Origin of the sequence: Variovorax atrisoli 110B (assembly GCF_000382045.1) — a bacterium.
Taxonomy (GTDB): Bacteria; Pseudomonadota; Gammaproteobacteria; order Burkholderiales; family Burkholderiaceae_C; genus Variovorax; species Variovorax atrisoli.
On the sequence record NZ_KB907466.1, the window covers coordinates 1 to 57,671 of the forward strand.

The 57,671-nt window shown below is 63.1% G+C and carries 48 protein-coding genes and 2 pseudogenes (1 of these 50 running past the window's edge); 25 read left to right on the top strand and 25 right to left on the bottom strand.

Annotated features, from left to right (window positions below):
* The 7 genes from G369_RS36595 to G369_RS0130840 all read left to right on the top strand — a co-directional run.
* Positions 1-2,314 (top strand): type VI secretion system Vgr family protein (locus G369_RS36595; protein ID WP_019657930.1); only part of this gene is annotated, 2,314 nt, incomplete at its 5' end.
* 31 nt (positions 2,315-2,345) lie between these two features.
* Entirely contained in the window at positions 2,346-4,685 is a 2,340-nt protein-coding gene (locus G369_RS0130815) for a type VI secretion system Vgr family protein (RefSeq protein ID WP_019657931.1), read from the top strand.
* A 30-nt stretch (positions 4,686-4,715) separates the two neighbouring features.
* Positions 4,716-5,156 carry a hypothetical protein gene (locus tag G369_RS0130820; protein WP_020723378.1) on the top strand — a complete coding sequence of 147 codons (441 nt, stop codon included), beginning with the start codon at positions 4,716-4,718 and terminating at the stop codon, positions 5,154-5,156.
* The gene (locus tag G369_RS0130825; protein ID WP_019657933.1) at positions 5,153-7,828 is read left to right on the top strand and encodes a DUF2169 family type VI secretion system accessory protein; all 2,676 of its coding nucleotides are present in this window, start codon (positions 5,153-5,155) and stop codon (positions 7,826-7,828) included. Before G369_RS0130820 ends, G369_RS0130825 begins: the two co-directional genes overlap by 4 nt.
* Positions 7,825-8,880, top strand: coding sequence for a pentapeptide repeat-containing protein (locus tag G369_RS0130830; RefSeq protein ID WP_026346776.1), 1,056 nt, complete (start codon positions 7,825-7,827; stop codon positions 8,878-8,880). Before G369_RS0130825 ends, G369_RS0130830 begins: the two co-directional genes overlap by 4 nt.
* A gap of 20 nt (positions 8,881-8,900) precedes the next feature.
* Positions 8,901-9,593 carry a DUF3540 domain-containing protein gene (locus tag G369_RS0130835; RefSeq protein WP_080647941.1) on the top strand — a complete coding sequence of 231 codons (693 nt, stop codon included), beginning with the start codon at positions 8,901-8,903 and terminating at the stop codon, positions 9,591-9,593.
* A gap of 41 nt (positions 9,594-9,634) precedes the next feature.
* A complete protein-coding gene (locus G369_RS0130840; protein ID WP_019657936.1) occupies positions 9,635-10,018 on the top strand; it encodes a DUF4150 domain-containing protein in 384 nt (127 codons plus the stop codon).
* Positions 10,019-10,041: 23 nt separating this feature from the next.
* Here the strand turns inward: G369_RS0130840 and G369_RS0130845 are convergent, their stop codons facing one another.
* The 3 genes from G369_RS0130845 to G369_RS0130855 are packed head-to-tail and all read right to left on the bottom strand — an operon-like array spanning position 10,042 to position 13,271.
* Positions 10,042-10,866 (bottom strand): PP2C family protein-serine/threonine phosphatase, encoded by an 825-nt coding sequence (locus G369_RS0130845; RefSeq protein ID WP_019657937.1) that lies wholly within the window; start codon positions 10,864-10,866, stop codon positions 10,042-10,044.
* Complete coding sequence (gene tagH / locus G369_RS0130850) at positions 10,859-12,913, bottom strand: type VI secretion system-associated FHA domain protein TagH (RefSeq protein WP_019657938.1); 2,055 nt, start codon at positions 12,911-12,913, stop codon at positions 10,859-10,861. Before tagH ends, G369_RS0130845 begins: the two co-directional genes overlap by 8 nt.
* A gap of 58 nt (positions 12,914-12,971) precedes the next feature.
* Positions 12,972-13,271 carry a TssQ family T6SS-associated lipoprotein gene (locus G369_RS0130855; protein ID WP_244164405.1) on the bottom strand — a complete coding sequence of 100 codons (300 nt, stop codon included), beginning with the start codon at positions 13,269-13,271 and terminating at the stop codon, positions 12,972-12,974.
* Positions 13,272-13,518: 247 nt separating this feature from the next.
* Here G369_RS0130855 and tssJ point away from each other — a divergent pair, with 247 nt between their 5' ends.
* From tssJ to G369_RS0130890, 7 genes are all read left to right on the top strand, one after another.
* Entirely contained in the window at positions 13,519-14,037 is a 519-nt protein-coding gene (tssJ, locus tag G369_RS0130860; protein ID WP_019657940.1) for a type VI secretion system lipoprotein TssJ, read from the top strand.
* Between the two features lie 256 nt (positions 14,038-14,293).
* The gene (gene tssK / locus G369_RS0130865; protein ID WP_240650024.1) at positions 14,294-15,589 is read left to right on the top strand and encodes a type VI secretion system baseplate subunit TssK; all 1,296 of its coding nucleotides are present in this window, start codon (positions 14,294-14,296) and stop codon (positions 15,587-15,589) included.
* An 8-nt stretch (positions 15,590-15,597) separates the two neighbouring features.
* Positions 15,598-17,004: a DotU family type VI secretion system protein gene (locus tag G369_RS0130870; protein WP_019657942.1), complete on the top strand. Its 1,407-nt coding sequence runs from the start codon at positions 15,598-15,600 to the stop codon at positions 17,002-17,004.
* Complete coding sequence (tssM, locus tag G369_RS0130875; RefSeq protein WP_019657943.1) at positions 17,004-20,666, top strand: type VI secretion system membrane subunit TssM; 3,663 nt, start codon at positions 17,004-17,006, stop codon at positions 20,664-20,666. Before G369_RS0130870 ends, tssM begins: the two co-directional genes overlap by 1 nt.
* Position 20,667: 1 nt before the next feature.
* Entirely contained in the window at positions 20,668-21,381 is a 714-nt protein-coding gene (gene tagF, locus G369_RS0130880) for a type VI secretion system-associated protein TagF (RefSeq protein ID WP_019657944.1), read from the top strand.
* An 82-nt stretch (positions 21,382-21,463) separates the two neighbouring features.
* Positions 21,464-23,542 (top strand): serine/threonine protein kinase, encoded by a 2,079-nt coding sequence (locus G369_RS0130885; RefSeq protein ID WP_026346779.1) that lies wholly within the window; start codon positions 21,464-21,466, stop codon positions 23,540-23,542.
* 203 nt (positions 23,543-23,745) lie between these two features.
* Positions 23,746-26,325, top strand: coding sequence for a hypothetical protein (locus tag G369_RS0130890; protein ID WP_020723379.1), 2,580 nt, complete (start codon positions 23,746-23,748; stop codon positions 26,323-26,325).
* Positions 26,326-26,367: 42 nt separating this feature from the next.
* Here G369_RS0130890 and G369_RS0130895 read toward each other — a convergent pair.
* Together G369_RS0130895 and G369_RS38800 are read right to left on the bottom strand one after the other, a co-directional pair.
* Positions 26,368-26,775: pseudogene (locus G369_RS0130895) on the bottom strand (magnesium chelatase subunit ChlI family protein); the annotation flags it as partial.
* A 249-nt stretch (positions 26,776-27,024) separates the two neighbouring features.
* Complete coding sequence (locus tag G369_RS38800; protein ID WP_157773823.1) at positions 27,025-27,645, bottom strand: hypothetical protein; 621 nt, start codon at positions 27,643-27,645, stop codon at positions 27,025-27,027.
* A 281-nt stretch (positions 27,646-27,926) separates the two neighbouring features.
* On the opposite strand from G369_RS38800, the gene G369_RS38805 reads away from it, so the two are divergent.
* Entirely contained in the window at positions 27,927-28,562 is a 636-nt protein-coding gene (locus G369_RS38805; protein WP_157773824.1) for a hypothetical protein, read from the top strand.
* A gap of 8 nt (positions 28,563-28,570) precedes the next feature.
* On the opposite strand, the gene G369_RS0130900 is transcribed toward G369_RS38805, so the two are convergent.
* The 4 genes from G369_RS0130900 to G369_RS0130910 form a co-directional block, all read right to left on the bottom strand.
* A complete protein-coding gene (locus G369_RS0130900; protein WP_157773825.1) occupies positions 28,571-29,488 on the bottom strand; it encodes a hypothetical protein in 918 nt (305 codons plus the stop codon).
* Between the two features lie 81 nt (positions 29,489-29,569).
* Positions 29,570-30,058 (bottom strand): ubiquitination-like system serine protease family protein, encoded by a 489-nt coding sequence (locus G369_RS38810; protein ID WP_080647942.1) that lies wholly within the window; start codon positions 30,056-30,058, stop codon positions 29,570-29,572.
* Positions 30,055-31,236 (bottom strand): ThiF family adenylyltransferase, encoded by a 1,182-nt coding sequence (locus tag G369_RS0130905; protein ID WP_026346780.1) that lies wholly within the window; start codon positions 31,234-31,236, stop codon positions 30,055-30,057. Before G369_RS0130905 ends, G369_RS38810 begins: the two co-directional genes overlap by 4 nt.
* Positions 31,211-31,960, bottom strand: a complete 750-nt coding sequence (locus G369_RS0130910) for a multiubiquitin domain-containing protein (RefSeq protein ID WP_026346781.1) — start codon at positions 31,958-31,960, stop codon at positions 31,211-31,213. Before G369_RS0130910 ends, G369_RS0130905 begins: the two co-directional genes overlap by 26 nt.
* Before the next feature lie 68 nt (positions 31,961-32,028).
* Here G369_RS0130910 and G369_RS37855 point away from each other — a divergent pair, with 68 nt between their 5' ends.
* Both G369_RS37855 and G369_RS0130915 read left to right on the top strand, forming a co-directional pair.
* Positions 32,029-32,493 (top strand): helix-turn-helix domain-containing protein, encoded by a 465-nt coding sequence (locus G369_RS37855; RefSeq protein WP_080647943.1) that lies wholly within the window; start codon positions 32,029-32,031, stop codon positions 32,491-32,493.
* On the top strand, positions 32,490-33,422 hold the full coding sequence (locus tag G369_RS0130915) for an ImmA/IrrE family metallo-endopeptidase (RefSeq protein ID WP_019657950.1): 933 nt from the start codon (positions 32,490-32,492) through the stop codon (positions 33,420-33,422). Before G369_RS37855 ends, G369_RS0130915 begins: the two co-directional genes overlap by 4 nt.
* A gap of 48 nt (positions 33,423-33,470) precedes the next feature.
* On the opposite strand, the gene G369_RS37860 is transcribed toward G369_RS0130915, so the two are convergent.
* From G369_RS37860 to G369_RS38825, 8 genes are all read right to left on the bottom strand, one after another.
* Entirely contained in the window at positions 33,471-35,078 is a 1,608-nt protein-coding gene (locus G369_RS37860) for a TniQ family protein (RefSeq protein WP_080647944.1), read from the bottom strand.
* 7 nt (positions 35,079-35,085) lie between these two features.
* A complete protein-coding gene (locus G369_RS39855) occupies positions 35,086-36,159 on the bottom strand; it encodes a TniQ family protein (RefSeq protein WP_080647945.1) in 1,074 nt (357 codons plus the stop codon).
* Positions 36,128-37,048: a TniB family NTP-binding protein gene (locus tag G369_RS0130930; protein WP_020723384.1), complete on the bottom strand. Its 921-nt coding sequence runs from the start codon at positions 37,046-37,048 to the stop codon at positions 36,128-36,130. Before G369_RS0130930 ends, G369_RS39855 begins: the two co-directional genes overlap by 32 nt.
* Positions 37,045-37,500 carry a hypothetical protein gene (locus tag G369_RS38815; protein WP_157773827.1) on the bottom strand — a complete coding sequence of 152 codons (456 nt, stop codon included), beginning with the start codon at positions 37,498-37,500 and terminating at the stop codon, positions 37,045-37,047. The genes G369_RS0130930 and G369_RS38815 overlap by 4 nt, the downstream gene beginning before the upstream one ends.
* A 242-nt stretch (positions 37,501-37,742) precedes the next feature.
* Entirely contained in the window at positions 37,743-39,101 is a 1,359-nt protein-coding gene (locus tag G369_RS0130935; RefSeq protein WP_019657954.1) for a TnsB C-terminal domain-containing protein, read from the bottom strand.
* A complete protein-coding gene (locus G369_RS0130940) occupies positions 39,073-39,783 on the bottom strand; it encodes a hypothetical protein (protein WP_157773828.1) in 711 nt (236 codons plus the stop codon). The genes G369_RS0130935 and G369_RS0130940 overlap by 29 nt, the downstream gene beginning before the upstream one ends.
* A gap of 212 nt (positions 39,784-39,995) precedes the next feature.
* The gene (locus tag G369_RS38820) at positions 39,996-40,268 is read right to left on the bottom strand and encodes a hypothetical protein (protein WP_019657956.1); all 273 of its coding nucleotides are present in this window, start codon (positions 40,266-40,268) and stop codon (positions 39,996-39,998) included.
* A 196-nt stretch (positions 40,269-40,464) separates the two neighbouring features.
* On the bottom strand, positions 40,465-40,965 hold the full coding sequence (locus G369_RS38825; protein ID WP_157773829.1) for a hypothetical protein: 501 nt from the start codon (positions 40,963-40,965) through the stop codon (positions 40,465-40,467).
* A 63-nt stretch (positions 40,966-41,028) separates the two neighbouring features.
* Here G369_RS38825 and G369_RS37870 point away from each other — a divergent pair, with 63 nt between their 5' ends.
* Positions 41,029-41,274 carry a helix-turn-helix domain-containing protein gene (locus tag G369_RS37870; RefSeq protein WP_019657957.1) on the top strand — a complete coding sequence of 82 codons (246 nt, stop codon included), beginning with the start codon at positions 41,029-41,031 and terminating at the stop codon, positions 41,272-41,274.
* A 3-nt stretch (positions 41,275-41,277) separates the two neighbouring features.
* Here the strand turns inward: G369_RS37870 and G369_RS37275 are convergent, their stop codons facing one another.
* The 5 genes from G369_RS37275 to G369_RS38830 all read right to left on the bottom strand — a co-directional run bounded on the left by G369_RS37275 (position 41,278) and on the right by G369_RS38830 (position 45,157).
* Positions 41,278-42,273, bottom strand: a complete 996-nt coding sequence (locus G369_RS37275; protein ID WP_019657958.1) for an SMEK domain-containing protein — start codon at positions 42,271-42,273, stop codon at positions 41,278-41,280.
* A 66-nt stretch (positions 42,274-42,339) separates the two neighbouring features.
* A complete protein-coding gene (locus G369_RS39860; RefSeq protein ID WP_157773830.1) occupies positions 42,340-42,534 on the bottom strand; it encodes a DUF2188 domain-containing protein in 195 nt (64 codons plus the stop codon).
* A gap of 33 nt (positions 42,535-42,567) precedes the next feature.
* Positions 42,568-43,692 (bottom strand): helix-turn-helix domain-containing protein, encoded by a 1,125-nt coding sequence (locus tag G369_RS0130955; protein WP_019657959.1) that lies wholly within the window; start codon positions 43,690-43,692, stop codon positions 42,568-42,570.
* Positions 43,689-44,342, bottom strand: a complete 654-nt coding sequence (locus G369_RS0130960) for a hypothetical protein (RefSeq protein ID WP_019657960.1) — start codon at positions 44,340-44,342, stop codon at positions 43,689-43,691. Before G369_RS0130960 ends, G369_RS0130955 begins: the two co-directional genes overlap by 4 nt.
* A gap of 236 nt (positions 44,343-44,578) precedes the next feature.
* Positions 44,579-45,157 carry a hypothetical protein gene (locus tag G369_RS38830; RefSeq protein WP_157773831.1) on the bottom strand — a complete coding sequence of 193 codons (579 nt, stop codon included), beginning with the start codon at positions 45,155-45,157 and terminating at the stop codon, positions 44,579-44,581.
* Positions 45,158-45,462: 305 nt separating this feature from the next.
* Here G369_RS38830 and G369_RS37880 point away from each other — a divergent pair, with 305 nt between their 5' ends.
* On the top strand, positions 45,463-47,172 hold the full coding sequence (locus G369_RS37880; RefSeq protein ID WP_080647946.1) for a site-specific integrase: 1,710 nt from the start codon (positions 45,463-45,465) through the stop codon (positions 47,170-47,172).
* A gap of 632 nt (positions 47,173-47,804) precedes the next feature.
* Here the strand turns inward: G369_RS37880 and G369_RS38835 are convergent.
* From G369_RS38835 to G369_RS36610, 3 genes and pseudogenes are all read right to left on the bottom strand, one after another.
* Entirely contained in the window at positions 47,805-48,344 is a 540-nt protein-coding gene (locus G369_RS38835; protein WP_157773832.1) for a hypothetical protein, read from the bottom strand.
* Positions 48,337-49,992 carry an anti-phage dCTP deaminase gene (locus tag G369_RS37885; RefSeq protein ID WP_080647947.1) on the bottom strand — a complete coding sequence of 552 codons (1,656 nt, stop codon included), beginning with the start codon at positions 49,990-49,992 and terminating at the stop codon, positions 48,337-48,339. Before G369_RS37885 ends, G369_RS38835 begins: the two co-directional genes overlap by 8 nt.
* Positions 49,993-50,401: 409 nt before the next feature.
* Positions 50,402-51,571, bottom strand: a pseudogene (locus G369_RS36610) (YifB family Mg chelatase-like AAA ATPase); the annotation flags it as partial.
* Between the two features lie 214 nt (positions 51,572-51,785).
* Here G369_RS36610 and G369_RS0130985 point away from each other — a divergent pair.
* From G369_RS0130985 to G369_RS0131010, 6 genes are all read left to right on the top strand, one after another.
* Positions 51,786-52,664, top strand: a complete 879-nt coding sequence (locus G369_RS0130985; protein ID WP_019657965.1) for a TorF family putative porin — start codon at positions 51,786-51,788, stop codon at positions 52,662-52,664.
* A gap of 67 nt (positions 52,665-52,731) precedes the next feature.
* The gene (glnK, locus tag G369_RS0130990) at positions 52,732-53,070 is read left to right on the top strand and encodes a P-II family nitrogen regulator (protein ID WP_007833403.1); all 339 of its coding nucleotides are present in this window, start codon (positions 52,732-52,734) and stop codon (positions 53,068-53,070) included.
* A gap of 29 nt (positions 53,071-53,099) precedes the next feature.
* Entirely contained in the window at positions 53,100-54,536 is a 1,437-nt protein-coding gene (locus G369_RS0130995; protein ID WP_026346784.1) for an ammonium transporter, read from the top strand.
* 211 nt (positions 54,537-54,747) lie between these two features.
* Positions 54,748-55,680: an SMP-30/gluconolactonase/LRE family protein gene (locus G369_RS0131000; protein ID WP_019657966.1), complete on the top strand. Its 933-nt coding sequence runs from the start codon at positions 54,748-54,750 to the stop codon at positions 55,678-55,680.
* Between the two features lie 38 nt (positions 55,681-55,718).
* Positions 55,719-56,603, top strand: coding sequence for a LysR substrate-binding domain-containing protein (locus G369_RS0131005; RefSeq protein ID WP_019657967.1), 885 nt, complete (start codon positions 55,719-55,721; stop codon positions 56,601-56,603).
* A 132-nt stretch (positions 56,604-56,735) separates the two neighbouring features.
* Positions 56,736-57,671, top strand: partial view of an FAD-linked oxidase C-terminal domain-containing protein gene (locus G369_RS0131010; RefSeq protein ID WP_019657968.1) — the 5' portion only. 567 nt of this gene lie beyond the right edge of the window; 936 of the gene's 1,503 nt are visible here — the first part of the coding sequence; the start codon lies at positions 56,736-56,738; its stop codon lies off the right edge, out of view.

The window sequence follows — 57,671 nt, forward strand, 5'->3', positions numbered from 1 at the left end:
AGCCCACACGCCGCTGGGCGAGAGCCAGCTGGTGTTCCGCTCGATGCGGGGCACGGAGGGTTTGTCGCAGCTGTTCGAATTCGAGGTGGACCTGCTGAGTCCGAGCGCGTCGCTGGATCTGAAGTCGATGCTGGGCAAGCCGCTGACGCTGGAGATCCAGACTGCGGGCAGCGGGCCGAGGTACCTCAACGGGCAGGTGATGCGCTTCTCGATGATCGGGCGGGAGGGCGATACGGAACGCCACACGGTGTACCGGGCCAGCGTGCGGCCGTGGCTGTGGTACCTCACGCGCTCGAGCGACAACAAGATCTTCCAGGACAAGAGCGTGGTGGAGATCCTGGAGGAGGTGTTCGGCGACTACGGCTTCGCGTTCGAGAAGCAGCTCTCTGGCAGCTATCGCAGCTGGGAATACTGCGTGCAGTACAACGAGAGTGACTACGCCTTCGTGAGCCGGCTGATGGAGCTGGAGGGCATCTACTACTGGTTCAGGCACGAGAAGGACCAGCACACGCTGGTGCTGTCCGACGACATCGGTGCGCACGAGGCGACGCCCGGGTACGAGACCATCGACTACTTCGCGTCCGACCGTGACATCACCGAGGACATGGAAGTCATCCGGGAGTGGCAGCCCAGCGAGGAAGTGCGCTCGGGCAGCTACACGGTGGACGACTTCAACTTCACCACGCCCAAGGGCGACCTGATCAACGTGCGCAGCCAGCCCCGGGGGCACGACAACGCCGACTACGAGGTGTACGAGTGGCTGGGCGACTACCCGGCCGCGGGAGACGGCGAGCACTACGCGAAGGTGAGGCTGGAGGAGGCGCAGTCGCTGGCGCAGCGCAGCAGCGGGCACTCGACCGTGCGGGGGATGGCGCCGGGCTACAAGTTCACGATGCGCAACTCGCCGAGGTCGGACGACAACCAGGAGTACCTGGCGGTGTCGGTGTCGTACGCGCTGCGCGAGGGGGGGTATGCCACGGGCTCGGAGCGCGGCACCTACGACTTCGACTTCGTGGTGCAGCCCACGGCGCTGGCGTTCAGGGCGCCCAGGCAGACGCCGGTGCCGCGCACCAGCGGTCCGCAGACGGCGACGGTCGTCGGTCCGCAGGGCGAGGAGATCTGGACCGACCAGTACGGGCGGGTGAAGGTGCAGTTCCACTGGGACCGGTATGGGCAGCGCAACGAGAACAGCTCGCGCTTCGTGCGGGTGTCGCACATCTGGGCGGGTGAGAGGTTCGGGGGCGTGTTCACGCCGCGCATCGGTCAGGAGGTGATCGTCGACTTCATCGGCGGGCGGCCGGACCGGCCGGTGATCGTTGGGCGTGTGTACAACGCGGACCAGATGCCGCCGTTCGCGCTGCCCGGGGAGGCGACCAAGAGCGGGATCGTCACGCGGTCGTCGAAGGGTGGCTCGGAGGCGACGGCCAATGCCTTGGTGTTCGAGGACAAGATGGGCGCGGAGCAGATCCTGGTGCACGCGCAGCGCAACCTGGACGTGGAGGTGGAGGGTGACGAGACGCACACGACCGAGAAGACGCGCACGACGCTGATCAAGGGTCACGAGTCGGCGACGTACGAGTCTGGCGAGGAGCGGCACATCACGCAGGGTGCGGTGGAGACGATCGACGGGGGCGAGGAGCGCACGGTGACGGGCGGTGCGACGGAGACGGTGACCGACGGGGAGACGCGCACGATCACGGGTGGGGCGACGGAGACGATCAGCGGGGGGGAGACGCGGGTGGTCAATGGCGGCATCGTCGAGACCGACAACGGAGACGTGCTGCTGGTGGTCAACGGAAGCACGATGCGTCTCGTGACGGGGGCGGACGTCCGCATCACGGCGGCGGGCCGGCTGGAGATCATCAACGCCCTCGACGGCAAGCTCGTGCTCGGCCCGCATGCGACCGCGGTGACCGGAACGAAGACGGTCTCGGCGCCGACCATGGTCTACAACAGCACCAACTACACGGTCAACACCACCAACTACACGCTCAACGCAGACGTCGCCGTCCTCAACACGCCGGGCTATACCGGCAATGCTGCCGATCAGGGATGGATCGACCAGCAGAAGGACATCGTGTCGAACCGGCATGTCAAGCTGTTCATCGGTTCCGCGGACTTTTTCGGGGCCAAGCTGCAGGTCGCGGGAGTGAACACCATGCTCAGCGGCGTCTTTGCAAACTGGTCGTACCTCTTTTGGCTCGATGCGCTCATCAACATCAAGGTCAATGTGAAGAGTCGCTTTGCCACGAGCACCGTCCAGAAAAGAGGGCCGTTCGTGGTCACCGTCAATCTGAAGCGCAACAAGAAATGAGCGCTGCCGGAACAGAAAGGAAAGACGCGTCATGGAAAGAGTAGTCCGTGCCCACACGCCGCTCGCCGAAGACCAGCTGTTGTTTCGCGCGATGCACGGCAGCGAAACGCTGTCGGAACTGTTCGAGTTCGAGGTCGAGATGCTCAGCCCCGATCCTTCCATCGATGCAAGGGCTCTGCTAGGCAAGTCGATGGCGCTGGAAATGAGGACTGCGGCCGATGCGCGCTTCCTTCATGGCGAGGTCACGCGCTTTGCACGGACGGGCCGCGAAGGCGGCACGGTGCGCCACACGGTCTACAGGGCCACCGTGCGGCCGTGGCTGTGGTACCTCACGCGCTCGAGCCACAGCCGTACCTTCCAGGGCTGCACCGCGGTCGAGATGATCGAGGAAGTGCTCGGCGCCTACGGCTATGCCTACGAGAAAAAGCTCAGCGGCAGCTACAGGGCCTGGGACTTCTGCGCCCAGTACGAGGAATCGGACTTCGCTTTCGTGAGCCGGCTGATGGAGCTCGAAGGCATCTACTACTGGTTCAGGCACGACAGGAACCAGCACACGCTGGTGCTCGCAGACGATGCCTCGGCCCATGATGAACTTCCCGGCTACGCGTGCATCGACTATTTCGCCAGCGATCGCGCCATCACGGACGACATCGAGGTGATCGACGACTGGCAGGTGACGGCAGAGGTGCGTTCGGGCAGCTATACGGTCGACGACTTCAACTTCACCACGCCCAAGGCCGATCTTTCGGGCACCCGGGTGCAGCCTTTGGCCACCGACAACGCCGACTACGACATGTACGAATGGATCGGCGACTACGGTGCAGCCGGAGACGGCGAGCACTATGCGCGTGTGCGGCTCGAGGAGGCACAGTCGCTCGCCGATCGCAGCGCCGGCCATGCCACCGTGCGGGGCCTGGCGCCGGGATATCGCTTCAACATGCGCGGCTCCCCGCGCGACGACGACAACCGGGACTACCTCCTGGTGTCGGTGAGCTACGACTGGCGCGAAGGTGGCTACGCAACCACGGCAGATGCGCCGGGCGGCTCATCCTTCGGCCACGGGTTCGTCGTGCAACCTGCCGACAGGCCGTTTCGCGCACCGCGGCGTACGCCGATGCCGCGCACCAGCGGTCCGCAGACGGCCACGGTCGTCGGCCCCGAGGGCGAGGAGATCTGGACCGACGAGTATGGCCGCGTGAAGGTGCAGTTCCACTGGGACCGCGTCGGACAGAACAATCAGGACAGTTCGTTCTGGGTGCGTGTCTCGCAGGCATGGGCGGGAGACTCCTTCGGCACGGTGCACGTGCCGCGCATCGGCCAGGAGGTGATCGTCGACTTCATCTCCGGGCGCATCGACCGTCCGATCGTGATCGGTCGCGTCTACAACGCCGACCAGATGCCGCCATTCGATCTGCCAGCGGAAGATGCCAGGAGCGGTATCGTGTCGCGCTCGACGAAGGGTGGCTCCGTGGCGAACGCCAACGCGATCGTGTTCGAGGATCGCATGGGGGCCGAGCAGATGCTGCTGCATGCCGAGCGCAATCTCGACACCGAAGTGGAAGGCGACGAAACGCACACCACCGAGAAGACGCGTACCACGCTCATCAAGGGCCATGAGTCGTCTACCTTCGAGTCGGGCGAGGAGCGCCACATCACCGCCGGCGCGGTCGAGACCATCGATGGCGGCGAGACGCGAACCGTGCACGACGGAGCGATCGAAACGGTGTCGGGTGGAGAGATCCGAACCATCACCGGCGGAGCGACAGAGATCATCAGCGGCGGCGAGAAACGCGTGGTCAACGATGGCATCTTCGAGACCGTGAACGGGGACGTGGTCGTCACGGTCAACGGCTCGGTGCTGCGGCTCGTGGCGGGATCGGACATCCGCATCACCTGCAGCGGGCGGGTCGAGATCATCAATGCCTTCGACGGCAAGCTGGTGCTCGGCCCCGACAACACCGTGGTCACGGGCACCAAGACAGTCACTGCGCCCGACATCACTTACACGAGCACCGATCACAAGGTCAACACCACCAATTTCACGATCAACACGAAAGTGACGACCTACAACACGCCCAGGCAGGAGGTGAATGCCGACAACCAGACCTGGTATCAGCGCAACGTGAAGGAAGGGACCGGGTTTCAGGTCACGGCGACGCTGGGGTCCTACGACCTGTACGGTTTCAAGGTCCTGACCTGCGGTCTCAACTCGATCAATTCAGGTGTTTTCGTGAACCTGTCGCTTGTCAACTTCATCGACTGGGTCTGGCGCAAGGAGAACATCGTCATCAAGCTGAAGAAGACCAAGGCGGTGGAGGTCGACGTGGCCTTGCAGGAAACACAGACCGGCGACCTGAATGTCACGGAATGACGCGGGCACCTCGCGAAGGAAGAACATCGAATGTCGTGGTCTGACATAGTACTGGGATCGGTGGGCGCGATCGCGATCGCCGCGACGGTGGTCCTGTCCGTCTTCCTGGTGTGGAGCACCGTGACCACCAACTCCGAATACAAGCAGGAGGAGCGGCACTGGCTGCAGCTGCGGGGTCATGCGCGGCATGCCGAGGCCGAGGTGCTCGGACTCGCCCGTCCGCCGGGCCAACTCACCAAGCGCAGCCGACATGGCGCCGGCATGACGGCCACAGAGCTGCGTCTGGCCTGGCGCGATGAGCGGGGCGAACTGCGCCAGGCCACCGTGAGGACCTTCATCGACGAAGACCTGCTATCGACTTTCGTCAGGGGTAGCAAGGTGCATGTGCTGTATTCCGACGCCGAGCCTCCGATGGTGGCGATCGATCGCGATCGCACACAGGTTGAAATCCCGAGCACGACCGCCGCATGAAGATCGTCAAGCCGCTGCGCATGAGCATGCTCACCCGCTCTTTCATCAAGGATCGACGCCACTGGCTGGGGATGACGGCGATCGTCATGACCGACGGCTTCGGCCTCGATGCGAAGCTGGTGCCCGAGCCTGATTGCTGGAAGACCTTCGCCACCGAACTCGGCGAGGAGTTTTCCATCGATCTCGGCATGCCCAAGGCGAATCCCGAGTTCCTGGTGGCGGGCAACGCCTACACGTGCCATCACGCCGATCGCACGCAGAGTGCGGTAGCGGTGCGGGTCGGCCGGCGCACCAAGGCGCTGCATGTGTTCGGCGATCGCTTCTGGGTCGACGGCCGTTCCAGCGCGCCGCAACCGTTCGACATGATGCGGCTCGACTGGCAGCACGCGTTCGGCGGCCCCGGATTCGCCGAGAACCCGGTCGGCATCGGCCATTCCGACGAAATCGTCAACGGCCTGCAAACGCGACGGCTGCCCAACATCGAACTGCCGCATGCGATGCTGCGCCGTCGAGACCAGCAGGTAGAGCCTGCTGGATTCGGCATGGTCGGTATCGAGCGGCCCTCGCGCGCACAGCGACTCGGAAAGCAATACGACGAGCACTGGAAGCAGAACATCTTTCCGGGCTATGCGCTGGACATGGAGTGGAGCTACTTCAACGCCGCGCCGCCCGACCAGTGGCTCGTGCCCGGTGACGGCGAACTGGCCGGCGCCGAGTTCGAGATCACGAACATGCATCCCGACCATCGGGTGCAGCGCGGTCGCATCCCCGGCTGGCGGGCCCGCGGCTTCGTGGTTCGTGGCAAGCATCACCTGCACAGCCTCGACGGTGCGGTGCTCGAAGACCTGCCGCTGCATCTGAGCACTGCATGGTTCTTCCCGCACCTTGAGCGCCTGGGGCTGATCTATCACGGCGTGACCGAGATCGCGGAGGACGACGCGGACGACATCAGCCACGCCATGATGGCGATGGAGGAGGGCAGTGCGCCGCCGCTGCCGGTTTCGGACTACCGCGAGGTGCTGGTGATCCGCTGCGAGGCGGAAGATCGTGCGCTCTATCTGCTGCATGACGAGCAACTGATGCCCGAGCACATCCTGGCCCCGTGGCCCGACCTGGACATGTCCGCTCTGCCGCCGTCGCCCATGCGCCGCAACATGGAGGTGCGCGCCGAACGCATGCGTTCGGAAGTGCGCGAGAAAGCCAGGGCGGACGGCGTCGACATGAGCCGCTTCGAAGCAGAGGAAGGCGAGATCCCGCCGCACAAGCCGCCCACGTCGATGCGCGAGTTGCCTGAGTACATCGCGAAGACGCGGGCGATGGTCGAAGAACAGCGCACGAAGATCGAGCAGGTGCGCGCCGAGATGGCGGCCGCAGCCGAAGCCAATGCGGTCGAGTCGCGCAAGGCTGGCTTCGACACCTCCAGGCTCATGGAGCAGAGCACGTCGACGAAACAGAAAGGCCCGCCGAAGGTCGACGCCTGGGCGCGCATCGAGAGGCAGCGGCAATCTTCCGCTGCGGCAGGGGCGACGCCCATGCCGCAGCAGGCGGCTGACGAATTGAAGCGGCTGTCGCACATGGCCGGCGATCAGCTCATCGCCAACTACCGGCGCACCGCGCAGCATCAGGATGCAGCCGATCCGATGACGCCGGAGGCTGCAGCGCAGGCGCGTGCGCAGGCCGAGCGCATCCTGGCCGATCGGCGCGATTTCTCCGACCTGGATCTCACGGGTGCCGATTTTTCGGGCATGGATCTGCGCGGCACGCGATGGCGGCGTACCTTGCTGGAGACCGCCGATTTCAGCGGTTGCAGGCTCGACGACGCGGACTTCGGCGAGGCGTTGCTCGTGCGCGCCCATTTCTCGCACACCTCGCTGCGGGGTGCCGATCTGGCCAAGGCCAACATGGTGCTCGCCGTGTGCGAAGACACCGATTTCTCCGGGGCACGGTTCGATCAGACCCAGCTCGACGAGCTTCGGGCGCAGGGCTGTGATTTCTCGGACGCGAAGCTGGTCGACCTGACCCTCGACAAGGCCCGCCTGAGCGACTGCAGGTTCGACCGGGCGCACCTTTCCTCGGTGGATTTCCTGGACGAGAGCGAACTGCACCGTGTCCGCTTCGATCATGCGCGCCTGCGAAAAGTCTCCTGGTACAACTGCGCCGTCTCGGAAATGATTTTTGCAGGCGCCGCACTCGACACCTGCGACTGGACCGACAGCGAATGCCACGGCGGCATCGACTTCTCCGACGCGCGCGTAGAGAGCACTTGCTTTGTCGGCAGCAGCAAGCTCGGGGGAGCCAACTTCCAGCGCGCCGTGCTGATCGACTGCAACCTGCGCGACGCGGTGCTCGATGCCGCCGACTTCACCGATGCCCGGATGGACGGCACCGATTTCTCGAACGCCTCGATGCGCAAGGCCACGCTGGTGGGCGCCGATGCGCGGGACTCGAGCTTCGTGCGCACCGACCTCACGGGCGCAACGCTCGTCCGTGCAAACCTGATCGGCGCGAACCTGCAGAAGGCCTTGCTGGGTTCGGCGAACCTCCATCGCGCGAACCTGTTCCAGGCCGACCTGGGCCAGTGCCTGATCGACAGGTTCACCCGGTTCGACGAGGCCTATACCGAGCAGGTCAAGACCGTGCCCAAGCGCGCACCCGAGCAGGACACGCCATGACGCCCACACGCATTCGATCCATGGTCCAGCGGGGCGACGAAATCCGCGAGAAGAACCTGAAGGGCCTGAACTTCCGCGGCTTCGACCTGTCGGGCGGCGTCTTTCTGTCGTGCGATTTCACCGGTGCCGATCTGTCGGGTGCGAAGCTCGAAGGCAGCATGTTCAACCAGTGCCGCTTCGCCGACGCGAACCTGGCCTCGGCCTCGCTCGTCGAATGCGTCTTCAGCCGGTGCGAGTTGCCTGGCGCGCGCATGCCCGGCGCGTCGCTCGACGGCGTCATGTTCGAGAGCTGCAACATGGCCGGCGTGGACTTCTCCGGCGCCGACCTGGGCCATGCCTCGTTCGCCGACGATATCCTGGACGACGCCTCGTTCGCCGACGTTCGCCTGGAGAAGCTCAGCGTACACGGCGGCTCGCTCCTGCGTGTCGACTTCTCGCGCGTGCGGGTGCAGGCCACCTTCTATCGGACCGATCTGCGCTCGGCGGTGTTCGCCGGCTGCAGCTACGACAAGACCATCTTTATCGAATCGAAGCTCACCGGGCAGGCATTTCGCGGCCAGTCTTTCGAGAACTGCCAGTTCACGGACGCCGACCTGCGCGATTGCGACTTCGAAGGTGCCACGCTCCTGCGCTGCAACTTCAAGGGCGCACAGCTGGAAGGCGGCAGCATGCGGCGCGTGCACGCGCCGCAAAGCCTGTTCCCGCAGGTGCACATGAAGGGCGTGGCGTGCACGGGCGGCGTATTCACCCAGAGCATCTGGATCGACGCGGAGCTGGAGGGCGCCGATTTCGCGGGTGCCGATCTCGAGCAGTGCGTCTTCCATCGTGCGCGCTGCAGCAAGGCCAGGTTCAGCGAATCGGTGCTGACCTATGCCGATTTCTCGTACGCCGACCTGCACGACGCCGATTTCGGTGGCGCCACGTTCATGCGCACGAAGATGCACCGCGCGCTGACCGAAGGCACGCGTTTCTCTGATAAAGGCGGCCTGCTGCCGAACGATCCCGATCTTTTCGCGGCCGAGGAGTTCTCGGCGCGCGGAGCCAGACCCTGACGAGTACATCGAGGTTGCCCATGAACGTTGCTTCCCTGCGATCCCCCTTGTCCCAGCCAACCCCGGCGGAACACCGTACGGGCCCGGAAAGCGGCGCAGTCAATGCGCTCGGCACCGTCGTCTCGGCGCTGCCCGGCGGTCTCTACAGCGTCGAGAGCGACGGGCGCGTGCTGCATTGCCAGCGCGCTGCCAGCTGCCTGCTGCGGCCGGAGATCGGTGATCTGGTGCTCGTGAGCGGGCCCGATTCGAGCCGTCTCTATCTCACGGCCGTTGCCGAACAGGCCGACGCACGGACATCGCGCCTGGACGTGAGCGGCGACATGACCCTGGCCTCCGAGCGCGGCGCGGTCAGCATCGAAAGCGCGACGCAGCTTTCGCTGCGAGGTCGCGAGGGCGTGCGCATGGATGCGCCGCAACTGGAGATCGACGCCAATACGGCCGATTGCCGCGTGGGTCGGCTGGCATACAGCGGCGAAGAAGCCGAGGTCAGGGTGCTCGGCATTCGCGTGATCGGCCGCGTCTACGAGGCGATCGTCGAGCGGCTTGTGCATCTGAGCAAGACGGCATTCCGCATGACCGAGGGCATCGATCAGGTGCGCGCCTCCCACATCGACTACCAGGCTACCGAGATGGCCCGGCTGCACGGCAAGAACACCGTGGTCACGGCACAGGACCTGATCAAGGCGGACGCAAGCCAGATCCACATGGGCTGAACGAGCCGCACATCCCCGAAAACCATCAAAGGAGACACCGCATGTTCGCCAACTGCCAATTGATGGGAATCGACCTGGCATTCCCCGACGTCTGCAAGTCGCCGGCCATACCGATCCCGTACCCCAACTTCGCACTGGGCCCCACCGCGATCCCGAAGGCCTGGAACATCCTCTACCTGTGCACCCCCGCACACAACCTGGCCACGCGCACGCCGCTCACCTTCGGCGACAACGCGGGCATCGGCCTGGGTGTGGCGGTGCAGAGCGTGATGGGGGAGTCACGGCACACGCTGGGCGCTTTCACCATGCTGATCAAAGGCTCCGCGCAGACGCGCCTGACGAGCATGACGCGCCAGAACCGTGGCAATGCGATGGGCATGCGGATCGTGCCGAGCCAGCCCAAGATCCTGGTGCTGATGGCCTGAAAGCGATCCGAAGATCGGAGGCTTCAGTCGGCCCTGGCGACTGCCGCCGTCCCCGCCAGCGTCACCTGCTGCGGAAACCCCACCCACACCGCCAGCGCCGAGTAGTTGTCCTGCGAATCATCGGCCTTGGCTTCCGCTGCGCGGCGGATCAGCGCCAGCCATTCCTCGGCGCTGTCGGCCAGTTGCAGTGACCGTTCCATCACCTGCTGCGAAATCAGCTGCCAGAGCCCGTCGGTGCAAAGCAGGAACGCATCGCCATCGGCCAGCCGCTGCGGCGCGGTGATCGTCGCCTCGGCCGTCGCGCGCGCACCGAGCGCGCGGTACAGCAGGTTGGTCTTCACCAGGCGCTCGCCGCCGTGGTGCTGGCTCGCGGCTGCATCGCCCGAGCGCTCCGACAGGCTGTGGTCCTCGGTGCGCTGCATCAGCGCACCGCGGCGGAACCAGTAGAGGCGGCTGTCGCCGACGTGGGCCCAGCAGGCCTGGTTGGTGATGCGGTCGACGAAGAGCGACACGAAGGTCGCGCTCATGCGGCTCTGCTCGGTGAGCTCGCGCTGTTTGGCGAGGATGGCGTCGTTCGCCGCCTTCACGCAGCGCTGGATGTTGTCTGCGGCCAGCGAAGGCCCGGCAACAAAGGTGTTGAGGGCCGTGTCGACAGCGATGCGCGAGGCGAGTTCGCCGCCTGCGTTGCCGCCGACGCCGTCGCTCACCACGAAGCAGCCGTTGCGTTCGTCGAGGTGGTAGCCGATGGCGTCCTGGTTGCCGCTGCGTTCGCCCACGCAGGAGAACTGCGATGTCGAGATCGGCACTGCGAAGGAGGCGGACGACGAGGAGCGTGTGGCTTCAAGCACGGCGCATCTCCTTCAGCCTTTCCATTTCCTTGTCGTAGGCCTGCTGGAAGGCGCGGCCGAACACGGCCTGGAAGTCGTCCTCGACGGCCGCCGTGGTCTCGGTGTGCAGCTGCTGAAGCTGGCGCCACAGGCGGGCCTCGCGCCCGCCGGGCAGCAGCTTCTCGCCGAGGCCGCCGTCGTGCGGGGTCTCGCGGCTGAGGGCGGCGGGGTCGAAGCGCTTCAGCAGCGTGAGCAGCGCGGCGCGCATGCCCGCAACCATGCCGAGCTGGTGCGACTGCAGGTCGCCGAGCGCGTCGTGCACGGCAGCCTCGGGCGGCAGGAAGCCGGGCATGCGCGCTCCGAACATCTGCATCAGCACGGCGCGGCCGTTCGGCAGGATCTTGAACGGGTTGTTCTCCTCGTCCACGATCATCGTGATCTCGGCGCGCACCTCGCGCTTGAGCATGGCGCGCGAGGACAGCAGCTCGATCGTGCCGTCGGTGAAGGCACGCATGATGCGGCCCAGCCGCTGCATGGCCTCGATGTCCATCGGCTGCTGGCCGGCGACTTCGGGCACGCCGGCGCCTTCGAGGAAGGCCTTGAAGAGGGCTTCCGCCGATGACGATGAGACCGCTGCGGTCTCTGTCGGTGCGGGCGATGGTGTCGGCGTCTGCGTCGGTGCAGCGGCTTGCGTCGGTGCCGCTACGACCGCAGGCTGTTCCACGACGGGAGATGGCTCGGGCCTGATCTCCTGCACGGCTGGCGGAGGCGGCGGTGCGGGAGGAGGTGGTGGGGGAACCGGTGTGGGCGGCGGCGCCTCCGCCCTCGGCGGTTCGACGACGGGTGCTTGTGCCGGCACCGGTGCAGGCATCGCCACCGGATTCGGCGGGCGGAATTGCGCCGCCACTTCGCGCGTGTGGTTCGAGTGGCTGTAACTCTGCACCGCCGGCCGGTTGTTCTGCAGCAGGTCGACCGCCGGGTGCGTGTCGCCCGGCAGCAGCGGATCGGTGTGGGGCAGTGCGGTGGGACGGGGGTCGGAGAGCGGCGAGTGCGCGCTCTCGTCGGAAGCGAAGAAGGACAGCGGATCGACGCCGCGCTTGAGCGCCACGTCCGACATGTCCCTGGCCGAATCGGGATTCAGCTCTGCGAGCGGATCGACGGGATTGCGGCGTGCCTGCGACGGCAGCTCGAAGGGCTCGTGCGCCATCGGGTCGGGCATGGGCGCGGGCGTGCTGTCGACGCGGCGCGGCGCATTGGCGAGGATGGCGTCCCAGTCCGCTGCGGAAGGCATCTGCGACGAACCTGTGCTCGTGGCCGGTGCCGGACTCGAGCCCTGCTTCGGCGGTGCCGATGGCGCGAGCGCGGCCCAGGGGTCGGGCTGCTGCGGCGCCGGTGCAGGCGGCTGCTGGTAAGGCTGCTGCAAGGGCGCAACGAAGGCGGTGCCGGGCGATGGCGGTGCGAAAGCAGCTGGTGGCGGTGGCACCGGCACTGGCGCCGCTTGGCGCGGGGGCGAGGGCATGGCCACCTTGGGCTGCATGTCGCCGATGGGCAGGGCGCCTTCGCCGAACAGGTCGGAGAAGACATCGGAGGCGCCGGAAGAAGGCAGCAGCGCGTCGATGGGGCCTGCCGCTGCCTGCAGCGGCGGCGCGGCCATCGTCGGCGGCGGCATGTAGGGCGCCGGCGCGGGCTGTGCGGGATAAGGCTGCACCGGGGACGCAGGCGGCGGCACCGGAGAAATCGGGCGCGCGGCATGTTGCGCGCTCGATGCCTCCAGCACGTAGCTGCCGATCGTCACCCTGTCGCCGTCCGCCACGCGCGATTCCTGGTCATGCGCGAGCGCGCGTCCGTTCACGCTGATGGGCAGCACCGCGCTCATGTTGCGCAGCACGGCGACGCCGTCGTCGTCGTAGCGCACGGTCGCCTGCAGGCGGGAGATCTGCCGCTGCTCGTCGGGCAGCACGAGGTTGTTGTCGGGGCTGCGTCCGATCGTTCCTCCGGGCGCGGCGAGCAATGCCGAGGGGCCCGTGGCCACCGGCCTGCCTGCGTGTTCGATCACTGTCCAACGCATGGCTTCTCCGTGTTGGTCTTCTCGCGCCGCTGTGCCTGCGCGGCCGCGATGTTCTTCATCAACGCTTCATTCGCTTGGCGGCCTCGAAGGCGGGGCCCCACACCGGGTGCTTGCGCTCCGCCACGTTGAGCTCGAAGGTCGGGAACGCATCGAGGATCTTGCGGAACTGCAGTCGGCACTCGGGGATCTGGTTGGCCACGCAGTAGCTGAAGGCCTCGAGCTTCATCGCATCGAGGCGCGTGGCCGGTTCCGCGCCTTCGAACACCGACACGCCGCCGCTCTTGAGCGTGCTGAGCGCCTTGGCATAGTCGCCTTCGTCATAGGCCTGCTGCGCCTTCTCGAGCGTGGTGCGGGCCACTTGCTGGCTCAGGCGTTCGGGTTGGGGCGCGGGCTCGGGCGGCGGCGTGGTCGTGCAGCCGGCGACCGCAAGAAGAGCTAACGCCAGAGCAGGCAGACATGACTTCAATCTTCTCTCCTACTTTGCAGAAGGCAATGAACAGGCAATGCTTGGAAGGTGTGCCGCTTGATTGCGGCATGCACGCGATGCGCCATCGTAAGGGCGTATGACTTCGATAATATAAGCCGCGAACCCCTGGGAGATTTCAATGCATCGAAGAAGCTTGCTACAAGGCGCACTTGCAACCACACCGTTGTGGGCGGGCCTCATCAGCGGATGCGCATCGACGGCCAAGTCCATGCCCACGCCCTACGCGGTCACGATCAGGATCGACGAAGGCGTCAATCCCGACGGCCGGGGGCAGGCCGCTCCGATCCTCGTCAAGGTCTTCGAGCTGAAATCTTCCGGCAACTTCGAGACGGCAGATTACTTTGCATTACAGGACCGTGACAGAGAGACGCTGAGCACCGAACTCGTCAATGCGGACCAGGCCATCATGCGCAGCGGCGAAGAGCGCGTGTTCAAGCGCGAGGCCGGTCTCGACTCGCGCGCCATCGGCATCATCGCGGGCTATCGCAAGCTCGAAGCCGCTCGCTGGCGCATCGTGCTGCCGCTGAAGGAACCGAAGCAGACGAACCTGTACAAGGTGTGGCAGTTCTCGCCGAGCGAACAGGCCGTGCAGGTCGCCGTGCGCAAGACGGGCATCGAGCTGCTACCAAGTCGTTAACTTTGCACTGAAGGTACTCAATGACTAGTACCAAAGTGCGAAGAATTCATAAGATAAATGCGGTGCAAAACGTAAGAAGCGACGTGTAGCATCGAGATCAAAACAAGTGGACCGGGAGGCCGCTCTCCCGCGCATCTCCCGCTCCGGCGTGAGCACTCCCCAGGAGGTCTTTTTGGTGACAGTTCGCAATCCGGGCGCTGCAAGAAATGGCGCCCATCCGCAGGCATTGGCGAATCGCGTCGTGTGGTCCGAGGGCATGTACCTGCGCCCCCAGCACTTCCAGCAACTGGAACGCTATGTCGAGCAGTACGTGACGCGGCGCACCGCGGGCCTGCAAGGCGCCTACTGGGGTTGGCTGCACCTGGACATCGACCGCGACGCCTTCGCGCTGGGCCGCGTGTCGCTGCTCGGCGGCGCGGGCGTGATGCCCGACGGCACGCCGTTCTCGTTCGGCGCCGAAGACGCGCCGCCTCCGTACGAAGTGCCCAGCGAACTCACCGACGAACTCATCGTTCTGGCGCTGCCCCTGCGCAGGCCGGGCAGCGAGGAGGTCATCTTCTCGGAAGACGAGGGCTCCGCCGCGCGCTTCGGCGTGATCGAGCGCGAGGTCAACGACGGCAATGCCGTCGCGCTGGGTCCGGCGGTGCTGCAGCTCGCCGCGCCTCGCCTGCGCCTCGCGCGCGCTTCCTCGCTGACCGCCGAGTGGCAATCCATCGGCGCCGTGCGCGTGATCGAGCGGCGCACCGACCACAAGCTGGTGGTCGACGCCAACTACATACCGCCGGTACTCGACGCCTCCGCGCACCCCATGCTGCGCAGCATGATCGCGGAGCTGCACGGCCTGCTCACGCAGCGCTCCGAGGCTCTGGCCTCGCGCCTCTCGCAGCCGGGCCGCGGCGGCGTGAGCGAGGTCTCCGACTTCCTGCTGCTCGAACTGGTCAACCGCTATCTCGCGCTCACCTGGCATGCGCAGCAGGCCGTTCAGGTGCACCCCGAGGAGCTCTTCGTCGATTGGCTCAAGCTGGCCTGCCACCTGGCCACGCACACCTCGCCCACGCGCCGTCCGGTGCTGTGGCCGATCTACGACCACGACAACCTCAACGAGTGCATCCGACCGCTGCTCGAAGAGCTCCGGCGTTCGCTGTCGGCCGTGCTCGAGCAGAGCGCCATCGCCATCGAACTCGAAGAGCGCAGCCACGGCGTGCGCGTGGGCCGCATGCCCGACCCGGTGCTGGTGCGCAACGCCGGCTTCGTGCTCGCGGTGCATGCCGACCTTCCGGCCGATGCGATCCAGCAGCGCTTCCCGACGCAGGTGAAGATCGGCTCCGTCGAGCGCATCCGCGACCTCGTGCAGCTGCAGCTGCCGGGCGTGGTGGTGCGTCCGCTGCCGGTTGCGCCGCGGCAGATTCCGTACAACGCGGGCTACCACTATTTCGAACTCGACAAGAGCGGCGACATGTGGCGCCAGCTCGAGAAGTCGGGCGGTGTGGCGATGCACCTGGCCGGTGACTTTCCCGGGTTGGCCATGGAGTTCTGGGCCATCCGTCCGTGAGGGACTCTATGAACGGTGTCAACGACATGGCCGTCGGTCCGGGAGGCTTCGTGCCGCCGAATCCCGGCGGCGGCAACGCCAATGGCGACATGGGCGGCATGCCGCCCGCCTCGCGCGGTGCCGGCATGGGCGGCCTGGGCGCGCAGCCCGATTCCTTCACCGCCTGGCATGACGCGCGGCGCCCGCATGCGGGCGACACGGCGCTCGCGGGCAACAACCCGCTCGTGGCCGCGGCCAACCCGCTGCTCGACCTGATCCCGCAGATCCGCGCCACCGGCCACCATCCCGCGCCCTCTCAGCTGCGCGAGCATCTCGTCGACGAGGTCCGCCGCTTCGAGACGCGCGCACAGCAGGCGGGCATCGCGCCTGAGGTCATCATCGGCGCGCGCTACTGCCTGTGCACCGCGGTCGACGAGGCCGCCGCGCTCACGCCATGGGGCGGCAGCATCTGGTCGTCGCAGAGCCTGCTGGTGATGTTCCACAACGAGACCTGGGGCGGCGAGAAGTTCTTCCAGCTCCTGTCGCGCCTGGTGCAGAACCCGCAGCAGCACCTGCACCTGATCGAGCTCATCTATTTCTGCCTGGCGATGGGTTTCGAGGGGCGCTTCCGCGTCATCGACAACGGCCGATCGCAGCTGGAGACGCTCAAGCAGCGCCTGCTGCAGATCATCCGGCAGACGCGCGGCGAGATCCCGGTTCCGCTGTCGCCGCACTGGCAGGACGGAAGCGCCCCCGTACGCCGTTCGCGCAACTGGCTGCCCGTGTGGGCGGTGGGTGCGGTGGCGGCGGTGCTGCTGATGGGCGTGTTCGCGTTCCTCACCTTCAACCTCGCGGGCCACTCCGACGGCGCCTTCGCGGCCGTCAACGCGGTACGCCTGCCGCAGGCCGAGCGCGCGGTCGTCATGCCGGCGCCGGTGCCGCGCCTGCAGCGCTTCCTCGAACCCGAGATCCGCGAAGGCCTGCTGACCGTGCGCGACGAGGCGGATCGCAGTGTCGTGGTGCTGCGCGGCGACGGCCTCTTCGCCTCGGGCTCCGACCGCGTGCTCGACCGCTATGCGCCCGTGCTCACGCGCGTGGCCGATGCGCTCAATTCCGTGGAAGGCAACGTGCTGGTCAGCGGCTTCAGCGACGACCAGCCGATCCGCAGCGTGCGCTTCCCCTCCAACTGGCAACTTTCCCAGGCCCGCGCCGACGCGGTGAAGAAGATGATCGCAGCGCGACTTGCGCGGCCCGAACGCCTGCGCGCCGAAGGCCGCGGCGACGCAGACCCGATCGTGCCCAACGATTCCCCCGCCAACCGCGCGCGCAACCGCCGCGTCGAGGTGACGCTGCTGGTGGCGCCGGTGGCTCCCGCGCCTCTCGTTGCGCCCGCACCCGCACCCGTGCCCGCACCGCGCTCCGGAGGCAACCGCTGATGCTGCGCGCCGTCTTCCGTTTTCTCATCAGCCGCGACCTGTGGGTCTTCCTGGGCCTGGTCGCGCTCGCCTTCCTGATCTGGGTCATCGGCCCGGCCATCGCGGTGGGCCGCTACCGTCCGCTCGAGGACGAGATCGTGCGCATCGTGGTCATCGTGCTGATGTTCACGATCTGGATCGTGCGCGTCATCTACCGGAAATGGCGCGAGCGCCGGCTCAACGCGCAGCTGCTCAACCAGCTGCGCACGCCCTCCAAGAGCGAGAAGGAAGCCAAGCCCGAGGACGCGCCCGAGATCAAGGAGCTGCAGAGCGGCTTCACCGACGCCACGAACATCCTGAAGAACATGCGCTTCGGCGCGGATGCCGACGGCAAGCCCGCCAGCCGCTTCTCGCTGTTCGACCGGCAGTATCTCTACCAGCTGCCCTGGTACATCTTCATCGGCGCGCCGGGCTCGGGCAAGACCACCGCGCTGGTCAACTCCGACCTCGACTTCCCGCTGGCCGACCAGCTCGGCAAGGCCGCGGTGCGCGGCATCGGCGGCACGCGCAACTGCGACTGGTGGTTCACCAACGAGGCGGTGCTGATCGACACCGCCGGGCGCTACACCACGCACGAAAGCAACCGCGAGACCGACGAGAGCGAGTGGAAGGGCTTCATCGAACTCCTGAAGAAGTTCCGCCCGCGCCAGCCGATCAACGGCGCGATCCTCACCATCAGCATCGCCGACCTGCCGCTGGCCGACGACGCCCAGCGCGCGCGCCACGCGATGGCGCTGCGCAAGCGGCTGCTGGAGCTGCGCAACGACCTGGGCATCGACTTCCCGGTGTACGTGCTGGTCACCAAGACCGACCTGCTGGCCGGCTTCAACGAATACTTCGGCTCGCTGGGCCGCACCGAGCGTCAGCAGGTGTGGGGCTTCACCTTCCCGATCCAGGGCAGCCCGGCGAAGGCCGGGAAGGGGAACAAGGGCGCGGCGCCCGTGGGTGCCGACCTGCGCGAGCGCTTCCACCAGGAATACAAGCTGCTGCACCAGCGCCTGGACGAGCGCCTGCCCGAGCTGCTGGCGGCCGAGTCCGACCCGATGCGCCGTGCGCAGGCCTACCTGCTGCCGCAGCAGTTCGCGAGCTTCGAGGACATCCTCGGCACCTTCCTGGCCGACGTGTTCAATCCGTCGAAGTTCGAGGCCGCGTCGATGCTGCGCGGCGTGTACTTCACCAGCGGCACTCAAGAGGGTACGGCCTTCGACCGCGTGATGGGCGCCATCAAGCGCTACCTGCAGGTCAATGCGCCGCCTGCACCGCCGCCGGGCCCCGGCAAGAGCTACTTCCTGAAGGACCTGCTGCAGCAGGTGATCTTCCGCGACGCGGGCGTGGCCGGCACCAACCTGCGCTGGTACCGGCGCAAGCGGGCCATCGACATCGCGGGCTACAGCGTGATCGGCGTGCTGCTGGTGCTGCTGCTGGGCGCCTGCGTGAACAGCTGGCGCAACAACAAGGACTACGTGGCCGAGGTAGACACCAACGCCAAGGCCTTCAACAAGGCCGCAGCGCGCGGCGAGCTGCCCACGGTGGTCGACACCAGCGGCGACATCGCGAGCTCGCTGCTCATCCTCGACAGGCTGCGCGATCTGCCGAAGTCCAGCCACTTCGACATCGGCGATCCGCCCACCTCCTACCGCTTCGGCCTCTACCAGGGCGAGAAGCTGCAGGCCGCGACCGACGGCGTCTACCAGCGCGCCCTCGAGACCGTGCTGCTGCCGCAGGCCGCGCAGCGCGTGGAGCAGTCGCTGCGCGAGGCCGCGAAGAACGACGCCGAATACAGCTACGAGGCGCTCAAGGCCTACCTCATGCTGTACGACGCCGAGCGCTACGACGCCGACTTCCTGCAGGCCTGGCTGCTCACCGACGTCGACCGCAAGATCGGCGCATCGCTCACGCGCGAGCAGCGCGCCAACCTCGAGTCGCACCTGAAGGCGCTGTTCTCGGGCCGCGTGGTGACCTCGCCCTTCGCCAAGGACGACAGGCTCATCACGCAGACGCGCGAGCGCCTGGCCGGCGTGCCGCTGGCGCAGCGCTCTTACGCGCGGCTGCGCCGCATCCTGCTGCAGACCAGTCCGCCCAATGCGTTCAGCATCGCCGAGGCGGGCGGCGCCGAGTCGGCGCTGGTCATCAGGCGCGCGAGCGGCAAGCCGCTGACCGACGGCATTCCCACGCTCTTCACCTACCGCGGCTACTGGGACATCTTCGACAAGCGCATGGCCGAGACCACGCTGTCGCTCGAGCAGGAAGACCGCTGGGTGCTGCAGATCCGCGCGCCGGGCATCGCCGACATCACCTCGCGCGAGCTGCTGCTGCGCGAGGTGCGCCGGCTCTACCTCACCGACTACATCAAGGTGTGGGACGACTACCTGGTCGACATCCGCCTGGCCGACAGCCGCTCGCTGCTGCAGAGCATCCAGATGACGCGCGTGCTGTCGACCGCCGAGTCGCCGATGTCGCGCATCATCCGTGGCGCCGCGCGCGAGACCGACCTGCTGCGCAACCATGACGAGGCCGCGCGCAGCCTGCTCGACCAGGCGCAGAACCGCGTGCAGAGCACGCGCGAGCGCATCGAGCAGCTCATCGGCCAGCCCGACGGCAGCCAGCGCCGCAACACGCGCGTGGACCGCCCCGAGTCGCTGGTGGACAACCACTTCGAGCCGCTGCGACGCATGGTCACCGCGCCCAAGCAGGGCGGACAGGCGCCGATCGACGCGACGGCAGCGCTCATCAACGAGCTCTACAACTTCCTCACCGCCACCGACACCGCGCTGCGCAGCGGCAACATCCCGCCGACCAGCGACGCCGTCACCAAGGTGCAGGCCGAAGCGGGGCGCCTGCCGGTGCCCTTCCAGGGCATGCTGAACGACCTTTCCGCCACCGCCTCGTCGAAGGCTGCGGCGGTGACGCGGCAGAACATCGGGCAGAGCGCGGCGGCCAGCATCGGCACCTTCTGCAACCAGGCGATCGCGGGGCGCTATCCGTTCACGCGCGGATCGAACCGCGACGTGGCCTCGGGCGACTTCGCGCAGCTGTTCGCGCCGGGCGGGATGATGGACGACTTCTTCCAGAAGAACCTCATCACGCAGGTCGACACCTCGGTCAATCCGTGGGCCTTCAAGCGCGGCGTGGACGGCAGCGCCACCGGGCGCTCGGCGTACCTCGATTCGTTCCAGAAGGCGCAGGCCATCCGCGACGTGTTCTTCTCGGGCATGGCGGGCGGGCGCACGCCCTCGTTCACCATCGACATCCGGCCCGAGGACATGGACGCGGCGCTCACGCAGTTCACGCTCGACGTCGACGGCCAGACGGTGCGCTACGCACACGGCCCGCAGGCGCCCAGCACCATCAAGTGGCCTGGCCCGCGCAACAGCAACCAGGTGCGCCTGCAGGTGACCACCGCCAACGGCACGCCGGCAGGCGGCATCGTGACCGAAGGCCCCTGGGCGCTGCACCGGCTCTTCGACAAGGCCTCGATCTCCGCGGGCAGTTCGCCCGAGTCCTTCAATGCCAGCTTCGACCTGCAGGGCAAGAAGGTGGTGCTCGCGGTCACGGCCAACAGCGTCTACAACCCGCTGCGCCTGCCGCAGATGAACAGCTTCTCGTGCCCGGGGAAGTCCTGAGATGAACAGCAGCATTCCGCCGCAGGCCTGGGTGCCCGTCGACGAGCAGATCGGCTGGTACGGCAAGCTGCCTGCCGCCGGCGACTTCCTCTATCGCCGCATGCCGCGCGAACTCCAGGCCTGGTGGGACCGCTGGATGCAGAACGGCCTGGGCAGCTTCAAGCGCTGGCCCGACGCCATGACGCGCCACTACGCGGTGGCACCGGTGTGGAATTTCGCGATCCCCGCCACGCAGGGCGTCGACGCGGTCCAGTTCGGCTGCATCGCGCCGAGCTGCGACCGGGTGGGCCGCTACTACCCCGTATGCATCACCCTGCAGGTGGCCGCGCGCAGCTACCGCCCCTCGGTGCTCGAAGGCTCGGCCGAGTGGTACTGGCAGTGCGGCACCGCGATGCTGCAGGCCATCCGCCACGGCGTGGCGCCGGACCAGTTCGACAGCCAGGTGCTGGCGGCCGGCCGTGCGGGCTTCCAGACTGCCAGCGGCGGCTCGGACGACATCCTTTCGATCCTCGGGCCTACGGCCGGTGGCGCCAGCGCCCAGCAGCGCCTGGGCTGGCCGGAGCTTCCACTGTGTTTCGACCCCTTCGGCAGCACCAGCTACTGGTGGACCAACCAGGCCGACGGGTCGCCGTTGCGCACAGCCGCCCATGGCGGAGGGCTCAACACGCCGCTGTTTTCCAAGTTGTTTTCGCAGGGACATGTGCCATGGGCATGAACAAGAAGAGCCAGGTCGGCCGATCGATCCAGGGGGGCCATGAGGGTCATGGGGTGGGTCGTCCCGCAGGAGGAACGCAAGCATGACGACCACGCACGGCATCGGAAGCCCGGCGGCCGACGCGCAGGACGAGCGCCCGCATCCGCTGGGCGTGAACCATCGCCTCGACGAGTTCGAACTGCTTGAGGTGATCGGCGAGGGCGGCTTCGGCATCGTCTACCGCGCCTACGACCACTCGCTGCAGCGCGAGGTCGCGATCAAGGAATACATGCCCGCCATGCTCGCGCGCCGCGTGGGCGACAACAGCGTGCACGTGCGCTCGGAGCGCCTTACCGCCACCTTCCAGGCGGGCCTGCGCAGCTTCATCAACGAGGCCCGCACCCTCGCGCAGTTCAGCCACCCGGCGCTGGTGCGCGTGCATCGCTTCTGGGAGGCGAATTCCACCGCCTACATGGCGATCCAGCTCTACAAGGGCCGCACGCTGCGCCGTCTGGCCGAGGAGGAGCCCGGCAGGATCACCGAGCCCTGGCTGCTGGGCATGCTGGGACCGCTGCTGGGCGCGCTGGAGACGCTGCACCGCAGCCAGTGCTTCCATCGCGACATCGCTCCCGACAACATCTTCATCCAGCAGGACGACATGCCGGTGCTGCTCGACTTCGGCGCGGCGCGCAAGTCGATCGCCGACCTCGTCGACGAGGTGGCGGTGATGGTCAAGTCGGGCTACTCGCCCATCGAGCAGTACGCCGACGACAACACGCTGCTGCAGGGCGCCTGGACCGACCTCTACGCGCTGGGCGCGGTGCTGTACCGCGCGGTCACCGGGCACCCGCCGCCCTCGGCCGTGGTGCGCAGCGTGCAGGACGCCTACGTGCCGCTGTCGTCCATGGGCCGCGACGACCTGAGCCCGGCCTTCTGCGCCGCCATCGACCACACGCTGGCCGTTCACAGCAAGGACCGCACGCAGACCGTGGCCGCCTTCGCCGCCGAGCTCGGGCTGGTGAAGCTGGGCGACATCTACGTGAGCGGCATGGGCGTGCCGGCGGTGATCATTCCCGCCGCGCCCGTATCGGCCACGCCGCCGCCTCCGCAACTGACGCCGCAGCAGTTCTCTCCGGTGTCGGCGCCCGCGCCGCTGGAGCCGATCGCGACACCGGTGCCGGTGGCCGTCCCTGAACCGGTGCGCGCTCCCGCGCCAGCGCCGGCACCGCGCGCGGCGCAGGAGGATCGCGGCGCCCGCGCCAAGGCCCAGGCCGCGCAGAAGGGCGCGGCTGCCGCGCCAGCACCGAAGCAGAAGCTCAAGCGCCCGCCATGGGGGATGGTCGGCATGCTGCTGATAGCCCTGGTCGCCGTGGGCGCCTGGATCGGCCTGCGCCTCACCTCGGGCATGCAGCCGCAGGAGCAGAAGACCGCGATGGTGCCGGTGCCGCCGCCGAGCGAGCCGATGTCGAGCAACACCGCGCCGCCGGCCGCGATGCCGCCCGCGGCCAACACCGGCGCCACGCCTTCCGCCGCCGACGGCGTGCCGCCGGCCGTGGCCGGCGGCGCTGCCGCTCAGGCTCCAGCTGCGGCGGCCAGCGCGCCCGTCGCAGGCGCCGCGCCGCTGACGCCGCTCGAAAACGTGCCGGCCTCCACGTCCGGGGCGACGCCGACGACGCCAGCAACGCCCGCCACGCCGGTCACCCCGCCCGAATCCGCGCTCGCCACCGCCGAGGCCGAGGACTGGAACCTCGCGCAGAGCGAGAACACGCGCGAAGGCTACGAGGCCTACCTGCGCCGCTACCGCCGCGGCCTGCACGCCCGCGAGGCGCGCAACGCCATCGCCGAGATCAACCGCGTCTCCCCGCCCTCGGTGCCCGTCGCTCCCGGCACGCAGCCGCCCGGAACCGCCGTCGCAGGTGCCGCTCCCGGCACCCCGGGCGCCACGACCACCGCGCCGGCGGCAGCGCCCGGCATGGGCCGCGTGCTGTTCAACGTCCGGCCCTGGGGCCAGGTGTTCGTCGACGGCGCGGACCGCGGCGTGAGCCCGCCGCTGAAGTCGCTGTCGCTGCGACCGGGCATCTACAACATCGAGGTGCGCAACGGCGATCTCGAGGTGTACCGGCAGCGCGTGACGGTGCAGGACAGCAAGTCGGCGCCCGTGGTGAGTCACGAGTTCAAGTAGCCGGATCCGGCGGCCCGACAGGGCTTTGGCCATAGTCCGCATCCTGCTTTTGCGGGATGGCGCAGCGCGTGGCCGCGCGGGAAGAATGCGTCGCTCCCGCGCGAAGCCGGCTTGATCTCTTCTTTCTTTCTCTTTCTCTCTCGGCCAGTCCGCCTTCCCGTGGGTGTCACCGCAGCCGGCCATCGGCGAGCAGGAGGACGACCATGAGCGCTACGACAAGCAGCGAAGAGGAAGAGCGGCCCGGGACTGCCGCTGCGCGCCATTCGGAGCGCGTGGCCGTTGTCGCCATCCATGGCGTCGCCGACCAGAAATCCGGCGACACTGCGCGCGCCATCGCCTCGCTGATGGTGAATGCCGGCACGCCGTCGGCTCGCTACAGCCATGGCGACTGCAACAGCTTCATCGTGGCGGTGCCGCCGCTGAAGGCGATGGCCGGCAACCGCTCGTCGAAGCCGCTGCCTCCGGGCTCGACGCGGCGCGTCCAGCCATCGATGCAGGCGCCCGACTCGATGGGAAAGGCCTTCGAGCAATCGCTGCGCTCGGACTTCTTGCGCGATGAGTGGATCGTCGGCAAGGGCAGGCTGGATGCTTCCGCTGGCGCCAGGAACCGCGGTCCCACGCCGAGGGCCATGGTCTCGGCCGACGCGGGCATCGCCTTCAGCGACTACCTGCTCTCCAAGTGGAAGGGCGCCGACAACGAGGCCTACGAAGCCGCTCGCATCCGCATGACCCGCACCTCAACCGCTTCGGGCGCATCGCCGCAGCAGGTGGACGTGCACGAGATGTACTGGGCCGACCTGTCGCGGCTGTCGGGTGTGCTGCCGCGCATCGTCACCGAACTCTTCACCGTCGTGTTCCGCCTCTCGCTGCTGGGGCGCGATGCAGTGGATCGTGCCAGTGCCGAGGCCGGGCTGCGGCAGCCGGACGGCAAGCCGCCGCGCCGCTGGCAATGGCTGGCGAAACTGCAGCGAGGGCTGGACTGGGCCTTTTCCAACCTGCTGGCCAACCTGTTCTCGCAGCTGCTGCTCATCGGGCTGCTGATCGTCGCCTGGGGCGTAGCGCAGCCGCACACCGCCGTGCTGCGCACAGTGCTGGCCGTGGCAGCGCCGGCGCTCGCGCTGTGGTGGTACTGCTACCGGTATGGTGCGCGGCCTGCGAACCGCTTCGCTGCGGCAGCCTGCGCGATAGCCGCCACGGCGCTGCTGCACTGGGTGCCGGCGCACTGGGTGGTGGGCCTGGGCTGCCTGGCGCTGCTCGGACTGCTGTTCGACTACGTCCTGCGGGTGGCGGCCGCGCGCTTCCCGGCGATGCGCGCGGTGGGGCTCGCCTTCCTCGCGGCCACGACGCTGCTGTTGCTGGGGCACCTGGTGTCGGCCACGTTCGCGTCCAGGGCGCAAGCGGTCGACCTGCACGACTGGGTGCGCGCCGGCATGCGCGCATTCGAGTTCATGCTGCTGGGCATCGTGATCTGGTGGGCCGCGGCGGTCGTGCCCTTCCTGCTGTGGTTCGTCCTTGGACAGATCGCGGCTCGTGACGGCGATGCCGCGCGCGGCAGCGTGGCGACCGGGCGGCTGGGGCTGATGGTGTCCATGGCTTCCTTCGTCGCTCTCTCGATGGCGATCTGGGCGTTGCTCACCACGCTGGTGGAATTCGGCGCAGAGGGCACTTCGTATTGCCCGCTGATCTTCGACGTGGCCTCGGGCTGTTTCGACAAGGGCTCCAACTTCCTGCACCAGCGCTATCTCCGCAGCACCGAGACCTTCGTGCTCGCAGCAGGCCTTACGCTGGCGCTGCTGCTCTACATGATCGTGGTGCTCGTGCCCAGCGTGCTCGCCGAAATCAGGAACGGCGTAGGCACGGCGCAGGATCTGGGGCGTTGGCTCAGCGGCGGCTACCGCCGGCTCGAAGCCGTCGTCACCGGGCTTGCGGCAACCAGCGTGGTGGTGGCTGCCGTCGTCGGCGTCGTGCTGCTGCTGGCGCGCTGCGGCATCTTGCCGAAGGACCTGATAGGCGGCGCGTACATCGAATGGTTCGGGCCTCTGTCGGAGAGCGTGCTCAAGCCCCTGGTACTCAGTGCCGCCACCGCGGCCGCGGCGCTCTCGGCCTTCGGCGGGGTGCTGTCCCGCTACGTGCCCTGGCTGCGGCTGCCGCTCGACGTGGCACTGGACGTGGACAACCATTTCCGCGAGTTCCCGCGCCACGCCATCCCGCGCGCCCGGATCTTCTCGCGCTACGTGGCGCTGCTCGAACACCTCGTGGCGCAACAGTACGACCGTATCGTGATCGTGGCGCACAGCCAGGGCACGGTGATCTCCACCGAACTCCTGCGCTACCTGCAGCACCGCGCGCAATGGCAGGCCGATGCCGGCATTGAGGACCGCGTCACGCGGCTGTGGCCGCAGCTGCAGGGCAAGCTTCACCTGCTGACCGCGGGTTGCCCGCTGCGGCAGCTTTACGCGGCGCGCTTTCCGCTCCTCTACGAATGGGTGGGGCGGGCCAGGACGCCGGCCAACAGCGGCCCGCTCGCCTGCGACGTCGGCGCCAACCGCTGGGTCAACCTGTACACCACCGGCGACTACGTCGGCCGCTGGCTATGGTGCGACCCGCCTCCTGCGATCGACACCGTGGGCGGCCATGCGACGCTCTGGAACCCGGCGCCGGCCTTCGCGCCGGGGCCCTACGGATCGGAGCACGACGTGTGCATGGGCATCGGCGCGCACACCCACTACTTCGAGCAGGGCGGGACTCAGGCAGCGCAGTGGATCGATTCGCTGGTGAGCTGAGGGGCGAGTCGAGAAGCTCTTCTTCTTTTTCTTCTTCTACTTCTAGGCAGCCCCGCGCAGCGCCCTTCGGTACTGCACCGCCTCCGCCAGGTGTCCGACCTGCACCGCCTCCGACCCTGCCAGATCCGCAATCGTGCGCGCCACCTTCAGCGCCCGGTGCGTGCTGCGCGCGGACCATCCGAGCTTGGCGGCGGCGTTGAACATGAATGCGCGGGCCGTGTCGTCGAGGGCCGCGTGGCGGTCGATGGCCGCGCCGTGCAGCGACTGGTTGGCGTGGCCCTGGCGCTGCATCGCGCGCTCGCGCGCGGCGACGACGCGTTCGCGGATGCTGTCGGTCGATTCGCCCGCAGGCGCTTCGAGCAGCAGTTGGGCCGAGACCGGCGGCACTTCGATGTGCAGGTCGATGCGGTCGAGCAGCGGGCCGCTGAGCTTTCCCTGGTAGCGCGAGATGTGGGGATTCAAAAATACTGGCTGTTCCCTGCTATATAAATCAAAGACTTATGCGCCAACTATGAAACGGTGAACAAATCAGTGATGCATAGTTATTGCGATTTCCCGTGATCAGATCAAATTTTGTACAGACGCTGCCGCGAAGTCACTATTCGAACTCGAAAACCAGAAAACGAGCGAACTGCTCAAAGTCATGGATGCTTGTGAACTAGTCCAAGAGCGGCATCATGCGTTGTCGATGTGGCATCCTTAAATCGAATGACGCGACACCAACTCACCAATGACTACATCAGAGGCAATAAGCACCTCAATCAATGAGCCCCGTTTTTCATGATGTGATAGATGCGGATCGCTTTCAATTGTGGAGCGCTTCCAATATTCTTTATAGTAATAGTTAAACGCTTTGAGGTCTCTCGGGAATTGTTGATCCAACCATGTCGAGTCGACTTTGTAGCCGGCATCGCAGGTGTGAATTTCATAAATTGGAAGATTTTTTGAAAAATTGCTTCGCTCGATATATCTTTGAGCATCCTTTATCGACTGAACCGCAAAAAAAGCATTTAGACGGGATACGGTTTTGAGGTTGATGACTTCAGGATGGCCTGTTCTGAATATTTCAAGATACAGTTCCCTGTAGGCGAACGAGTCAAGCAGCGAGACAGAGGATGGTAAAGAATTCAAGGTGGGAATTTCGTGTAATCCGATGCACTTGAAGTGTTTCCAGCACTTTCTTCCAAATTCGGATATTCTTTCACGTCCCAGCGCAATGGACATGCCAGGACGCAGCTGTTGGGATATATCTACATGAAAGAACTTATTCATTGTTTTGCCAAATAAAGCATGAATCGGCTGCGTCAGGAACAGTGCCATCAAAATTAATGAAAATGCACCAAAGGCAACCGGTCTTGATCGAGAATTCGAAAGTGTAAGACCCTGGTATGGTGGTATTCAAAGTTTGCCTAGCAGTACAATAACTCGCCTGACGTGGGTGCTGTGCTGCAAAGTTATGCAAGCCTTCTTTCTATGACAGGACAATGGATAAAGGTCTCTCTTGGTCTGCAGAAAGCTTCGCTGACCTCTCTGTAGGCCGAAATCCTCGGAGTTCTGAGCGGCCTCATTAGTTTCAGCTCACTTCGAATCGTGAGGCTATGATGAACGACAGTCCTACCTTTTCAATCCATGTGGACGAGAGTCTCTTGCTCCAGGCGCGCTCCATCTTGTCAAAGGCTGGGCTTACCGAGTTCGATGTCGTTCGAGAACTTCTCCACACTATTGTCCGGGACGGTCGGCCGCCAGCGGAATTGATGCAGGCATCCGCGGTTCGGGGAAGCAGCCGCTTCCGTGAGGCTGAGCGATTTTCGAGCGGACCAATGGCGGAGGCCTCCCTTTTGCAGGCCACGGAGGTTGAGCACCCTAAGGAACTGCCTGTGGGGCCAAAGAATTCGTTGGTCAATCCTCCTGCTTCATCGACAGTGGATGCAGTGGAGGCGACCTCGCTCTACTACCCGCCCCACCAGAACCAGCCTCCCGTTGGCCATGAGTCCTGGCTGGAGTACGTGGCAAGTACATTCGATGCGCGACCAGCCCTAGCGCATCTGATGTTTGAGGATGGCTACCGCGATGAGTGCAACTCGGTGCAGATCAAAGTCCATGAAGAGCTCAACGCATTGCGAGCAGCGGCTGGACTACCGCCGTTGCTGCCGAAAGGGGGCGTGCGCACGGTGCTTGAAGAACAGACAGCGGCTGGCGAGAGATCGGAAGGTTCGATCCGCCGGGTTAAGGGGTAGGAAGCACGTCATTCCACAAAGATGGAATCGGCAGGTATCGGTAGCTTGGCTGCCGCGCCACCTGCATTGGGCAACTCGATCACCACCTTTTCACCGACGGAACGCAGCAGAACCTTCACCCCGCGAAATTCCTCGTACTCGTCCCCCAAGAAACTCTTGCCTGGGACCAGTTTGGAAGAGGCGACTCGCACTGACCATGGCTTCTTCACATGGATGACGGCATTGTCCTTGCGCAACTGCGCGGTCTTGAATGCTGTTTCGACCAAGCCAAAACGCTCTGGGCCCACTGCTAACGGAGCAAGAACGATGAACCCGATTGCGACCTGCTGCGCCAGGGCGGTCGCAGAACGTTTGCGTTTGATGTCTTCCTGAGTGTCAGAATGAACGAGCAGTCCAGCCGACAGATGAACATGACGGCGACGCACAAGAAGAAACGTGGCGACCAGCACGCCTTCTAGGATGGCGAGTGCCAGGAAGAGCGCGGCGCGCGTGAGATCGGTTGCCGCATGAATGACCAGTACTAAGAGCCCAACGAGAGCAAGTCCGACGCATGGAAGGTCGTACATCGGCGAGAAATCAATGGGTAAGTCAACACTGTTTCGATGCGTCTTGCTCAATGCGCGTCGTCGCCGAAAGGCGCGGTACGCGGCGCGTGCAGGCAAGACCATGATCAGCGATCCCAGCGCGGTCAATATCAGTACGTAGAGCGAGTACGCGATCCAGAAGCCGGCACAGACGAGGTAGAAGGCCAAGCCCTCACCGAGATTCAGGCCTTCGGGAAATTGCCCAATCTCATTGCTGTAAAGCAGCAGGCAAAGCCCGCCTGTGGCGAGGGACCCCCATCGCACAAAGCTGCCACCAAGATCGACCATTTCCTTGAGCGTCAGTTTTGTTGCTGAGCTTTCGCACGGATTGTCAGATTTCATTGTTCCTCCTCTTAGTTGATGCTCCGACGTCTGCACGAAACGATGGCGTCTGCATCTCGGCGATTGATCGGCCGCGGTTTTTCAGTCTTTCCACCACGACTTCAATGCACTCCAGAAAACTACGCTACCTTGCGACTCACGCGCAGTCCGAGGGCATGGCGTGCTTGTGGCCGACGCTGGTGGCGCCAGTACTTTCAATACCTCAGATTGCCCGGCAGCGGATCTTCCGTTGGAGAAGTAAGCCGACTTGTTCTTGCGATCGCGAGCGCGGCCAAGTTCAATGGCTGCATTCGACATGTTTCCTGCCCAGGCTATTGCGCCGCGATCGATGAAGTAGTGGGAACGACAGGGCAGACTCCAGTTGCCGACGGATGGATCCAGCGAGACGGTGTCGCCGTCGAATATCAACGTCCAATCGGTTGGCGAAAAGGGCGTGACCACTTCTTGGCCGCAGCCGCACGCGCAGCGATGAATGGCGGTAGCGCAATCCATCGCGACGTACAGCACGCCCGGCGCGAGTTCCGTTGGGACTTCGTTTACGAAAATGTGCGCCATGCGTGATTGCTTCATGTAGATACCTCGTCGCTGGTCAGGAGGTTCATGCTCGTTGAATAGGTTGAGTGATGCTCGCCTTCCTCGTCCGCATAGAAGCCGCACATCTTCTTCCACTTGATCACAGCTAGGACGGCATTCAAGGCGTTCAGGTCGGCGATCTGAATGTTTTGGCCATAGGCATCTTCTTCATCGCGATCGGCCATCGAAACGCGAGATGCTATGTGATCGTGCCTGGCCGCAGTGACAGCGGTCACTCGGCAGACTGCCAGCAGTTCACGCGTCTCGGAGGTGAGCTCGACCCCCATGCCGACGTCGATGAAAGATCTGCCAGTGGCAACGAGTGCTTCGGTGATCATCCGACGCACGCTGCCTCTATCCACGCAGATGAATACGATGTCGAAGTCTTGTAGTTGGTGTAAGTTCTTTTCGTCCAGGTATCCGTTGTGCGCCACGATGTGCGCATGCATGTTCGAGTAGATCGCCGTGAAATGGTCAACCTTGCTCGTCCTCTTCTCCAACTCTGCTAGCGAAGGTGCTCCTGGTGCCCGAAAGGCGTTGTGCTGCATGAAGACATCACCGTCGAACAGGTGGATCTCTGTTGCTGGCGTCTTGGCCAGCAGATCGAGCAGATAGGAGCCCGTTCCACCGAGGCCGATGATCGCGATGCGATGAGCCAGCCGCATTGCGATCGCCTGAATGCCTGCCCGGCTCGACGCGGTGTCGACGTACCGGAATACAGACTCGTCTGGCCACGCGGCCACGGGGCGAAAAGTTTGGGCCGTGACTGCCGGATCACGCGAACGTGCCGGTGCACCGATGACCTCGATGTAGCGTGTCATCTTGTGGTGGTAGTCGCGGTAGCCGTCGAGCGGCTTGTTGGAAAACGAGTGATGGATGACGATGTCGTTCGTCAGCGCAGTCACGTTGCTCGCATTCTTGATCTGCACGATCTGTGTGCCGTTGAGATTGCACGGATGCTCACCGATGAAATGGACCACATGGGTGTCGGGCCGAGCGGTGATGTCACCGCTCAGTATCAAGCTCGAAACCAGGGTGCCCACCATCGTTTCCCCGCGCGAGTTCACATACGGGACGGAGTGAACGAGCAGGTGCCCCGCCCGAACCTCGATCTCGTACCCTTCGTCACGCAGTTTCTTGAGATCCGGGCTACGACTTATCAGTGAATGTGACATTGAAGAGCATCCCATCTTTGATGGTGGCCGAGCCACCTTCGACCAGCGTGCCTTCGGGGTTGCTGGCCGGACCCCGTTTGAACGTCACTGTGTAGACGCGGGTGTCGCTCGTGGCGGCATCGGCAAACGCCAGTTTCACCACCTGGTCAAACGTCAGCGTTTCGGTATGGACCTGATGCGGTCGTGTGTTCACCTTGACGGTGATCGTGCGCAGAGCCGTATAAAAGCGCTCCACGCCAGGGGCTGAGAGGTCGAATAGCTCGGCATCGCCGATCTGGCGATCCTTTCCGCCGCGGGTGTCGAGCCAGACCGCGAAGGTTGCGAGATCCACCCCCGCCAGCTTCTTGAGCGTCAGCCCCGAAATGCGGGTCGCGCCCCATTCGATGACGTGATCGTTCAATTCGAGGCGGAACGAGCGATCGTTGCGGAAGACTAGGAAACGCTCGATGCCGGCGCTGCGCAGGTCGACCGTCTGGCCTGGGCCGAGTTCCTGCAACAGTCCGCCTTGCGACACGAGGAATAGCAGGTGTTCCAGGGTATCGCGGACGCCCGCTGCTTGGAGAACCTGGCGCCCAGTGGGCACTGGGTCGGCGATTACTGCCGGGCGGAATTCCAGGCGCTCGTCACCAATGAGCACACCGTAGGGGCCGTGCCCGCGAACTTCGCGTCCGGCGCTGAGCGCCTGCAGCACATCTTCCACACCATCTTCAAAGTCCTTGGCCATAGGCTCCATCCTTTCTTGCCGCGAGGGGGTCTCGCGATGTGGTGCTAATGTCTCATGGCGTGCTAAGTATGTCAAGCAGCGGCCTTGCATGCTTGAAAAAATTAGCAGTCCGACTAGACTGGAGGTGTCGGGCGACGGACGATGCCCGTTCGCCGCTGTCGGCATTTGCAGAGGAGACTGTGAAGCCAACACTGGGCCAGTACCTGGCGTCCATCCGCCAAGACCGAAAGATGTCGCTGCGGCAGGTGGAAGAAGCCAGCGGCAAGGAGGTATCGAATGCCTACCTCAGCCAACTTGAAACAGGAAAAATCGTTCAGCCGAGTCCCAACGTACTGAACACCCTCTCGGAAATCTATGCAATCGACTACATCCAGCTCATGGAACTTGCGGGCTATTTAGCCCCTTCTGCTGCACGCAAGGCGACGCAGCGCCACGGACGAGTTGCGACGTTCGCAGAGCACAACCTGACACCCGAAGAAGAAGCCGAACTCATGAAATACCTGAAATTTCTAAGGATGGAAAAACCGCCATGAAAGAGGACGACAGCAGCTTGAAACCCGCCGAACTGCGGGCCGTCGAGGAGCGTGCCCGGCAATCGCTGGACAAGGCGGCTGCCTGGGGACGCTTCCCGACGCCCGTGGAAGACATCGTTTCCGCGGCCAAGCTGCGTGTCGCTTCCAAGGGCCTTTTCGATCCCGAGCGCCTGCTCGCATTTGCAAAGCAGAAGACTGCCAATGCATTGTTTGCGGTCAAGACGGCGCTCTCAAAGATCCTCGGGCTCTACGATGCAAATGAACAGATCATTCATATCGACGAATCCGTAGGTCTGAGCAAGCAGCAATTCCTGAAGCTCCATGAGACTGGACATCACGAACTGCCGGCACATCGAAAGATCTTCACGTTCTTCCAGGACTGCGAAAAGTCTTTGGCGCCTGAAATCGCGGATCAGTTTGAACGCGAAGCGAACAATTTCGCCCGGTATGCGCTGTTTCAGGGAGCCACCTTTGGAAAACTCGCGGCAGACATGCCTCTGGGCATAAAGTCGCCGATCAATCTTGCGAAAAAGTTTGGGGCGTCCAACTATGCCTCGCTGCGCGAGTTTGCGAGGACGAACCATCGCCCTTGCCTGGTCTACGTGCTCGAGCCCATACAATTTGCTCCCGGGCGATCGGCCTCTGCAGTCGTGCGGCGGATCGAAACATCGCCGAGTTTTGAAGAGCGATTTGGGCGCCCCACAGATCAACTCATCGACAGCAAGCACGCCCTGTTCTCACTCCTGCCGATTGGACGCAAGATGATCAAGCCCACGACATTGATCTATGGCGACAAGAATGGCGACAAACATGAGTGTCTAGGCGAAGCCTTTGACACCACGTACAACGTTTTGCTGCTGATCTATCCGGTCAAGGCCCTTAATGCGACGGGCATCATCGTGCCTGCCGGACATTTGTCGCTGTTCTGATCATGGATGTCTGACAGTTTTCAGTGTCTTAAGGCATAAGAGTCGACGCTATTTCTTTGGCCGACGTGTGCCTGATCGAGCCGTTGCTTGTTCCAGCCCGGCTGACAGCAAGCGCGAGCCCAAAGACCACTCGGAGACATTGCTGCGCCGCAGAAGGTCCGCAAACCGTGCGGCCAGACCGAATCCTTGTGTAGGGACCCCGAAGCGCGAGAGAAAAAGCGCGCGCTGTGATAAGTCATAGCGCTGGAAACGCACACGAGTGCCACTCAGATATCGCTGCATCCAGGCAACATAGCTTCGAGCAAGTTGCCCGCGAGCGTCGTTGGCAATGGCCGCTTTGCGCCACTCCTGCAGCAAGCCGTAGCCCTCTTCAAGGGGCAGCGCCGAGACTGCCTTGAGCGATATTCCGAGCCAAGCTGCGGCAGCAATGCTGCATGCGTCACGCAAGAGGCTGGATCGATGCTCTCTCGCGATTGGGGCGGCCTCAAGGTCGCTATCCAGAAGCTTGACGACTGCGAGCATTTCCGTGTCTGATAGACGGCGTGTCATCACGGGGTGGATCACATCCAAGGCCTTTGCCTCGGTCACTCCCAACATGCGCTTGATAGCTATCTTAGAAGGCGTGTGATTGATCTCACTCAGCAGCGCCTCAACGCTCGACACTTCGGCCTGCGTCATCCGGTAGCGTTTGCGCTCAAGATGCTCTTTGCAGACGGCCCAGAGCCAGTACGGCACGGGAATCTCCACCGTGGCGTATTCACCGCACGTGATGTGCGCGGCGTTCATCGTTGCAATGAAACGACTCGGCCAGTGTCTGGTGAGCCAATTCACAAGCTCCAGCATTTGATGGCGTATCTCTGGAGGCTGACGATCAAACTCAGACCTTGGGCCCGATGCGACACAAGTCAGCGCCCCAGCGAATGATCGAGGCAGGTAGCCTTGCAGCTTGGATGCGAGTCGAGGGCGACTGAGCACATTCAACAGCACGCGCACGCCGTCCCACCAGAGTTTGCTGTGCAGCACGCGGACGGGCAATAAGTGTCGCGGTGTGTCTTGTGGATTCGGCCTTCGCCATTTGGAAATTCGTTGCACGGTCGCTGCGGCTGGCCTGTCCAGCAAGGGGCTGCCGCAATGCTCGCACATCTTCAAGGAGATTGTTCTTTTGCCTGAGAGAATCAGCTCGCTTCCGCAAGCGCTACAAGCATCGACAAGAAGCCGCATGTGCACCGGGCAGACCGCGCTCACGGAGAGACGCCAAGTGCTACGCCAGTATGGGGTCGCATCCTCTACCAAGCAAATCGCGCAGATCGAGTGCCTGCATCCCTGACCACCGCTTGCCATCAGCCATCGCCAAGCGATACTGCATGACATCCCGGTCATCGCTGTAAGCGCCCCGTCGAGTGAATGCGCGCGAAGCTGCTCGACAGGGATGCCGCTGAGTTGCTCCAATGAAGAGAGCAGATTCCAGCGGTCGGGATTCAGGTCAACGAGCGCATGCGATGAAAGCCCAATACCGCCGTTCTGAAAGAGCTCGCCATAGCTCGTAAAGCCATTGGCTCTGGCGAGCCGGAACAGCCACGAAGCAAGCGATTCCAAAGGGGCCTTGCCAGCGATCGGTGGGGGGCGCACAAGCAGCGCTTTGCATTGCTGTTGCATGAAGAACTCAAGTGGAGAGGCCTTCGAAGCTTCGGCTTCGGTTGCCTAGGCCATCGTCCGAGCAGATAGCGTGAAACTTGGCTAGCCAGCTTGCCATATCGTCTTCGTCTCCTAGGTGAGTCAAGAGTCCAAAGTCTGTGGGGCGTCGTAACGCAAAGTCCTCCACCAGGCAGACAGCTCGCCTGCGAACCTCGATCGCCCGCGAAATGAACCGTTCACGGAAGCAGCAATCAAGGCGATTCTCTAGACCAGCTTGCGACCGCTGCCTCGCGAGGGCCTCTATCGAGTCGACCGTGGGGGCTGCCGAGCAAGCCAAATTTAGAAATCGGCGGGTTGCGAGACAAGGCCACGGGTGTCGGAGCTGGTCTCTCCAGGCTGGCCGACGGTAGATGTCGTGGAGAACTCTAGTCACCAGGTTGTTATCGGACGAAGCCTCCTGAGGCGCGCTGTCACGGATATCGAACCCGCAATCGCCGCAATGGGTCAGGGGCAAAAGACGGCGTCCCGGAGCGACGAATGTACTGCCGCAGCTTGGGCAGTTCTCGATCATCGCGCAGTGATGCACTTCACAGTTGACGGTTGTGCACAGCCGCCAGCTTCGTCTCCAGTAGGGGGATTCGTCCTCCAAAAGGCAAGCCGGGCATACGACGTGGCGCGTCCGATAAAACAGGCCGGCACTACCTTTTCCTGGAAGCGCCCAGTCCCGCATGACAATGCAGTGCCCTTTTCCCGATATTTGCCTGTCGTCAAAGAAAAGCAGCATGGGAGCGATTTCAGCCACGCTCCGACCGCTCACCTTGCTCCATGCACGCAAAGCGCGTCCCGGATCCAAGGGCGCATCGATGAGCGTACTGGGCCAAAGTCCAGCAGCAGCGCTGATCGCGCCTCTAGCCACTGCGTTCGCCTTCTGCAAACGAAACAGCCAGGATGTAAGCGATTCGCAGGCTCGCTGATCGGGACATGTCGTGCCGATGGGGCGAGTACGTATGAGAATCACCGGAAAGTCGCCGAAGGTCGATGCTTCTCGTCGGTGAGGGCTCGAGATCTTGCTAGGCCTCGCCATGAAACGCGTCGCTCTCATGGTTGTCGCCGTCCAGATAGGTCGGCGCGTGAAGCTCGCCGAATCGATTCAGCCGGCGCATTGCGAAAGATTTGTGAAACGGATTGAGTTCCGCGGGGACCCCGCTCCAGTAGAGGCGCTCAAACATCTTCTCAAGCGTGATGAAGTCCAGAGAGTTCCCTGTGTCGGCAAGGCCTCTCATCCGCTTGACCATGAATGCGATCGTCCGATGAATGCCATCTGTGGCGTAGAACATTCGCGTAGCGACATCGATGCTCGCGATCCATTTGCGATTTGCCTCACTCATGCCGATCGCCAACTCGTAGAGAAAGCCACGAAGCTGTACGAAACCGCTCTCGAGGTTGAACGGGTGGAGTCTGAGCGTCTCGGGAACACGAGAGCGCAACTGTCCGTTGTGCGCGAAGAGAATCTGCGCCCTCGGCGCACCTCCATACACGACAGGGATCTTCAGCAGGTCGAGCATTTCTTTCAACGCATCTGCCGCGGAGGCAAACGTGTCGGCGCGTCCTCGATCTATCAGATGCTGGATCTCGTCGATGCATACAAATTCAACGCTGCACGCCCTGTAGAGCGTTTCCACGCGATCGCGAAGTCTGTCTGCGACCCCCAAGCCAGGTTGGACTTGAAGAGCTCTCAAGAAGGCGGCGAAGATGCCTTTTCGAGTCGGTTTCGAAGGGATCTGTACGTGGACCACAGGGATGCGCGTTACTTCGTCTTCGAACACAGGCGGATGGCGCAGGCAATACTCCTTGAAGAGAAACGACTTGCCAACTCCAGACACTCCGAGCAACTTCATGCTTTGGGGATCGTCATCGACACCACTGTCGGCGTGACATTCAGCTAGGCGCGCCATGGCGTCCTGGAAGACAGGGGTTTCGATGCAGATCATGGGCGGGCTCTCGTTGCGACGTGCGGTGCGCGCACCACCGTCGGGAAAGACGGAGTCTCATCACCGGCGGGTGAGCCTCCCGAAGCTTGTTCAATCGGCTCAGCTAGCCCATGCTTGGCGTCGACCTTTCGTTTCCGTGAGGTCTGCGGTTGGACAGTGGTTGGAAGATGCGCCTTGGCTTTGACGACTGGCTCCTCAACGCTCAGGCCCATCAAGCGCAGCGCACGACGTCGGGCGCTTTGTGTGGTGGCGTTGGCGAGGTCGCGTGCCGAGTCGCGCGCTCTCTGTATCGCTTGTGAGATCGTGATTTTTTGCCCCTGCTCGCGTGTCCTGCGCTGCAGGCCGTAGGCCACCTTTATCTGGTAGGCGCTCAGTGTGGCCTTGACAGGGTCTATATTTGGAACTTGAAGGCGTTCCTTGGACTGAGGGTTCATCACCCAGATGGATGCCATGAGTGAGCGATTCATTCGTACCTGAACCCGTATGCTCACCGCGTTCGAGTTGGAGCTTCTTGGCGCTTGACGGAGAATGGCCTGTAGGTGATCGCTGTTGAAGATGCAGTTATCTAATTCGATCCCCCGGGTCGTCAGAGTGCAGGTAACTGAGTCTGAGCAGACCACGTCCAATTCATCCGGATCCAGAGGAAGCCGGATGGCTGTTACCGCCAACGCGCTGCGCCACAGTTCGTGGGGGCTCATTCCAGCCCCCTGTGGCCGCGGGTCATGTAGAAGTCGACCACCCAGCAGTGCAGACGCTTTCGCAGTTCGCGCAAGTCGATCAAGGCCTCTGCGGCGGGGTCAGAATCTTTCGTGCGCTGATAAAAATGCGACCCTGTTGCACCCGGAAGACCGGTCAACGCTGATTCGTTGAACGTCCGAAAGAGTCGCTCAATGCGCGCCTTGTACCTGGGCTCCTTGACAGGGCAGTATTGCAAGTCGATGCCGAGTTCGAAGCACGCTTGCCTGAACGAGTGCGAGTGAAATTCCGGGCCGTTGTCACACTTCAAGACCATCGGGATGCCATGGCAAGGCCAATCGCCTTGCACCTCTGGATAGTCTTTGCGCAGGTAGGTCTTTGGAAGGATTGCGTGTCTCAGGCAATCCAGCGCTGCTTGCGAGGAGGCGCCGCTGAAACCCACATCGAATCCCATGATCGCACGGCTGAAGTGATCGATGATCATCGTGAGTCGCGGGCGACCTAGCACCAGTCCCGAGACCTCGTCGACGACAAAGAGATCGAGCATTGTGTGATCGATCTCCCAGCATTCGTTGAGCCCGTAAATCTCGGTGTTCTTCGCGACAGAGCGAAAGGTGGATAGCGCGTGTTTTGCACCTAGTCGAGCGGCAGTAACTTCGAAACCGGGGCGCCGCCGGAGACAGCGCAAGAAGGTAGAGTAAGAGGGGATTCTCAGCAGCTGATCTTTCGGACGCCACTTGTTTTTCTCTAGCAATCCTCCCTCGAAGACTTGATAAGCCAGCTTGATCGAGTAGCGCTCTGTGGTCAGATAGAAATTATCTAGCACGGCATTGAGCGCTTGCTTCACCTCAGGCGACATGCGCTGTTTGCCGGGCCCTCCACGACGTTCGAAGTAAGGCATGAACGCAGCGGGATCATCGCCTTGCGATCTGACTTGAGCACGCCAGCGCTTCAAGGTCGAGACGGAGGGCGCGCGCGGTTGACCGAGTCGTCGCCGTACTGCCTCCAGCACCGCGTCCAACGGTTCACTGCGCGCGCGCATGCTGAGTCCCTCGCGCTCGATTGCCTCGAGGTACTGTTGTCGGGCATAACCTTGCCGCTTGGCTACCTCGCTCACGTCATCCGCCAAGCGAATCGCCACTGTGACCTTGTGCTCTCGCGCCTCAGGCCTTTCGCTCTTAATGCCTTTTAGGTTCCCGCTGCGATAGTGGATGTGAAGGGTTGCAATCTCCCATGGTCGTACATTGCCGTCCTCGTCGCTCAGCATCACGCGATCGGCGTCGATGATCGAGCGGACTGTGACGACCTTGAGGAACAACCTGAACTGCTTATTGGGGGTAAACGAAGTCAGCTGCATCGAAGCGCTCCTCAAGGGCGTATGTCAATGGGGTGGCTGCGTTCAGCGGCCGATACATGTCGGCGTAGACGCGACCGAGCGCGAGCATGCGGAGGGCTGATTCGCAGCTCAGAAGCGATTGGAGATCGGAGAAGGTCGTCGGCCTGCACTTGGTCATGGCAAGCCGGCGGCAATCCTCGGCGTCGCTCTCGCTCGTGCGTATGGTTCGCAACGCTTGGGCGATCAGTCGTGCATTGCGCTGAGCAATGGGAAGATCTAGCTGCGCTTCAGTGACGACCAGGAGCGTCACGCCTACGTCCGTCAACCGCCGCCGAATGGCGGTAAGGCGTGTCGCAATGGACGCGTCCGTCAACTGCTTCGACGGAATGCACTCTAAGCAGATAAGTTGCCCGTCTCGTCTCTGCGCAAGAACATGAGGGGTGTATCCCAGCCTCGCGCCATCTTCGAGCACGACGTCCACTGTGGTGGGGCGGGTGCAGGCGTCGATGACCAGCCAAGACGCTTCGAGCCGATACAGCAGGTCCCACTGGAGGCCGGACTCCCAGTGCATAGGGCGATTGAATCGAGTGGACGAGAAAATGCCGCGCACCCGATAACCGTTTCGCGTGACCACGCGACGGGGGCGAAAAGACGGACTGCGTCCCACCATTTGGGCAAAGCGGTCCCCTAGAGATGTCGTCATGCGACCTCCATAAATCAAACAGCGAAAGAAACCGCGGCGAACGCATGAGAACGTTTGCCGAATTGACTTCAGGCTTGACTTGATGGTTAGCCGAATGAGATACTGAAGATGCCCTCCAACAGGCTCCGTCAGTAAAACGACGGACTAACGCCGTCTAGCCCTCGTGGTTAGATGGCGTTTTCTATTTCATGGCAGCTCCTCGATTGATTTTTTCAGATCGCGTTGTCTTCCGTATCCCGCTTTTCAGAAACAGCGGTCAGCTTTCTTTCCCGCTCGATACGCTCCAAAAGCTCTGCAATTTCACTTGTCATCGCAAAGACGCCGCGCCTGTGCTCGATGGTGACTGGCGAGAACGGCAGACTTCCTCGACTGCGCGCCGTCTTCAATGCGGTCACAGTTGGGTAGTGCAGTACCTTACAGATGGCCTTTGCATCCATGATCGGCCCGTAGTTGGTCCATAGAAAGTCATGAACGTTGAACGACATGGAGGCTGTCCGTTGCTGATAGATGCGGGTTGTTTTTAGAAAATTTGCCCGAATCCTAGGCCTTGTTTTTGAAAAGTCAATCAAAAAAGATGACCTATTTTTAAGGTCCGCTGAAGACCCCGGGTTAGTCGAGGAGTTGAGTTGTCAATTCGGTTTTATTTTGAATTGACTATTAAGTTCTGGCTGCCAATGCGGATCAGTCTTGAGTTTTTTTATCAAATGGCTGGTCGCGCATTTGCGGTTTTGCATCCCGCGCATCTCGCCAGTGCAATCGAAAGCGACTGACCTCCGTGACATCCAAGCCACTCGTTGGCTCGACGTAGGTTCCATGCTCGGATTCAAATAGCCAAAGGGGCTGAGACGGGTCTTGGCCAGGAAGTGGGTGGCATTGCCACAGCGCCAAGCAGCGCGAGAACTCGGGATCACTGCCTCGGATCATGTACGTGGGTAGCAGTACGTGCAGGCGCGTGCTCTCCCAGTGCCGATGGTTCAAGAGCGCTGCGGCATCAGCTGCGCGGGTGACTAGGAATCGACGCCAGTACTGCACCGGTGCTTTTGCGGAGGGTGGCAGCACCTCGACATACCAAAGAGGCGCATCGAAATAGTGTTCGACCCAATGAAAGCGTCGCGTGTACGGCCCTTCGCATCCCATGCGGGTGGGGTCTGGAATTTCGAAACGCTCATCGACCTGCAGCATGAATGCCTAAATGTGTAAGATCGTCCGTGGTTGGATCGTACTCATGGCGGGACCATTTTGTCCATGCCAGCCCCGTCTCCGAAACATGCGCGAGATCCTGCGCTTGTTGCGTTAGGAGCTGCGATCAGATCGATGCGGAAGGCTCGTGGGCTGTCGCAGGAGGACTTGGCGCATCGCAGTGACTTGGATCGCGCTTATATGAGCAGCATCGAACGAGGCGCTCAAAACCCTGGGGTCATGGCAATCGTTGGTATTGCCAAGGGGATCGGAGTAACCGTTACTGAGTTGGTTGCCGAGGCCAAGCTCTAGGCTTCAGTCAAGTACGCTGAAGTCGCAGTCCACGATCAGGCGCTTGGCTTCGTCGGCAGTCAAGAAGTCTTTGAGCATCCAGAAAGCATCATTCCGGCTGCCACGGAGCCTGTGAGTAAGTTCAAATTTTTGGGGACGATCTTCGTCGTCGACGTCTACTAGGTTCGCGTTGTTCAAGGAGCGGTAGTAGTCGTGCATTTCATTCGCATCGATCTTCAGTCGCTGCTGCAGCGTTTGAATTGAAATTGCGATGCGATAGCCAAACTGGCTTCCTCCTCCATGTTCAAACATGTATGAAATGACTTCGCGCTGATTTCTCGACAGTGCCATCAATTGCTTGTGCAGCTCAAGCAAAGACCCAAAGTCTTCCGCCCACTCGCGTTCTTCTTCATTTCCTATCGTCTCGCGCAGGTAGCGTGCGGCCGTTTTGGGCGGCTTGCCATCATTTTGCTCTGCGCTGGCCAGCAGGCTATCGGGCTCGAGCGCGTGTGAGACGCTTGGCAATTGCTTGTCAATGAAATCACTGAGAGCCTTCATCTGTTCCAGATCCAAGCTCTCTGCCTTCGCAAGCACATCGTCGATGTCATGAACGTGCGCCTTGTGGTCAAACGTGAAATGGTCGTTGGTCTCAAACGCCGTTGTGTATTTCTTCTTGTCCACAAGCATCAGAAATCTCAGTTCTTGATATTTCTCATAGAGCTTGTGCTTGTTGAAGGTCTCGATCGTCTTCTTGATCTTCCCGGAGTCCGACGTGGCAGTTACTTGGACACAGAGCTTGCGGCCTTCGTCGGCAAGGTCGATTGCTGCCTCGTTCAGCGATTCTTCGTTGACGTTCTTGAGAGCGTAGCCATAGACAAGGTTCAACACGGTGGCGAAGAACGACTCGCAGTCCCGGTTGAGATCGGTCTTGCCCCTTTTGCTCAGGCTCTTGACCATGAAGCGCAGGACGGACAGCTTCATTACGACGTTTTGATAGATGCGAGCTTTCTCGAGCGGCATCGCTCCTCCTTCCGTTGGGCTTCTCGAGCCAATTTCTTAAAGATTCGCAGCGGACCGCGTCGGCGGTTAGTTCCTCGTATTCCTCGGCGGATTGGGATCGTTGCAGTAACTGTCGCTGTCGAGGATCTTTCCGTCTTTACGGTGATTCACCATCTCGACATGGTCGCGCTTTGCTTGTTCACAGGCGCGGTCGATCGCGGCCCTCTGTGTATTGGCGACAGTGCCCGCGTGCTGTGTCCTCCTTTTTCGTCGCCTAGTCATCTATGTGTGGCACGACATCGATTTCCTTCTTGGTCAGTTTTGGATGTCCACCTGAGAACTCACTACACGAAGTTGCGGCGGTTTACCTGTTCTGGTCTTGCCGGCTCCTCCACCGGTGAGCCCCGTGAGCGCGAGTCCGAACACAAGTTGATCCAGTTCCTCGACCGGGACGCATAGCTCGCTGGCGATGTCACCCTTGGAAATGCTCTCGTCTCGCAGCGCTGAGAAGACTTTCTGCAAGATCTGCGAGGACTCCCGCTGTCCCTCGTCGGGTTCGTTCTTGCGATAACCGCGCGACGACAGATCGATGTAGAGCGACTGATAGTGCCAGTCACTCAGCGCGCCGACTGTATGCAGGCGGTACGTAAGTGCCGCGACCGAGACGCTCCAGTATTTCTTCAGCTTCACCAGGTGATCGATCGTGGCCATGCGCGGCGCATAGGCCAGGACGCTTGCGCGCGGCATCAAGAACGCCGAGGCGAATGCGTTGGCCTGACGCTCCGCCTCGCGGCCCTGCGGCGAGCCGTGGCGGTGCAAGACCAGATGTCCTAGTTCGTGCGCGGCATCGAAGCGACTGTGCTCGGCGGACTTTTTCGTATTCAGGAACACGAAAGGCGTTCTCTGCCGCCACATCGAAAACGCGTCGACCTCGGCGGCATCGACTGAGAGCGAGAACACGCGGACGCCTTTCGACTCGAGCAGATGCACCATGTTCTTAACTGGCAACTCACCGAGTGCCCATTGCTGGCGCAACGCCATCGCCGCAGCCTCAGGATCATCCTCGCGGCTGAGGTCAGGCAGGTCCGGCGCTGGCAGCTCGAAGCGCGCTTCGATCCAGCCATTCAGCATGAGCGCGATGGCCCCGGCCCCCAGGGCGGTGTCGCGCTGTCCAGCACTCATCTTCGACAGGGCGCGGAAGCTGGCAATGTCCGGCGTCGGCTCGTCGAGGTCGTCGCCAAAGAAGAACCTCTTGGGGAAGCCAAGAACCTCGGACAACTTGGCCAGGCGATCGTCGTCTGGGCCGAACTCACCCTTCTCGTAGGCCGAAATCGAGCGGGGCTCGACCCCGATCGCCGAGGCCACCTTGGTCATTGTCAGCCCGCGCCGTTTGCGAGCCAGGGTCAGACGGGACGGGTTGAATAACGTGCTCGCAATCATGCTCGACGCTTAACGTCGACATCGATATCCGGCTGGTCCGGCGGCGAGGGCGGAGTGACCTCCAACGGATCGAGATCGGTCGGGATTGCTCCGAGGATGATTCGCTCCCGCCAGCCATCGACACGGCCATCCTCCCCCATCGAGGTTGGCAGGGACAACTCGCACCGCACCTCGCCCAGTGCGCGGTGGACCAGCAGAATCCAGGTCATCCGCTGCTCTTCGGACGTCGCCTCGTTCGACGACACTGCCACTTCGACCGGCGGAAAGCCGAGGTCAAGCTGCAACTGGTTCGATGTCACCGCCTCGGCCGTGCTCGGGCCTTTGGAGGACCTGGTGGTCGGTTGGGCATCTTTGCAGCCTGTTGCGCCGTCGCCGGTCGCCACGGCGATCGCCAGTGTCCCTACCGGGTTGATCACCAGCGAATAGTTGTTGTCATCGCACCGTTCCCATCCTTCGGGTAGCAGGTACTCGCGGAGGGCGCGCACCATGGTCGCCCAAGCGGTGAAGCCCGGATAGAGCGGGGGATCGTTCAGGGTGCACGACGCGAACGCCACGTAGCCGCGCTTCACGATCTGGGCAAGCTGGTCCTCTTCAAGACCGAGCTGCGCTAGGCGGGTTTCAACATCATGGTTTTCGACATGGATCTGCATAGGATTGGCTCTTTCTGCGCGTGGCGCAACTTCCGGTTTTTATACCTTATTTAAGGTCGAAAAACAAGAAGTTGAAGCTGCTCTTCTGCTGTTGCTCTCGGAGCGCTCTTGGCGTCCGCGGCTTTGCTACTCGCCGCCAGAGCACGGAGAGGCTCGGACAACTTAAACGGGAGGAGGGGCCAACAGGCCTGCCGGCGAATCGGCGCAGATTGCGGATCCTGCAAAAGACAAACCATTCATCCCCATCCGAGTTGTTCGGCGATCAGCTTTCGAAAGGGCGTGTCGATCTGCGCCGGAGCATTGCGTACGTATTCCTCCGCATCGTCGCGCTCTTTCCCAATAAGTCCCCGTAGGTGCGCAACGACAGCCTCGCCGGTTGGCATGATCCCCCGCTGTGCTCGACTGCCGAGACCGCAAGGCAGGTTTGTCCATACGGCACCGGCCAGTCCTTTCGCCTCCGCCCAGGCGACTATCGCTGCCGACTCTCTGCCATGCGACTTCTGACTCTGCCTATCCCAGTAGCCGATTTCTGCCTCGATCCATTGAGTGCTTGCAGTGGGATGCTCGCGATAGCCGAGTTGCCGGCGCGCCATCGGCACATCTCCTGCGTCAGCTATAGCCCAGAGTGTCCGCACCCTCGGTGTGTTGTTGCAAATCACCAGGGTGATCCGACGCCCGCCTGACTCTCGCGCGAACTCGACAGGCAGCATCGGCCCGTCCTCCTTCCACTTGCTCAGGAGAGGAAGTTCACGCGTGTCGTCCCAGACGAGAGAGCCCCAGCCAATGCAGGCGATCCACATTTCTTTTTTGATCATGGCGCGCTTGATATCACGAGCCGCAGACTTGCGCCAGCGAGGACTCTGCTTGCATGGGCGGAGATAGACAACTGCGTCTATGTCTTCGTCTTCGCTGTGCTCTATTCACTTGCCGTGAAGTCGCCGAATATCGTCAGCGTCCTGCTCGTTGATGGTTTCGAGCCCTCGGAGAAACCAACACAGCTTTATTTCCTTTTCTGCCGCAGGCGCGGCAGCGGACAGTGGTGGGGTGTGGAAAACTTTGCTCTTCTATTGAGATAATCTTTATTATCACGATAGCTATCTCAATTCTGCAAACTCCGCTGATGAAAAGTAGCCGAAGCGAATCGGTAGATCCCGGGACGCCAAGCGGCGTCCCGGGTGTCGCTGCCCTTGCAGCGCTGCGTGCCTGGTACGCAGGCATGAGCGCCACCAATGCCGTGGAGCAGTACCTGCCGCATTACATTGAGCATCGGCAATCGGCTCGCACAGTGCTTGGCGATATCCGGCGCCAGTTGGCGAGCCATGCTCGACGGTGTTGGCGGAACGACCTAGCGCAGCTTTTTATGCATCCTCCGTCAGAGCGGCATAAACATGTGCGCAATGTGATGACCGCGATTGAATCGCTGCGAGGGCTTGAAGTGCCGCAACCGTTGGTCACTGATCCCATCGACCGCTGGTTGCCTGCACGCCTAGCAAAGCCCATGCAGGCGTGTCAGTTGCACACATTTGCCGATCTCACGATTCGTGTACCGCGCCGGCGCCGGTGGTGGATAACGATCCCGGGCTTGGGTGCAGTGGGCGCCAAGCGCGTGGAGTCTTTCTTCGCTGAGCATCCATCTTTGACAGCAGCCGCTCGCTCGCTGCTGCCCGCCGCGATTTCGCTAGATGTAGTCCCCCTCGAGCGCTTGTGTGTTCCCGGTGAGTTCGACGGCTCGCACGGCACATTCCGAGCGCTGCGGGAGACGTGTATCTTAGGTGCGGGCAACGATTACGAGGCAGTCCAGGCGTGGCTATCGCTTCACGAGGCTGGTGCTACCCAGCGTGCCTACAGAAAAGAAGCTGAACGGTTGATTCTTTGGGCGATCGTGGAGCGTCGCAAAGCATTGTCTTCGTTGACGACCGAGGACGCCGTTGCCTATCGGGCATTCCTGCGCAATCCTTCACCGCGCGGGCGCTGGATAGGTCCTACGGCCGCGCGCTCGTCACCGGAATGGCGTCCCTTCGCTGGAGTGCTGTCTGCACGATCGATTGCCTATGCGCTATCCGTGGCGGGAGCATTGTTTCGTTGGTTGATCCAGCAGCGCTATTTGCTGGCCAATCCGTTTGCCGGCCTCAGGGTCCGTGGTGCGAAAGGGTCCGAGCAGCAACCGCCCGAGCGAGCTTTCGGCGAAGGGGAATGGGGCATCGTACAGGCCGTGGCCGAAGGTTTGGAATGGTTGCATGGCTGGGAGCCCGCTGCAGCTCAGCGCTTGCGCTTTGTGCTGGACTTCTCCTATGCCACCGGACTGCGCGTCGGTGAACTCGTCGGTGCCAAGCTCGGTCAAATTGAGGTCGATGCATGTGGCGATTGCTGGCTGCGTCTGATTGGCAAAGGCGGAAAGGCGGCCAAGGTATCGCTGCCGCCGTTGGCTAGATCTGCCGTAGATCGGTATCTGATGCAGCGTAAGCTGCCGGTGACGCCAGCGCGATGGGATCCGAAGGTGCCTTTGATTGGTAGCTTGGGTCAGGACAGCGCCGTGGGCATCGAGGGCGCACGGCTGTGGAGTATCCTGCGGCGCTTCTTTCTGCAAGCTGCTGATGTCATCGAAACCGACAGCCCGGCGCTGGCGCAGAAGTTGCGCCGCGCCAGTCCGCATTGGATGCGACACACGCATGCCACTCATGCGCTTGCACGCGGAGCGGAACTTACGACTGTGCGTGACAACCTGCGTCATGCGTCGATCACGACCACCTCAATCTACCTGCATGGCGATGCGGTCAAGCGAGCGCGACAGATGAGTGCAGCCTTTGCCGTTCCGATACGGGGATCGTAATGAGATCTCCTTCATAGAGAGTAAACAACGCGATGGGCGTCCCTCTCGGTTCCAATGCTGACGCCATTGCAAAAGGAAAGCTTCCGTGAGTTTGCGCGAGGGTTTCGTCGAGACGACGCACAAAGTGCAACCAGTACGCTTCGCACCGCGGCGCAGAGAGAAAGAAAAGGGCTGAAGGCTCTTCCCTTGATGACCGGTGGCGGGCGTCGCTGCGAGACTCCGTTGCCCCTGCGGGTGTGGTACCCCGGATCTCTCCAGGCAGCTAGTCCCTGTGCGCACCCGCTCTCGAACGGTTTTTCCTAAATGGGGGGAGACAAGCTCAGGACTGGCGCTAAAGAAAAAAGCTCCGAATCGAGGCCTCTATTGAGAAAAGGTCGCGAGGGCCCGCTTGCGCGGAGATCAGCAGCCGTTGGCGGGCCACCTCGCTGAGCTGAATCTTTCACGTCGCGTACGCGTCGCTGTCAGTTCCACGTTCCACAGCCGTAGTTGCTTTGGACGAGATGACATAAATTGATTTTGCCACCTGTCTCGTTGACTGGTGCGGATCTGCCCTGCGTTATCAAGGCCGGCCCGTCAAAGGGAACCAGCTTCGAGGATCGGCCCATCCCCGGAGCTCTTGACTGCGAACGGTGCTACATCTGAAGTTGATCGGCGTCAGCCAGCACGTTTTCAATGTAGCGCTGTTCTGCGACGACAACGTCGTAGTCTCGATCCAATTCCAAGCTGAATCTTCTCAATAGCTCAGAATCATCAAAAAACAGCAAAATTGTTCGGTGCGAAATTTCGAGAGCGCTAAAAATTATCTTGACCTCACTGAGCAGGCTCGAAAACCATGTCAAGCTTGGGATTGCTTTTTGTTCGAAGCGCCCTCTGACATCTAAATAATTAATATCATCTAACTCGAGAGTACGCAAGGCAAGAGCGCGCGTATTGGCAACGAAATCCAATCTTGGTGCGATGCGAAGATCGATGATTGCCTGCGGATGTGTGTGCTCTACGAAGGCCTCAAATGAGCGCCGGTGATAAAAATGGTCTGCAAAAACCAGCACCAGACTATGTGGCGTCGAAAATGGCAACGCTAGCTGCGTCCCTTTCGGAGGCAGCAAACGCTCAATTGGCTCAGCAGCAGATCTTTTCTGCAAATGCGCTGCCAAAGAAATGACATTAGCCATGTTGGCCGCTTTGGCTTTCCAAGTGTTTCTCGACGTCTAAGTAGCTTTCGCGCAGCAATCCGCGCTCCCAATCTGGTCGAAGGGCGATCATCTTGCCCTGCTCATCTTTCAGCGCGCCATCCTTTAAAAAAGCACGCCGATACAGCCTAGGTGCAACACCAGTAAAGGCTCGAAAGAGAACTCGCGGCTTGGCTTCCTTGATCGACTCCAAATTGCCGCCTTGTAATAGTATACGAAACTTCGAAGGGGATGTCCACTTTATTGATGTTTTTTGTAAAGCGTCACTATGCAGCTCGAAAGCTCTACTTTTGGGGTATGGCTCAATATATTGAACTTCTTCTACTCCACCTGCGACAATATGTCTTGCGCAATAGTGGCACGGAAATGTCGTAACAAACAGCTTTGTTCCGGCGGTCACAACTCCCAACCGAGCGGCAGATAGCAAGGCATCCATTTCTGCATGGACGGCGCGACTGAATTCAATCAGTCGACCGAGAGGGGTCTTCTTGAGTTGACCAACGATCTTCTCTCGCTCCTGATCCTTGGAATCTTTGAGCTGATCAATACTGTCAATGATCCTGTTAATTATTTCATCTTGAACCCGCGTGTTGCTGCAATAGCCGCGACGTGCGAAACATCGATCGTCCTCATGGTGAATATCATTAGGATCCTCGAAGTTGCTGCCATAAACACCTCCGCCGGCCATTGGTACTTCGTTGGTCCCAGTTGCAAGAAGATTTCCTTTGCCATCGGTGAGCGCAGCTCCAACTTGACGAGATAAACAGGCGCTTCTTAATTGCGCCCCTTTAGCATGAAACATCCCGGTTTCCGATGCATCGGGACGCACAATTTTTCGATTTGTTAAAATGTCAAAAAGCCTTCCGAGCTTATCTGTCACGATCCACTCTGGATTTGGATTTTTTTGCTCTTCGTCGAGATATCGATTTGGAGTATTGTCTACAAAATAATCTGCCAGATGGAAAGTGTCTGCGACTTTTTGGCCATACTTTATGTCGGCGCTCTCGTCCCGTTTCATAAATGACTCTATCTCTACAAGAGATGAGTCTTTGAATTTACCGCTATGAAGACGCTGTCCTCGGATTTTTTCTTCACACACAACCCCTATTAAACAGAATGCTTCTCGGTATATGCCGCGAAGTAATTCTGCTTCTGCGGGATTCTTGAGTGAATCCACAATATAGACCCGAATAGGTTTTTCGTGATCCTTTAGGGCAACAACTGCGGCATCTGGCTGGGTGATTTTTTTATCTTCGGCTTGCCGCGTTGCTTTGATGCGAGACATGATTCTCAATGCGACAGCTGTAATATCGGTGCGCCTGAGGTCGTCGCCTAAATCCTGAAGTGTTGCTCCAACTTCAAGCTTCTTTTTCGAGCTGAGCGCTTGTCGATTTGCTTCGGATAGAGAATGTTTTATTACGTCGCTGGCTTTAATTGAAAAGACATCCTTCGTATTGAAGGCAGTTGCAGCGAGCGACTCCAGTGCTTTCGCGACATAGGAGGTTCCCGATCCTGCGGGGCCAACGACGGCAAATACCCATTCCCTCGCCGCGAGCGTGTTGAAGCTCTTTGTTGCTTCCGTTGCCTGGGGTTCGTTTGCTGCATCGGCGGGCAAGGGCAGTGAGGACATACGTACTTTTCGTCAGAGATCTAAAGAGGTAGCCAGAGTATCGACTTGTGTGTCACTGAATGTAGCGAACAAACCCTGCGCTCATGTCTTGGGAGGCGCAACATTCGAACAAGTTAGTGTCGCGGTGGTGGACGGAGTGAGCCGCATTGATCGGCTTTCAGTCGCTGAGATGTCCAGTCGGTCTAGCCACCTCTTCAATTCGGAAGCCCGGAGTACTTTTCAGCAGTCGGGAACCTTGCGCCTCCAGCTCTGCACGCCCGGTCCCCCTCCATATGGTCTTGATCTTTCGAGTGTGCCGTCCCCAAGTCTTGAACGCATGCGCTCGTCACCACTACACCTCTTGCCAACTGAGGCCTAGCTGCGTGGGAGGCCCACGAACTATGAATCGTTCTGCGCAGCAAATTTGATTTGGGCGCATTAACTTCGACTCCCAACACGAGACCTGTTCCGGCGTGCAGCGGCAGGGCCGCGCCGAGGAGCCGAGATAGCCGCAGGGGCAGGGGTTCATCGCGGCGACGAGCTGGAAGCGCGCGGGGAACTCGGCGCGCTGCGCGGCGCGCGCGATGGTGATCGTGCCGGTCTCCAGCGGCTCGCGCAGCGCTTCGAGGGCCGATCGGGCGAACTCGGGGAATTCGTCGAGGAAGAGGACGCCATGGTGCGCGCGCGAGATTTCCCCGGGGCGCGGCGGCGAGCCTCCGCCGACCAGCGCCACGGCACTCGCAGTGTGGTGCGGCGCGCAGGTAGGCCTCACGCGCCAGCGCTGCGTCGCGAAGCGCCCGCCCAGGCTGGCCACTGCGGCGCTCTCCAGTGCCTCGTCGATGTGCATCGCGGGCAGCAGGCCGGCGAAGCGCTGGGCCAGCATCGACTTGCCCGAGCCGGGCTCGCCCACCATCAGCAGGCTGTGGCCGCCCGCCGCGGCGATCTCGAGCACGCGCTTGACGCCGGTATGGCCCTTGACTTCGGCCAGGTCGGCGTAGCGGGGTGGCGCCACGTCGGGCGCGGCGTGGATGCGGGCCCAGCCGTCGTCCGCGGTGTCGGGCAGCTGGGAGGCTTCCTCGTCGGTCGCCACGAACTGGCGCACCACGTCCAGCAGGTGCTTCGCGCCATAGACCTCGCCGCCCGGCACCAGGGCCGCCTCCAGCGCACTCTCCAGGGGCAGCACCAGCCGGGTCGCAACGCCGCGCGTGTGCAGGGCGAGCGCCATGGCCAGGGCGCCGCGGACGGGCCGCAGCTCACCCGACAGCGAGAGCTCACCGGCGAACTCGTGGCCGGCGAGCTTCGCATCGTCGATCTGGCCGCTGGCGGCGAGGATGCCCAGGGCGATGGGCAGGTCGAAGCGCCCGGAGTCCTTCGGCAGGTCGGCCGGCGCGAGGTTGACCGTGATGCGTTTGTTATTGGGAAATTCCAGCCCGGCGTTCTGGAGCGCCGAGCGCACGCGCTCCCGCGCCTCCTTGACCTCCGTTTCGACCAGTCCGACCAGCGTGAAGCTGGGCAAACCGTTCGCCAGATGCACCTCTACCGTGACACTGGCCGCTTCAAGACCCAGCAAGGCGCGGCTTTGCACCAAAGACAGTCCCATTCCTCTCCCTCTCCCCAAGATGGTGCGCACTTTTTGGGCGTTCCCGCGGTGGTGCGGCGCACCGTGCATCTGCAACCACTCGCAACAGGTGTTGTAACGATTTGGCTCTCAACCACGACGTGGGGGCGGTTGCGAGAGGAGGCATTCGTGCACTTTGGCACGCTCCCTGCTTTGAACCCCTCGGTCCCACAACACACCTTCGAGGAGTTCCCTGATGACGCACCGTACCGCCGCCCAGGCGCTGATCGTTCTGGCCACCGCATTGACCGCGTCCGGCGCGGCCCTAGCGCAGACTGCAACGACCGACGCCGCAGCAGCACCGGCTGCGGCACCCGCACCGAACCTCACGGGCAACGTGTCGATCACCACGAACTACAAGTTCCGTGGCCAGGACCAGGACATGATCGGCAAGAACGACTACGCCAAGACCAAGGGCTTCAAGCCCGCCATCCAGGGCGGCCTGGACTACGCCTTCGGCGACAGCGGCTTCTACGTCGGCAACTGGAACTCCAGCGTCAACTGGCTCAAGGGCAACAGCATCGAGATGGACGTCTACGGCGGCTACAAGTTCAAGGCCGGCCCGCTGGACATGGACGTCGGTGCGCTCACCTACATCTACCCGGGCAACTCCTCGGGCAACACCACCGAGCTGTACGTCGGCGCCACCTACGCGAACGACAGCTTCGGCTCCTTCACCGCCAAGTACTCGCACACCGTTTCGAAGGACTACTTCGGCTACGCAGGCAACAAGGCCGGCTCGGGCCTGAAGGGCACGAACACGGGCTACCTGAACCTGTCGTACAGCAAGGAGATCGTGCCCAAGGTCACGCTGAAGGCTGCCGTGGGCTTCACCAACATGTCCAGCGACATCCGCAGCCTGGGCTACAAGAGCTACGTCGACTACAACATCGGCGCGAGCTACGACTTCGGCAACGGCCTGTCGCTGACCGGCTCGGTCCAGGGCGCCAACAAGAAGAACTCGTACCTCGCGGTGAGCAACCCGGGCGTCGACTTCGGCTTCGGCACCTTCGGCACGACCTACTACTCGCCGAACAAGGCCCGCTTCATCGTCACGCTGACGAAGACGCTGTAAGCCATACAACAACGAGGCGTGGCCCAAGCTGCCGCGCCACTTCATTTCCATCCGAAGGAGAAAACTCATGAAGCTGGTCACAGCCATCATCAAACCGTTCAAGCTCGACGAAGTGCGCGAAGCGCTGTCGGCCATCGGCGTGCAGGGGATCACCGTCACCGAGGTGAAGGGTTTCGGCCGCCAGAAGGGCCACACGGAGCTCTACCGCGGCGCTGAATACGTGGTCGACTTCCTGCCCAAGGTCAAGATCGAAGCGGCCGTCTCCGACGACCTCGTCGATCGCGTGATCGAGGCGGTGGAAGGCGCTGCGCGCACCGGCAAGATCGGCGACGGCAAGATCTTCGTCTACAACCTCGAACAGGTCGTTCGCATCCGCACCGGCGAAACGGGCCGCGAAGCCCTCTGATCGAGTCCTGGCCCGAAAGAACAACGACTATGAAAAAACTGCTTGTCTCTCTTGCGCTCGGATTGAGCGTGTTGGCTGCCGGTACCACCGGCTTCGCGCAGACTCCCGCCGCGGCAACCGCCGAGGCTCCGGCCGCGTCGGCACCCGCAGCCGCCGCGCCCGCCCCGGCTGCTGCTCCCGCAGCGGCAGCCCCGGCCGCCGCCGATGCAGCTCCTGCTGCGCCCGCCGCGGCCCCCGCTCCGAAGATCGACTCCGGCGACACCGCCTGGATGCTGACTTCGACCCTTCTCGTGATCCTGATGACCATCCCCGGCCTCGCGCTGTTCTATGGCGGCCTGGGCCGCTCGAAGAACATGCTGTCGGTGCTGATGCAGGTCTTCGTGATCTTCTCGCTGATCAGCATCCTGTGGGCCGTCTACGGCTACAGCCTGGCCTTCTCGGGTGACGGCAACTTCTTCGGAGGATTCGACAAGATCTTCATGAAGGGCATCACGCAGGAGACCTTCGGCGCGCTGACCACGATTCCCGAATACGTGTTCGTCGCCTTCCAGGGCACCTTCGCGGCCATCACCGTGGCGCTGATCGTCGGCGCCTTCGCGGAGCGCGCCAAGTTCTCGGCCGTGCTGCTGTTCTCGGTGCTGTGGTTCACTTTCAGCTACGTGCCGATCGCCCACATCGTGTGGGGCGGCGGCCTGCTGGGCAAGGACGGCGCTCTGGACTTCGCCGGCGGCACCGTGGTGCACATCAACGCCGGTGTGGCCGGCCTGGTCGGCGCCTACATGGTCGGCAAGCGCGTCGGCTACGGCAAGGAAGCCTTCACGCCTCACTCGCTCACGCTCACCATGGTCGGCGCTTCGCTGCTGTGGGTCGGCTGGTTCGGCTTCAACGCCGGCTCGGCCGGTGCTGCCAACGCCGTCGCCGGCCTGGCCTTCGTGAACACGGTGCTCGCCACCGCCGCCGCGGCCCTGTCGTGGATCCTGGGCGAGAGCCTGCACAAGGGCAAGGCCTCGATGCTGGGTGCAGCATCCGGTGCCGTCGCCGGCCTGGTGGCCGTCACGCCCGCCGCCGGCTTCGTCGGTCCGATGGGTTCGATCGTGCTGGGCCTGCTGGCCGGCCTGGTCTGCCTGTGGGGCGTGGGCGGCCTGAAGCGCATGCTCGGTGCCGACGACGCGTTCGACGTGTTCGGCGTCCACGGCGTGGGCGGTATCCTGGGTGCCATCCTGACCGGCGTGTTCGCTGCCAAGGGCCTGGGCGGCACCGGCGGCGCGACCCCCGACACCTTCGCGATGGGCGCACAGGTCTGGATCCAGATCAAGAGCGTGCTGCTCACGATCGTGTGGTCTGGCGTCGTGGCCTTCATCGCCTACAAGATCGCCGACCTGACCCTCGGCCTGCGTGTGTCGGAAGAAGAAGAGCGCGAAGGCCTCGACATCTCCTCGCACGGCGAGACCGCATACAACAGGTAAACCCCCAGGCTTCGCGACTTCGTGTCGCTACGCCGACCCCCTTGCAGGGGGCAACACCAGCGGCCCGGCAAAGCCGGTTCCGCGGTGTTCCCCGACTGAAGAAAAAGTTTCAAGCGAGGTCTCCTTTGGATGTTCAGCCCGCGAGCGCTTCGGCGCCAGCGGGCTTTTTTTTGTCCGGGGCCCCGGCGGGCGGGAGCAAAATCTCGCCACCATGTGGACCTCCATCGAAGACAGCCTCTGCGAGCTCGGCGAATCGCCGTTCTGGCATCCCGAAGAACGATCGCTCTACTGGCTCGACATTCCCGGCCGTGCAGTGCTGCGCACGCGCGGCGAGATCGGGTCGCCGGGCGCGAAGGTCGAGCGCTGGCCCCTGCCCACCGAACCCGGCTGCATGGCGCCCGCGCGCAGCGGCGGCCTGGTGATCGCACTGCGCGACGGCATCTACCGTGCGCGCGAATGGGGTGGCGAGTTGGCCCCGATGGCGCGCGTCGAGCACGACGTGCGCACCATGCGCTTCAACGACGGCAAGTGCGACCCGCTGGGCCGCTTCTGGGGCGGCTCGCTCAACGAGGCGAAGGACCGCGCCAACGCCGCGCTCTATTGCTTCGACGCGCGCCCCGGCACCGGCGTCTCGCCCACGCTCACGCAGATGGCCAACGAGTCCACCACCGCCAACGGCCTGGCCTTCTCGCCCGATGCGCGCACCCTCTACTGGGCCGACACCGCCGCGCACGTGGTCTGCGCATGGGACTGGGATGCCGAGGCCAACTCGCTCTCGCACGCCCGCGTGTTCCACCAGTTCGACGCCAAGCCCGAGGGCTGGACCGTCGATGCGCCGCTGGGCTACCAGGGCCGCCCCGACGGCGCCACCGTCGACGCGCAGGGCCACTACTGGGTCGCCATGTTCGAAGGCGCGCAGCTGCTGCGCTTCGCGCCCACGGGCGAGATCGTCGCCGCGGTGCCCGTGCCCGTGCAGTGCCCGACCATGCCCTGCTTCGGCGGCGACGACCTGAAGACGCTGTTCGTCACCAGCGGCCGCAAGGGCAGGCCCGCCGCCGAGATCGCGCAGCGGCCCGCCTCGGGCACGGTGATCTCGATGCGCGTCGACACGCCCGGCCTGCCGGTCAGCTTCTTCGAAGACTGAGCCGAGCCGGACCGAGAACGCAGCACCGGGCGCCACGCATGGCCCTGCAGCACATCCCGCCGATCCAGTGCCTGCTGACCTTCGAGGCCGTGGCGCGCCTGCGCCATGCGGGCCGCGCGGCCGACGAGCTGTGCGTCACGCCCAGCGCTGTGAGCCACCGCATCCGGCAGCTCGAATCGCATGTCGGCTTCAAGCTCTTCGGCCGCGGCGACTTCAGCCTCACGGCCGACGGTGCCGCCTATCTCGCGAACGTGCGAACGGGGCTCGCGGCGCTGCAGGCCACGCCTCTGGGCGGCAGTGCCGCGCAGCGCGTCACGCGGCTGCGCATCGCGGTCACGCCCACCTTCAGCCGGCAGTTCCTCATGCCGAGGCTGGAGCTGTTCCGCAACATCTATCCCGACATCGAGCTGGTGCTGCAGGTGTCGATCCCGCTGCTCGACGTGACGGCCGAGCAGGCCGACCTCGAGGTGCGCTACGGCCCCGGCGGCTATGCCGACTGCGAGCACCGGCTGCTGATCGAAGAGCAGGTGGTGCCTGCCTGCAGCCCGAGCTACCTCAACGAGTTCGGCCCCTTCACGGGCTTTCGCAGCGCGGCCGAGATCGCCGCCGCGCGCCTGATCCGCAGCCCGCTCGAACCCTGGGGCACCTGGTTCGCCAGTTGCGGCATCGACCAGCCCGAGCCCGCCATCGGCTCGCAGTTCAACGACCTGGGGCTGATGTACGACGCGGCCGCCAGCGGCTTCGGCGTGGCGCTGGTGCGGCAGAAGCTGGGTGCGGAGTGGTTCGAGTCGGGGCGGCTGGTGGCGCTGTCCGACCAGGCGGTGGTCTCGCCGCACCGGCACTACATCTGCTGGCAGCCGGGCACGCTGGAGCGCTGGGAGTGCGCGGCTTTCGCCGACTGGCTGGGGCAGAGCCTGCGCTGAGCCGGACGGCCGGGCGCGAAGTTCTTTCAAGCTGCCGGCGAAAAACCATCAACCCGGCTCGGCCGGAATGTCCGTAGAGTGCGGTAAACACGAGACATCCCGCGAGCAAGAAATAAAGAAAGAGGCCGCCGCATGAACGCGCCGCTGACCCCCACGCAACACGATTCGCTACAGAAAACGGAGCGCCAGTCGCAGATCGTGCGAGCGCTGCAGCCTCACCTGCCGGCCCACGCGCTGATCTGGCACGACGAGGACACCACCCCCTACGAGTGCGACGGCCTCACCGCCTACCGCGCCCGCCCGCTGGTGGTGGCCCTGCCCGAGACCGAGGCGCAGGTGGCCGCCGTGCTCAAGACCTGCCACCAGCTCGGCGTGCCGGTGGTGGCGCGCGGCGCGGGCACCGGACTCTCGGGCGGCGCCATGCCGCACACCATGGGCGTGACGCTGTCGCTCGCCAGGTTCAACCGCATCCTGAAGATCGATCCGGTGAGCCGTACGGCCGTGGTCCAGTGCGGGGTGCGCAACCTCGCCATCAGCGAGGCGGCCGCACCCTTCAACCTCTACTACGCGCCCGATCCGTCGAGCCAGATCGCCTGCACCATCGGCGGCAACGTGGCCGAGAACTCGGGCGGCGTGCACTGCCTCAAGTACGGGCTCACGCTGCACAACGTGATGCGGGTGCGCGGCTTCACCGCCGAGGGAGAGGCGATCGAGTTCGGCGGCGAGGCGCTCGACGCGCCGGGGCTCGACCTGCTCGCGCTGGTCATCGGCAGCGAAGGCATGCTGGCCGTGACCACCGAGGTCACCGTCAAGCTGGTGCCCAAGCCGCAGCTCGCGCGCTGCATCATGGCCAGCTTCGACGACGTGCGGAAGGCCGGCGACGCGGTGGCCGCGGTGATCGCGGCCGGCATCATCCCCGCCGGCCTGGAGATGATGGACAAGCCCATGACCGCCGCGGTCGAAGATTTCGTGCGCGCCGGCTACGACCTCGCCGCCGCCGCCATCCTGCTGTGCGAATCCGACGGCACGCCCGAGGAGGTGGAGGAAGAGATCGGCCGCATGACCGCC

Excerpts from the sequence above, each read along its gene's own strand:
- G369_RS0130815 (WP_019657931.1), top strand. The coding sequence starts at position 2,346 with ATGGAAAGAGTAGTCCGTGCCCACACGCCGCTCGCCGAAGACCAGCTG.
- G369_RS0130820 (WP_020723378.1), top strand. The coding sequence starts at position 4,716 with ATGTCGTGGTCTGACATAGTACTGGGATCGGTGGGCGCGATCGCGATC.
- G369_RS0130825 (WP_019657933.1), top strand. The coding sequence starts at position 5,153 with ATGAAGATCGTCAAGCCGCTGCGCATGAGCATGCTCACCCGCTCTTTC.
- G369_RS0130830 (WP_026346776.1), top strand. The coding sequence starts at position 7,825 with ATGACGCCCACACGCATTCGATCCATGGTCCAGCGGGGCGACGAAATC.
- G369_RS0130835 (WP_080647941.1), top strand. The coding sequence starts at position 8,901 with ATGAACGTTGCTTCCCTGCGATCCCCCTTGTCCCAGCCAACCCCGGCG.
- G369_RS0130840 (WP_019657936.1), top strand. The coding sequence starts at position 9,635 with ATGTTCGCCAACTGCCAATTGATGGGAATCGACCTGGCATTCCCCGAC.
- tagH (WP_019657938.1), bottom strand. The coding sequence starts at position 12,913 with ATGCGTTGGACAGTGATCGAACACGCAGGCAGGCCGGTGGCCACGGGC.
- tssJ (WP_019657940.1), top strand. The coding sequence starts at position 13,519 with ATGCATCGAAGAAGCTTGCTACAAGGCGCACTTGCAACCACACCGTTG.
- tssK (WP_240650024.1), top strand. The coding sequence starts at position 14,294 with ATGTACCTGCGCCCCCAGCACTTCCAGCAACTGGAACGCTATGTCGAG.
- G369_RS0130870 (WP_019657942.1), top strand. The coding sequence starts at position 15,598 with ATGAACGGTGTCAACGACATGGCCGTCGGTCCGGGAGGCTTCGTGCCG.
- tssM (WP_019657943.1), top strand. The coding sequence starts at position 17,004 with ATGCTGCGCGCCGTCTTCCGTTTTCTCATCAGCCGCGACCTGTGGGTC.
- tagF (WP_019657944.1), top strand. The coding sequence starts at position 20,668 with ATGAACAGCAGCATTCCGCCGCAGGCCTGGGTGCCCGTCGACGAGCAG.
- G369_RS0130885 (WP_026346779.1), top strand. The coding sequence starts at position 21,464 with ATGACGACCACGCACGGCATCGGAAGCCCGGCGGCCGACGCGCAGGAC.
- G369_RS0130890 (WP_020723379.1), top strand. The coding sequence starts at position 23,746 with ATGAGCGCTACGACAAGCAGCGAAGAGGAAGAGCGGCCCGGGACTGCC.
- G369_RS38800 (WP_157773823.1), bottom strand. The coding sequence starts at position 27,645 with ATGGCACTGTTCCTGACGCAGCCGATTCATGCTTTATTTGGCAAAACA.
- G369_RS38805 (WP_157773824.1), top strand. The coding sequence starts at position 27,927 with ATGAACGACAGTCCTACCTTTTCAATCCATGTGGACGAGAGTCTCTTG.
- G369_RS0130900 (WP_157773825.1), bottom strand. The coding sequence starts at position 29,488 with ATGAAATCTGACAATCCGTGCGAAAGCTCAGCAACAAAACTGACGCTC.
- G369_RS38810 (WP_080647942.1), bottom strand. The coding sequence starts at position 30,058 with ATGAAGCAATCACGCATGGCGCACATTTTCGTAAACGAAGTCCCAACG.
- G369_RS0130905 (WP_026346780.1), bottom strand. The coding sequence starts at position 31,236 with ATGTCACATTCACTGATAAGTCGTAGCCCGGATCTCAAGAAACTGCGT.
- G369_RS0130910 (WP_026346781.1), bottom strand. The coding sequence starts at position 31,960 with ATGGCCAAGGACTTTGAAGATGGTGTGGAAGATGTGCTGCAGGCGCTC.
- G369_RS37855 (WP_080647943.1), top strand. The coding sequence starts at position 32,029 with ATGTCAAGCAGCGGCCTTGCATGCTTGAAAAAATTAGCAGTCCGACTA.
- G369_RS0130915 (WP_019657950.1), top strand. The coding sequence starts at position 32,490 with ATGAAAGAGGACGACAGCAGCTTGAAACCCGCCGAACTGCGGGCCGTC.
- G369_RS37860 (WP_080647944.1), bottom strand. The coding sequence starts at position 35,078 with ATGCAACAGCAATGCAAAGCGCTGCTTGTGCGCCCCCCACCGATCGCT.
- G369_RS39855 (WP_080647945.1), bottom strand. The coding sequence starts at position 36,159 with ATGAGAGCGACGCGTTTCATGGCGAGGCCTAGCAAGATCTCGAGCCCT.
- G369_RS0130930 (WP_020723384.1), bottom strand. The coding sequence starts at position 37,048 with ATGATCTGCATCGAAACCCCTGTCTTCCAGGACGCCATGGCGCGCCTA.
- G369_RS38815 (WP_157773827.1), bottom strand. The coding sequence starts at position 37,500 with ATGGCATCCATCTGGGTGATGAACCCTCAGTCCAAGGAACGCCTTCAA.
- G369_RS0130935 (WP_019657954.1), bottom strand. The coding sequence starts at position 39,101 with ATGCAGCTGACTTCGTTTACCCCCAATAAGCAGTTCAGGTTGTTCCTC.
- G369_RS0130940 (WP_157773828.1), bottom strand. The coding sequence starts at position 39,783 with ATGACGACATCTCTAGGGGACCGCTTTGCCCAAATGGTGGGACGCAGT.
- G369_RS38820 (WP_019657956.1), bottom strand. The coding sequence starts at position 40,268 with ATGTCGTTCAACGTTCATGACTTTCTATGGACCAACTACGGGCCGATC.
- G369_RS38825 (WP_157773829.1), bottom strand. The coding sequence starts at position 40,965 with ATGCTGCAGGTCGATGAGCGTTTCGAAATTCCAGACCCCACCCGCATG.
- G369_RS37870 (WP_019657957.1), top strand. The coding sequence starts at position 41,029 with ATGCCAGCCCCGTCTCCGAAACATGCGCGAGATCCTGCGCTTGTTGCG.
- G369_RS37275 (WP_019657958.1), bottom strand. The coding sequence starts at position 42,273 with ATGCCGCTCGAGAAAGCTCGCATCTATCAAAACGTCGTAATGAAGCTG.
- G369_RS39860 (WP_157773830.1), bottom strand. The coding sequence starts at position 42,534 with ATGACTAGGCGACGAAAAAGGAGGACACAGCACGCGGGCACTGTCGCC.
- G369_RS0130955 (WP_019657959.1), bottom strand. The coding sequence starts at position 43,692 with ATGATTGCGAGCACGTTATTCAACCCGTCCCGTCTGACCCTGGCTCGC.
- G369_RS0130960 (WP_019657960.1), bottom strand. The coding sequence starts at position 44,342 with ATGCAGATCCATGTCGAAAACCATGATGTTGAAACCCGCCTAGCGCAG.
- G369_RS38830 (WP_157773831.1), bottom strand. The coding sequence starts at position 45,157 with ATGATCAAAAAAGAAATGTGGATCGCCTGCATTGGCTGGGGCTCTCTC.
- G369_RS37880 (WP_080647946.1), top strand. The coding sequence starts at position 45,463 with ATGAAAAGTAGCCGAAGCGAATCGGTAGATCCCGGGACGCCAAGCGGC.
- G369_RS38835 (WP_157773832.1), bottom strand. The coding sequence starts at position 48,344 with ATGGCTAATGTCATTTCTTTGGCAGCGCATTTGCAGAAAAGATCTGCT.
- G369_RS37885 (WP_080647947.1), bottom strand. The coding sequence starts at position 49,992 with ATGTCCTCACTGCCCTTGCCCGCCGATGCAGCAAACGAACCCCAGGCA.
- G369_RS0130985 (WP_019657965.1), top strand. The coding sequence starts at position 51,786 with ATGACGCACCGTACCGCCGCCCAGGCGCTGATCGTTCTGGCCACCGCA.
- glnK (WP_007833403.1), top strand. The coding sequence starts at position 52,732 with ATGAAGCTGGTCACAGCCATCATCAAACCGTTCAAGCTCGACGAAGTG.
- G369_RS0130995 (WP_026346784.1), top strand. The coding sequence starts at position 53,100 with ATGAAAAAACTGCTTGTCTCTCTTGCGCTCGGATTGAGCGTGTTGGCT.
- G369_RS0131000 (WP_019657966.1), top strand. The coding sequence starts at position 54,748 with ATGTGGACCTCCATCGAAGACAGCCTCTGCGAGCTCGGCGAATCGCCG.
- G369_RS0131005 (WP_019657967.1), top strand. The coding sequence starts at position 55,719 with ATGGCCCTGCAGCACATCCCGCCGATCCAGTGCCTGCTGACCTTCGAG.